The sequence below is a fragment of the Streptomyces sp. NPDC031418 genome (assembly GCF_055581605.1).
Map to the genome: position 1 here is coordinate 4,731 of NZ_JBVIJC010000021.1, position 57,106 is coordinate 61,836.

51 protein-coding genes (1 of these 51 running past the window's edge) are annotated in these 57,106 nt (G+C 73.0%); 34 read left to right on the forward strand and 17 right to left on the reverse strand.

The genetic code is table 11. The annotated features are described in order from the left end of the window. Positions 1–184 precede the first annotated feature (184 nt). From ACZ5CZ_RS28190 to ACZ5CZ_RS28200, 3 genes are all read right to left on the reverse strand, one after another. Positions 185–1,366 carry a mannosyltransferase family protein gene (locus ACZ5CZ_RS28190; RefSeq protein WP_468947075.1) on the reverse strand — a complete coding sequence of 394 codons (1,182 nt, stop codon included), beginning with the start codon at positions 1,364–1,366 and terminating at the stop codon, positions 185–187. Positions 1,367–1,520: 154 nt separating this feature from the next. Continuing rightward, positions 1,521–2,396, reverse strand: coding sequence for a PhzF family phenazine biosynthesis protein (locus tag ACZ5CZ_RS28195; RefSeq protein WP_468947077.1), 876 nt, complete (start codon positions 2,394–2,396; stop codon positions 1,521–1,523). A 55-nt stretch (positions 2,397–2,451) separates the two neighbouring features. Then, positions 2,452–3,636, reverse strand: a complete 1,185-nt coding sequence (locus tag ACZ5CZ_RS28200) for a pyridoxal phosphate-dependent aminotransferase (RefSeq protein WP_468947079.1) — start codon at positions 3,634–3,636, stop codon at positions 2,452–2,454. Positions 3,637–4,498: 862 nt separating this feature from the next. Here ACZ5CZ_RS28200 and ACZ5CZ_RS28205 point away from each other — a divergent pair. From ACZ5CZ_RS28205 to ACZ5CZ_RS28290, 18 genes are all read left to right on the forward strand, one after another. After that, positions 4,499–5,056 (forward strand): DUF2617 family protein, encoded by a 558-nt coding sequence (locus ACZ5CZ_RS28205; protein WP_468947081.1) that lies wholly within the window; start codon positions 4,499–4,501, stop codon positions 5,054–5,056. A 79-nt stretch (positions 5,057–5,135) separates the two neighbouring features. Further along, complete coding sequence (locus ACZ5CZ_RS28210) at positions 5,136–6,779, forward strand: polyamine aminopropyltransferase (RefSeq protein ID WP_468947083.1); 1,644 nt, start codon at positions 5,136–5,138, stop codon at positions 6,777–6,779. Positions 6,780–6,849: 70 nt separating this feature from the next. After that, entirely contained in the window at positions 6,850–7,773 is a 924-nt protein-coding gene (locus ACZ5CZ_RS28215) for an SRPBCC domain-containing protein (RefSeq protein WP_468947085.1), read from the forward strand. Between the two features lie 39 nt (positions 7,774–7,812). After that, positions 7,813–8,601, forward strand: coding sequence for an aldose epimerase family protein (locus ACZ5CZ_RS28220; RefSeq protein WP_468947087.1), 789 nt, complete (start codon positions 7,813–7,815; stop codon positions 8,599–8,601). A gap of 10 nt (positions 8,602–8,611) precedes the next feature. Then, positions 8,612–9,160, forward strand: coding sequence for an orotate phosphoribosyltransferase (gene pyrE, locus ACZ5CZ_RS28225; protein WP_031172616.1), 549 nt, complete (start codon positions 8,612–8,614; stop codon positions 9,158–9,160). A gap of 153 nt (positions 9,161–9,313) precedes the next feature. Further along, positions 9,314–10,336, forward strand: a complete 1,023-nt coding sequence (gene fbaA / locus ACZ5CZ_RS28230; protein ID WP_385841782.1) for a class II fructose-bisphosphate aldolase — start codon at positions 9,314–9,316, stop codon at positions 10,334–10,336. Between the two features lie 69 nt (positions 10,337–10,405). Further along, on the forward strand, positions 10,406–11,920 hold the full coding sequence (locus tag ACZ5CZ_RS28235; RefSeq protein WP_468947090.1) for an MFS transporter: 1,515 nt from the start codon (positions 10,406–10,408) through the stop codon (positions 11,918–11,920). A gap of 96 nt (positions 11,921–12,016) precedes the next feature. Further along, on the forward strand, positions 12,017–12,430 hold the full coding sequence (locus tag ACZ5CZ_RS28240) for a DUF3151 domain-containing protein (protein ID WP_385841784.1): 414 nt from the start codon (positions 12,017–12,019) through the stop codon (positions 12,428–12,430). Positions 12,431–12,591: 161 nt separating this feature from the next. Then, positions 12,592–13,437: a tryptophan 2,3-dioxygenase family protein gene (locus tag ACZ5CZ_RS28245; RefSeq protein WP_385841785.1), complete on the forward strand. Its 846-nt coding sequence runs from the start codon at positions 12,592–12,594 to the stop codon at positions 13,435–13,437. Next, a complete protein-coding gene (gene kynU / locus ACZ5CZ_RS28250; RefSeq protein WP_468947092.1) occupies positions 13,430–14,626 on the forward strand; it encodes a kynureninase in 1,197 nt (398 codons plus the stop codon). Before ACZ5CZ_RS28245 ends, kynU begins: the two co-directional genes overlap by 8 nt. A gap of 232 nt (positions 14,627–14,858) precedes the next feature. Continuing rightward, positions 14,859–15,767 carry an alpha/beta hydrolase family protein gene (locus ACZ5CZ_RS28255; RefSeq protein WP_468947094.1) on the forward strand — a complete coding sequence of 303 codons (909 nt, stop codon included), beginning with the start codon at positions 14,859–14,861 and terminating at the stop codon, positions 15,765–15,767. 196 nt (positions 15,768–15,963) lie between these two features. Beyond that, positions 15,964–17,115, forward strand: coding sequence for an alpha/beta hydrolase (locus tag ACZ5CZ_RS28260; RefSeq protein WP_468947095.1), 1,152 nt, complete (start codon positions 15,964–15,966; stop codon positions 17,113–17,115). Next, entirely contained in the window at positions 17,108–18,349 is a 1,242-nt protein-coding gene (locus ACZ5CZ_RS28265; RefSeq protein WP_468947097.1) for an acyltransferase family protein, read from the forward strand. The genes ACZ5CZ_RS28260 and ACZ5CZ_RS28265 overlap by 8 nt, the downstream gene beginning before the upstream one ends. Continuing rightward, positions 18,342–19,721: a sensor histidine kinase gene (locus ACZ5CZ_RS28270; RefSeq protein ID WP_385841790.1), complete on the forward strand. Its 1,380-nt coding sequence runs from the start codon at positions 18,342–18,344 to the stop codon at positions 19,719–19,721. Before ACZ5CZ_RS28265 ends, ACZ5CZ_RS28270 begins: the two co-directional genes overlap by 8 nt. Further along, positions 19,718–20,425: a response regulator gene (locus ACZ5CZ_RS28275; RefSeq protein ID WP_385841791.1), complete on the forward strand. Its 708-nt coding sequence runs from the start codon at positions 19,718–19,720 to the stop codon at positions 20,423–20,425. Before ACZ5CZ_RS28270 ends, ACZ5CZ_RS28275 begins: the two co-directional genes overlap by 4 nt. A gap of 118 nt (positions 20,426–20,543) precedes the next feature. Next, positions 20,544–21,959, forward strand: coding sequence for a sensor histidine kinase (locus tag ACZ5CZ_RS28280; protein WP_385841792.1), 1,416 nt, complete (start codon positions 20,544–20,546; stop codon positions 21,957–21,959). Beyond that, the gene (locus tag ACZ5CZ_RS28285; RefSeq protein WP_468947100.1) at positions 21,956–22,621 is read left to right on the forward strand and encodes a response regulator; all 666 of its coding nucleotides are present in this window, start codon (positions 21,956–21,958) and stop codon (positions 22,619–22,621) included. The genes ACZ5CZ_RS28280 and ACZ5CZ_RS28285 overlap by 4 nt, the downstream gene beginning before the upstream one ends. Before the next feature lie 60 nt (positions 22,622–22,681). Continuing rightward, a complete protein-coding gene (locus tag ACZ5CZ_RS28290) occupies positions 22,682–23,902 on the forward strand; it encodes a cytochrome P450 (protein ID WP_385841794.1) in 1,221 nt (406 codons plus the stop codon). Between the two features lie 79 nt (positions 23,903–23,981). Here ACZ5CZ_RS28290 and ACZ5CZ_RS28295 read toward each other — a convergent pair whose 3' ends face one another. Both ACZ5CZ_RS28295 and ACZ5CZ_RS28300 read right to left on the reverse strand, forming a co-directional pair. Continuing rightward, positions 23,982–25,502 (reverse strand): APC family permease, encoded by a 1,521-nt coding sequence (locus tag ACZ5CZ_RS28295; RefSeq protein ID WP_468947101.1) that lies wholly within the window; start codon positions 25,500–25,502, stop codon positions 23,982–23,984. A gap of 129 nt (positions 25,503–25,631) precedes the next feature. Continuing rightward, on the reverse strand, positions 25,632–26,507 hold the full coding sequence (locus ACZ5CZ_RS28300) for a diacylglycerol kinase family protein (protein WP_468947103.1): 876 nt from the start codon (positions 26,505–26,507) through the stop codon (positions 25,632–25,634). 197 nt (positions 26,508–26,704) lie between these two features. On the opposite strand from ACZ5CZ_RS28300, the gene ACZ5CZ_RS28305 reads away from it, so the two are divergent. Together ACZ5CZ_RS28305 and ACZ5CZ_RS28310 are read left to right on the forward strand one after the other, a co-directional pair. Continuing rightward, positions 26,705–27,988 carry an adenylosuccinate synthase gene (locus ACZ5CZ_RS28305; protein ID WP_385841797.1) on the forward strand — a complete coding sequence of 428 codons (1,284 nt, stop codon included), beginning with the start codon at positions 26,705–26,707 and terminating at the stop codon, positions 27,986–27,988. A 244-nt stretch (positions 27,989–28,232) separates the two neighbouring features. Next, positions 28,233–30,047: a bifunctional metallophosphatase/5'-nucleotidase gene (locus tag ACZ5CZ_RS28310; RefSeq protein WP_385841798.1), complete on the forward strand. Its 1,815-nt coding sequence runs from the start codon at positions 28,233–28,235 to the stop codon at positions 30,045–30,047. 87 nt (positions 30,048–30,134) lie between these two features. Here the strand turns inward: ACZ5CZ_RS28310 and ACZ5CZ_RS28315 are convergent, their stop codons facing one another. The 6 genes from ACZ5CZ_RS28315 to ACZ5CZ_RS28340 all read right to left on the reverse strand — a co-directional run bounded on the left by ACZ5CZ_RS28315 (position 30,135) and on the right by ACZ5CZ_RS28340 (position 33,931). Then, on the reverse strand, positions 30,135–30,320 hold the full coding sequence (locus ACZ5CZ_RS28315) for a hypothetical protein (RefSeq protein WP_387056393.1): 186 nt from the start codon (positions 30,318–30,320) through the stop codon (positions 30,135–30,137). Next, positions 30,307–30,546 carry a DUF6400 family protein gene (locus ACZ5CZ_RS28320; RefSeq protein WP_385848314.1) on the reverse strand — a complete coding sequence of 80 codons (240 nt, stop codon included), beginning with the start codon at positions 30,544–30,546 and terminating at the stop codon, positions 30,307–30,309. The genes ACZ5CZ_RS28315 and ACZ5CZ_RS28320 overlap by 14 nt, the downstream gene beginning before the upstream one ends. Before the next feature lie 58 nt (positions 30,547–30,604). Further along, positions 30,605–30,949, reverse strand: a complete 345-nt coding sequence (locus ACZ5CZ_RS28325; protein ID WP_468947105.1) for a hypothetical protein — start codon at positions 30,947–30,949, stop codon at positions 30,605–30,607. Between the two features lie 46 nt (positions 30,950–30,995). Continuing rightward, the gene (locus ACZ5CZ_RS28330) at positions 30,996–31,646 is read right to left on the reverse strand and encodes a hypothetical protein (RefSeq protein ID WP_385848316.1); all 651 of its coding nucleotides are present in this window, start codon (positions 31,644–31,646) and stop codon (positions 30,996–30,998) included. A gap of 98 nt (positions 31,647–31,744) precedes the next feature. After that, positions 31,745–32,470, reverse strand: a complete 726-nt coding sequence (locus ACZ5CZ_RS28335) for a GntR family transcriptional regulator (protein ID WP_385848317.1) — start codon at positions 32,468–32,470, stop codon at positions 31,745–31,747. Between the two features lie 105 nt (positions 32,471–32,575). After that, entirely contained in the window at positions 32,576–33,931 is a 1,356-nt protein-coding gene (locus ACZ5CZ_RS28340; RefSeq protein ID WP_385848318.1) for an aspartate aminotransferase family protein, read from the reverse strand. A gap of 175 nt (positions 33,932–34,106) precedes the next feature. Here ACZ5CZ_RS28340 and ACZ5CZ_RS28345 point away from each other — a divergent pair, with 175 nt between their 5' ends. Continuing rightward, positions 34,107–36,521: a serine/threonine-protein kinase gene (locus tag ACZ5CZ_RS28345; protein WP_468947108.1), complete on the forward strand. Its 2,415-nt coding sequence runs from the start codon at positions 34,107–34,109 to the stop codon at positions 36,519–36,521. Between the two features lie 18 nt (positions 36,522–36,539). On the opposite strand, the gene ACZ5CZ_RS28350 is transcribed toward ACZ5CZ_RS28345, so the two are convergent. Continuing rightward, positions 36,540–37,289 (reverse strand): SLATT domain-containing protein, encoded by a 750-nt coding sequence (locus ACZ5CZ_RS28350; RefSeq protein ID WP_385848320.1) that lies wholly within the window; start codon positions 37,287–37,289, stop codon positions 36,540–36,542. A 244-nt stretch (positions 37,290–37,533) separates the two neighbouring features. Between ACZ5CZ_RS28350 and ACZ5CZ_RS28355 the strand changes: the two genes are divergently transcribed. From ACZ5CZ_RS28355 to ACZ5CZ_RS28385, 7 genes are all read left to right on the forward strand, one after another. Beyond that, entirely contained in the window at positions 37,534–37,878 is a 345-nt protein-coding gene (locus ACZ5CZ_RS28355) for a YbaB/EbfC family nucleoid-associated protein (protein ID WP_385848321.1), read from the forward strand. A 57-nt stretch (positions 37,879–37,935) separates the two neighbouring features. Further along, positions 37,936–38,535 carry a recombination mediator RecR gene (gene recR, locus ACZ5CZ_RS28360; RefSeq protein WP_351243735.1) on the forward strand — a complete coding sequence of 200 codons (600 nt, stop codon included), beginning with the start codon at positions 37,936–37,938 and terminating at the stop codon, positions 38,533–38,535. Continuing rightward, positions 38,528–39,190 carry a DUF5063 domain-containing protein gene (locus ACZ5CZ_RS28365; protein ID WP_385848322.1) on the forward strand — a complete coding sequence of 221 codons (663 nt, stop codon included), beginning with the start codon at positions 38,528–38,530 and terminating at the stop codon, positions 39,188–39,190. Before recR ends, ACZ5CZ_RS28365 begins: the two co-directional genes overlap by 8 nt. Before the next feature lie 174 nt (positions 39,191–39,364). Next, a complete protein-coding gene (locus tag ACZ5CZ_RS28370) occupies positions 39,365–40,636 on the forward strand; it encodes an aspartate kinase (protein WP_385848323.1) in 1,272 nt (423 codons plus the stop codon). After that, entirely contained in the window at positions 40,636–41,700 is a 1,065-nt protein-coding gene (locus tag ACZ5CZ_RS28375; RefSeq protein ID WP_385848325.1) for an aspartate-semialdehyde dehydrogenase, read from the forward strand. Before ACZ5CZ_RS28370 ends, ACZ5CZ_RS28375 begins: the two co-directional genes overlap by 1 nt. A 394-nt stretch (positions 41,701–42,094) precedes the next feature. Beyond that, positions 42,095–42,772 carry a SigE family RNA polymerase sigma factor gene (locus tag ACZ5CZ_RS28380; RefSeq protein WP_385848327.1) on the forward strand — a complete coding sequence of 226 codons (678 nt, stop codon included), beginning with the start codon at positions 42,095–42,097 and terminating at the stop codon, positions 42,770–42,772. A gap of 46 nt (positions 42,773–42,818) precedes the next feature. Beyond that, complete coding sequence (locus tag ACZ5CZ_RS28385) at positions 42,819–43,991, forward strand: hypothetical protein (RefSeq protein ID WP_385848328.1); 1,173 nt, start codon at positions 42,819–42,821, stop codon at positions 43,989–43,991. A gap of 35 nt (positions 43,992–44,026) precedes the next feature. Here ACZ5CZ_RS28385 and ACZ5CZ_RS28390 read toward each other — a convergent pair whose 3' ends face one another. Beyond that, positions 44,027–44,818, reverse strand: a complete 792-nt coding sequence (locus tag ACZ5CZ_RS28390; RefSeq protein ID WP_468947113.1) for an SURF1 family protein — start codon at positions 44,816–44,818, stop codon at positions 44,027–44,029. 62 nt (positions 44,819–44,880) lie between these two features. After that, positions 44,881–45,720 carry a class I SAM-dependent methyltransferase gene (locus ACZ5CZ_RS28395; RefSeq protein ID WP_385848330.1) on the reverse strand — a complete coding sequence of 280 codons (840 nt, stop codon included), beginning with the start codon at positions 45,718–45,720 and terminating at the stop codon, positions 44,881–44,883. Positions 45,721–45,863: 143 nt separating this feature from the next. Between ACZ5CZ_RS28395 and ACZ5CZ_RS28400 the strand changes: the two genes are divergently transcribed. Then, complete coding sequence (locus ACZ5CZ_RS28400) at positions 45,864–47,666, forward strand: S9 family peptidase (protein ID WP_468947219.1); 1,803 nt, start codon at positions 45,864–45,866, stop codon at positions 47,664–47,666. A 113-nt stretch (positions 47,667–47,779) separates the two neighbouring features. On the opposite strand, the gene ACZ5CZ_RS28405 is transcribed toward ACZ5CZ_RS28400, so the two are convergent. Next, on the reverse strand, positions 47,780–49,669 hold the full coding sequence (locus ACZ5CZ_RS28405) for a potassium channel family protein (protein ID WP_468947220.1): 1,890 nt from the start codon (positions 49,667–49,669) through the stop codon (positions 47,780–47,782). 152 nt (positions 49,670–49,821) lie between these two features. Here ACZ5CZ_RS28405 and ACZ5CZ_RS28410 point away from each other — a divergent pair, with 152 nt between their 5' ends. Together ACZ5CZ_RS28410 and ACZ5CZ_RS28415 are read left to right on the forward strand one after the other, a co-directional pair. Further along, entirely contained in the window at positions 49,822–50,847 is a 1,026-nt protein-coding gene (locus ACZ5CZ_RS28410; protein ID WP_385848332.1) for a permease, read from the forward strand. Next, positions 50,844–51,647, forward strand: coding sequence for a TIGR03943 family putative permease subunit (locus tag ACZ5CZ_RS28415; protein WP_468947116.1), 804 nt, complete (start codon positions 50,844–50,846; stop codon positions 51,645–51,647). Before ACZ5CZ_RS28410 ends, ACZ5CZ_RS28415 begins: the two co-directional genes overlap by 4 nt. Before the next feature lie 25 nt (positions 51,648–51,672). Here ACZ5CZ_RS28415 and ACZ5CZ_RS28420 read toward each other — a convergent pair whose 3' ends face one another. Next, complete coding sequence (locus ACZ5CZ_RS28420; protein WP_468947118.1) at positions 51,673–53,703, reverse strand: NAD(+) synthase; 2,031 nt, start codon at positions 53,701–53,703, stop codon at positions 51,673–51,675. Positions 53,704–53,852: 149 nt separating this feature from the next. On the opposite strand from ACZ5CZ_RS28420, the gene ACZ5CZ_RS28425 reads away from it, so the two are divergent. Beyond that, a complete protein-coding gene (locus ACZ5CZ_RS28425; protein WP_468947120.1) occupies positions 53,853–54,416 on the forward strand; it encodes a hypothetical protein in 564 nt (187 codons plus the stop codon). Here the strand turns inward: ACZ5CZ_RS28425 and ACZ5CZ_RS28430 are convergent. After that, positions 54,383–54,649 (reverse strand): GlsB/YeaQ/YmgE family stress response membrane protein, encoded by a 267-nt coding sequence (locus ACZ5CZ_RS28430; RefSeq protein ID WP_385848338.1) that lies wholly within the window; start codon positions 54,647–54,649, stop codon positions 54,383–54,385. The two genes, ACZ5CZ_RS28425 and ACZ5CZ_RS28430, sit on opposite strands and share 34 nt — an antisense overlap. Before the next feature lie 234 nt (positions 54,650–54,883). On the opposite strand from ACZ5CZ_RS28430, the gene ACZ5CZ_RS28435 reads away from it, so the two are divergent. Both ACZ5CZ_RS28435 and mgtA read left to right on the forward strand, forming a co-directional pair. After that, a complete protein-coding gene (locus tag ACZ5CZ_RS28435) occupies positions 54,884–55,246 on the forward strand; it encodes an ArsR/SmtB family transcription factor (protein ID WP_385848339.1) in 363 nt (120 codons plus the stop codon). After that, a protein-coding gene (gene mgtA / locus ACZ5CZ_RS28440; protein ID WP_468947123.1) for a magnesium-translocating P-type ATPase crosses the window boundary here: on the forward strand, positions 55,239–57,106 show its 5' portion. It continues 775 nt past the right edge of the window; 1,868 of the gene's 2,643 nt are visible here — the first part of the coding sequence; it begins with the start codon at positions 55,239–55,241; the stop codon falls past the right edge of the window. The genes ACZ5CZ_RS28435 and mgtA overlap by 8 nt, the downstream gene beginning before the upstream one ends.

The following is a 57,106-nucleotide window of genomic DNA, read 5'->3' on the forward strand; positions in this document are numbered from 1 at the left end:
GTACGCACCGTAGGCATAGCCGAGCCCGGCCAGGGCCGCGATCACCACGGTCGCGTGCCAGGGCCGGGCTCGCGCCGTGCGGGCGAGCGCTCCGGCGAGTGGCGCGGCGGCAGGAACGGCGGCTCGGACTCGAGGAGGCCCGGTCCTCCGGCGCGACGGCGAGCAGGACGGCCCCGCCCATGCCTCACAGCGGCACCCGCGCGTACACCAGCAGGTACGCGCCGTAGGCATAGCCGAGCCCGGCCAGGGCCGCGATCACCACGGTCGCGTGCCAGGGCCGGGCTCGCGCCGTGCGGGCGAGCGCTCCGGCGAGTGGCAGCAGCAGGGGGAACGCGGGCAGCAGGAACCGTGGCTTGGACTCGAAGAAGCCCGAGCCGCCGAGCGCGATCAGCAGCAGCACCCCGCTGTAGACCAGCAGCGGCAGCGGCACGCGTTCCAGCAGCAGCAGCGCGTACAGCAGCACGCTCCCGGCCACGATCAGCAGCACCACCGGGGCGGTGAACCGGCTGCCGTGCAGCAGCATGCGCCGGACGACCAGCAGCGCGCCGTGCGCGAAGTCGAACTGCGACCCCCAGCGCCGCTGCACGTCGAAATAGCCGCCCAGCAGATCGTGCCGGCACCGGCCGACCCACAGGACGTACGCCGTCCAGCCCAGCGGGGCGAGCGCCGCGCCCGTCCACAGCCTGTGGGAAACCCGGCCGCGCCGCCGCCACACCGTGCAGCTGGCCGTGGCCAGGACGGCGGCGGCGACCGCGACCCCGTTCGGCCGGGCCAGCCCCGCGAGCGCCGCCAGCGCCCCCGCCCACACCCAGCGACCGGTCAGCAGCGCGTACAGGGCCCAGGCGGCGAGCGCGGTCAGCACCGGTTCGGTGTACGCCATCGACAGCACCACCGAGTGCGGCAGCAGCCCCCACAGCAGGACCAGCGCCAGCCCCGCCGACCGCCCGTACAGCAGGGTGCCGACCAGATGGATCCCGGCGGCGGCGACGGCGGCCGCGGCCCAGGACACCAGCAGCCCGGCGCCGCCCCCGCTGACCGGCAGCAGCGCGGTCAGCGCCCGCACCAGCGCCGGGTACAGCGGGAAGAAGGCCAGGTCGCTGTGGAGACCCGGGTCGTGCGAGGGCAGGTCGTGGCCGTAGCCGTGCGCGGCGATCCCGACGTACCAGACCGAGTCCCAGGACCGGCCGAGCAGCGCGAGCGGATGCCGGCCGGCGGCATGCGCGACGAGCGCGACCAGGGCCACGCCGGTCAGCCGCACCCCGAGGAACAGCCCCACGGCGACTCCGCTCGCGCGGACGGGGAAGGACCGGGTGCGCTCACCGGGCGCCGCGACGGGCGGGGCGAGGAGGGTGCTGGCATGACTCACATCTCCGCACCATGCAAGGCCCGGCCCGCCGACGCGAGCAGGCGGGGGCCGAGCGGCCCCCGGGTTCACCTGTGTCGCGTACGGCAGCGGGTCCGGGAGCGCCCCAGCCGGAAGGGGAGGGGGTCCCGTGACGACGTCGACCGCAGAGCGGCCTTCAGCCGATGCGCGTCCCCGCGCCGCTGACTCGGACGCGCGGGTCACCCGCGTGCAGCGTCACCGTGAGCTCGCCGGGGCGGCCCAGGTCCTCGCCCTGGTACAGGGTGAGGACGGCGTCCTCGGGAACCAGGCCGAGCTCACGGGCGTACGCGCCGAACGCGGCGGCCGCGGCGCCGGTTGCCGGGTCCTCGACGACGCCGCCGACGGGGAACGGGTCACGGACGTGAAAGACGGTGGCCGACTCCCGCCACACCAACTGGACCGTGGTCAGGTCCAGGCGGTGCATCAGGGCTTCGAGGCGCGCGAAGTCGTACGCGAGACGGGCGAGGCGCTCGCGCGTCGCCGCCGCGAGAACGAGATGGCGGGCGCCGGCGAACGCGATCCGGGGCGGGAAGGCCGGGTCGAGATCGGCGGCCGGCCAGTCCAGCGCAGCGAGCGCCTCCGCGAGGTCGGCGTCGGCGATCTCCTCGATGTGCGGCACGACACTGGTGAGCGTGGCCCTGACCGTCCCGCCCTCCTCGGTCACCTCCACCGGCACAGTGCCGGCGCGCGTCGCGAAGACCAGCTTCCCCGGGCCTGTCCGCTCGGCGAGCGCGACGGCGGTCGCTACCGTGGCGTGCCCGCAGAACGGCACCTCGGCCTTGGGGCTGAAGTAGCGGATGCTGTACGCCCGCCCCTCCTGGCCGCCGAGGCTCTCCGGGGGCGCGGTCAGGAACGCGGACTCCGAGTACCCCAGGTCGCCGGCGATGGCCAGCATGTCGCTGTCGTCCAGGCCGGTGGCATCCAGAACGACGCCGGCGGGGTTTCCGCCTCCGGGGTCGCTGGAGAAGGCGGTGTATCGCAGCACCTCGGGCCGCGGCGCATTCGTGGTCATGTCCGCGGCAACAGGGGCCGGTCCGCGGCTATTCCAGCGCAGCGGCTCCGGGGGCTCACATGGCGCGCAGCCGCCCGGCCGCTTCCCGGAGGACTTCCTCCCGCTTGCAGAACGCGAACCGCACGAACGGCGCCCCCGCCTCCCGGTCGTCGTAGAAGACCGCGTTGGGGATGGCCACCACCCCGGCCCGCTCCGGCAGCGCGCGGCAGAAGGCGAAGCCGTCCTTCTCGCCGAGCGGGCGGACGTCGGTGGTGATGAAGTACGTGCCGGCCGGCCGGAAGACCTCGAAGCCCGCCGCCGTCAGCCCCTCCGCGAGGATGTCCCGGCGGGCCTGCATGGACCGGCGGAACTCCGCGAAGTAGGAGTCGGGCAGCGCGAGCGCCTCGGCCACCGCGTACTGGAAGGGCCCGGCGGAGACGTACGTCAGGAACTGCTTGACCGAACGGACCGCGGCGACCAGCTCGGGCGCGGCCGTCACCCAGCCGACCTTCCAGCCGGTGAAGGAGAACGTCTTCCCGGCCGAGCCGATGGTCACCGTCCGCTCCCGCATCCCCGGGAACGCGGCGAGCGGCAGGTGCTCGGCGCCGTCGAAGACCAGGTGCTCGTACACCTCGTCCGTCACCACCAGCAGCTCCCGCTCCACCGCCAGCCCGGCGATCGCGGCCAGCTCCGCCCGGGTGAGGACCGTGCCGGTCGGGTTGTGCGGGGTGTTGATCAGCAGCAGCCGGGTGCGGTCGGTGACGGCGGACCGCAGCTCGTCCAGGTCCAGCCGGAACGCCCCCTCGTGCGGGCGCAGGGTGACCGGCACCCGGGTGCCGCCCGCCAGCGCGATGCTCGCCGCGTAGGAGTCGTAGTACGGCTCCAGGGCGACGACCTCGTCACCCGGCTCGACCAGTGCCAGCAGCGCGGCCGCGATGGCCTCCGTGGCGCCCGCCGTGACCAGCACCTCGCGGTCCGGGTCGTACGACAGCCCGTACCGGCGCAGCTGGTGCGCGGCGATCGCGGTACGCAGCTCCGGGATGCCGGGCCCCGGCGGGTACTGGTTCCCGCGGCCCTCCCGCAGCGCCCGTACGGCGGCCTCCCGGACCTCCTCCGGTCCGTCGGTGTCCGGGAAGCCCTGGCCCAGGTTGATCGCCCCGGTGGCCTGCGCGAGCGCGGACATCTCGGCGAAGATCGTCGTCCCGAACGCGGCGAGCCGACGGTTCAGGTAGGGGCGCGCGGTGGAGGTCATGCGGGCCATCCTGCGCCCAAGCTCTGGAGTTCCTCAACTCCGCTTTGGCGGGTCGGGCGGACGGGCATCCCCCGTGCACCGGGGCCCCGTCGGGGCCGTCCGGGGGGAACCGGAAACTCGGGGGAAGAGAAAGAAGGTGACGCCCATGGGCGACATCGTGATCGTCGTCGTGGCGGTGGTCGTGGTCCTGTGCGCGCAGATCCTGGGGTCGGCGGCGAAGAGGGCGAGGCGGGGCAAGGGGCTGGGGGGCTCGCGGTCCCGGCGGTCGTCCGGAGGGTGGTCCTCGGGGTCCTCGAGGTCCTCGGACGGATACGACAGCGGTGGCAGCTGGTGGGCCGGGAGCGGTGACTCGGGTTCGTCCGGTGGTCACAGCGGTCACAGCGGCGGTCACCACGGCGGCGGCCACCACTCCTGCGGCGGGGGTCACTCGTGCGGCGGCCACTCCTCGTGCGGCGGCGGTTCGTCGTGCGGTGGCGGTTCGTCGTGCGGTGGCGGCAGCTGACGGAGGGACGGCGGACCGCCCGGGAGAGGGCGGCGTCGACAGGGGGCGGTTTCGGCGGGGGACGGCTTCCGCAGGGGATGGTTTCGGCCGCCGCCGGCGCTCGCCGGAGGGAGGGAATCCGGCGGGCGCCCGGCCCGGATGTTCGCGCGCCCGGCGCACGCCGTGGTTGAACAGTTGAGCTGGGGAGCCCTCTGAGGGATGGAAACCCAACGAAGTTGGGTAAAAACGCTGTGGGGGCTGCACTGTTCATGATTCCCTCTAAATCGCCAACGCAGCCCCCCGGACGTCCCACAGACTCCTGACCCCGGCCGGGCCGACTGGGCTGACATGGCCGAACTCCCCCTCATCGCGTGTTAGCGGAGCCGATCCATGCTCACGACCCTGAACACCTCCTACACCGATACGCGCGCCGCCGACCTCGCCTGGGCCCTGGGGCGCGAGCCGTTGCCCGCGCTCGCCACCCTCGATCTCGAACTCACCGGCGCGAGACTCCAGTTGAGACTGCTCGGCGCCTCCCACCAGGTGCTCCTGGACGAGGAGCGGGGCAGTTGCTCGGAGACGGTCGCCTGCATCCCCGGCTCCAGCACCCCGCTGCCCCTGGGTGTCGCCAAGCGCGTCGGCGACTGGGAGTACGAGTTCGCGGCCCGCGTCGAGGTGCTCACGCCCGGCTCGTTCGCCGGCCGCGCCCAGGAGTTGCTGGCCCTCGTCTCCGACCATCCGCACGGCCTCGCCGGGGTCTTCCCCGGCAGCCCGCACGCCTTCACGGCGATGCTGGCCCAGCGGTACGAGGGTCAGGTGCACTGGCGCACCTGGCACGCCTACCCGCAGGACGGCCAGTTGGTGGCGACCCGCACCCGCGTGGGCGTCCGGGGGTCGGCGGGGAAGCCGGACCATGAGGACCGGCCTGAGCGAGTCCTTGCGCCATAAACCTTTGGGGCGTCAACTGCCCCCAGATCCACACGTGTGGGTGACAAAGCGTGCCGCGTATGTGACGTAACGTCGCAGAGTGATCGAACCGCACGCCCCTGCACCCCCGGGCTGCCCGCCGTCCTGGACAGCCGCCGCCCGGCTGCCCGTCCGGCCCGGTACCGGGCGGTTCCTGGTCCTCGTGTGCGTCTTCGTCTGCGCGGCCTGCGGACTCGTGTACGAGCTGGAACTCGTCGCGTTCGCCTCGTACTTGATCGGCGACTCGGTCACCCAGGCCTCCGTCGTGCTGTCCGTGATGGTGTTCGCCATGGGTATCGGCTCCCTCGGCGCCAAACGGCTGCGCTGGCACGCGGCCGCCGGTTTCGGCGCGGTCGAGTCGGCCCTGGCGCTGGTCGGCGGGTGCAGCGCGATGGCGCTGTACGCCGTGTTCGCCTGGACCGGCGGCTGGGGCGGGCTGTGGGCCGAGGGCCCGCGCTGGCTGCTGGTCGCCTTCTCGCTCGCCATCGGTCTGCTGATCGGCGCCGAGGTCCCGCTGCTGATGGAGCTGATCCAGCGGATCCGCCGGCAGGACGCCGGGGGCGCGGTGGCCGACCTGTTCGCCGCGGACTACGTGGGCGCCCTCGTCGGCGGGCTCGCCTTTCCCTTCCTCCTGCTGCCCTTCTTCGGCCAGTTGACCGGCGCCCTGCTCACCGGCACGGTCAACGTGGTGGCGGGCGGCGCCCTGGTGCTCGGCCTGTTCCGCCGCGACCTCACCCGCCGGGCCCGCTGCACCCTGTTCGTCGCCGGCCTCACCGTGCTCGGCGTCCTCGCCACCGCCGCCGCCCTCGCCGGTGACTTCGAACGGGCCGCCCGGCACGCGGTGTACGGCGAGGACGTCCGGGTGGCCGTGCAGACCGGCGTCCAGGAGGTGGTGTTGACCGGCGGCACCCACGGCAGGCCGCTCGACCTCTTCCTCGACGGCCGGCTGCGGGTCGGCGGCGGCGACGAGCCCTGCTACCACGAGGCCCTGGTCCATCCCGCGCTCTCCGGCGGCCCGCACGCGCGCGTGCTGATCCTCGGCGGCGGTGACGGCCTGGCCGCCCGTGAGGCGCTGCGCCACCGCGGGGTGCGCCGCGTCGACATCGTCGACCTCGACCCCGCCCTGATCCGGCTGGCCCGCCACGACCCCGGCCTGTCCGCCGCCAACGGCCACGCCTACGCCGACCCGCGCGTGCACGCCGGCCCGGCCGACGCCCTCGGCTGGCTGCGGGGGGCGCGGGCCGCGTCGTACGACGTCGTGATCGCCGATCTGCCCGATCCCGGGATCACCGCCAGCACCAAGCTGTACTCGCAGGAGTTCTACGGCCTGGCCCGCCGCGTCCTCGCGCCCGGCGGCCGGCTCGTCGTCCACGCGGGCTCGGTCACCACCCGCCCCCGGGTCTTCTGGACGGTCGCCGCGACCCTCCGCGCGGCCGGCTTCTCCGTCTCCCCCTACCGGGTCCTCGGCCACGACTCCGGGTTCCCGTCCGGCCCCGACCGCTCGGCCGCCACCTCCCGCGCCCCGCACGACTGGGGGTACCTCCTGGCCGCCCCCGGACCCACGCCACCGCCGCTGCGGCTGGACCCGGGGAGCCCGCGTCCCCGGACCCTCACCCAGCCCTCCCTGACCGCGGACGGGGAGGCGGCGCAGCGCACGAGGATCCCGGACCTGCCCGCGTCGACGCTGGTGCATCCGCGGTACTGAGCCGGGTCCGGAGCGGCCCGGCCAGCACGGCAGGGTGAGATCCGGCCATGACTGGGTAGGCTCACCGACCATGGAGCACCAGGTCTTCACCCCGGTTCCGGCCGAGCGGCTCAGGGCCGCCCTCGCCGACCCCGCCAGGGTCGCCCGGGCCGTCCCCGGCTTCCAGCAGGACCCCGGTGCCACGCCCCTCACCGGCCGGCTGAAGCTGCGCGTCGGCGGCCACTCCGTCACCTATCGGGGCGCGGCCCGGATCGCCGCCCGGCCGGACGGCACCTACCGCGTCGAGGCCGAGGCCGGCGAAGCCCGCGGCACCGGCTCGGTCGAACTCGCCGTCACCCTGCGCCTGGCCGACACCGACGGCGGCACCACGGTCACCGCCTCCGGCACGGCAACCGTGACCGGCCGCCTCACGGAACTCCCCCAGGAAGCGGTGACCTCGGCGACCACCCGCCTCCTGACCCGCTTCCTGCACGCCCTGTCCGAGGCCCCGGACACTCCGACCAGCGACACGTCGGGCGCCGACGCTCCGGAAGCGGAGGTTCCGGCCGTCGACGCCGAGGCCTCGTTCGACCCCGCTGACGACCACCTCTCCGTCTTCGACGCCGAGATTCCCCCGCCCGCCCTGGCCGCGGAGGCCGATGCCGACGACGCGTTCGAGGCGGGGCAGGAAGGCCAGGGGGACGAGGGGGACGGGGAGGACGAGGAGGACGGGGTGGATGACGGGGAGGTGGACGAGGCGGAGCTGGAGGACCGTCTCTCCGGTGTGTTCGCCGACTCCGGTGAGCCCCCCGCCGAGGCCGCGCACGCCCGCCGCACCATGATCGGCCGCAGCGCCGAGGAGGTCGACCACGCCCCGCCCCGCGGCCGCTACGCCCCCGTACCGGCCCCCCAGACCGTCGCGGGCAACCCGGCCCTGCGCTGGGCGGCCCCCGCGGCGGCACTGGCCCTGGCCTCGGCGATCGTCGTCGGCCGGGCCCTGCGCAAACGCCACTGAACGCGACGACGGTCCGGGCCGCCCCAGTAGGGTCGTCCCGTGAGTGACGAAGACATCACGCTGACAGCAGGCGACGCGGAGGTACGCGTCAGCCACACCAACGGCGGCCGGATCAGCGGACTCAAGGTCGGCTCCCTCGAACTGCTCCGCCAGGGGCCCCGCTACGGCTGCTTCCCGATGGTGCCCTGGTGCGGCCGGATCCGTGACGGCCGCTTCCTGGACGGCGCCACGGTCCGCCAGATGCCGCTCAACTCCCCGCCGCACGCCATCCACGGCACGGCCCGCGACGGCGCCTGGCGCACCGCCCGCGTCACCGCCGACGAGGTGGTGATCACCTGCGAACTGGCCGACCCCTGGCCGCACCCCGGCCGCGTCACCCAGGTCGTCACGCTCGCCGAGGACAGCCTGACGCTGACGATGTCCGTGGAGGCGTACGAGGACTCCTTCCCGGCGCAGATCGGCTGGCACCCCTGGTTCAACCGCACCCTCGACGGCGCGGACGTCTCCCTCGGCTTCGAGCCCGCCTGGCAGGAGGAGCGCGGCGCCGACCACCTGCCCACCGGCAACCGGATCGATCCCGAGCCCGGCCCCTGGGACGACTGCTTCGGCATGCCCGGCGGCGTCGACGTCACCCTCACCTGGCCCGGCCGGCTGGAGCTGAAGGTGGCCAGCAGGGAGGAATGGGTGGTCGTCTACGACGAGCAGGCCGAGGCGGTGTGCGTGGAGCCGCAGACCGGCCCGCCCAACGGGCTCAACACCCTGCCGCGCCTGGTCACGCCGCTGGAGCCGCTGGAGGCCAGCACCACCTGGAGCTGGCGCCGCATCTAAGCTGGTCGGCATGACGGATGTACGTGGCGCGCTGTTGCAGCAGATCAAGGACAAGGCCGTGGTGCACGGCAAGGTGACCCTCTCCTCGGGTCTGGAGGCCGACTACTACGTCGACCTGCGCCGCATCACCCTCGACGGCGAGGCCGCCCCGCTGGTCGGGCAGGTGCTCCTCGATCTCACCGCGGACCTGGAGTTCGACGCGGTGGGCGGGCTCACCATGGGCGCCGACCCGGTCGCGGCGGCCATGCTGCACGCCGCCGCCGCGCGCGGGAAGAAGCTCGACGCGTTCGTCGTCCGCAAGGCGGCGAAGGCGCACGGTCTCCAGCGTCGCGTGGAGGGCCCGGAGATCGCCGGCCGCCGGGTGCTGGTGGTCGAGGACACCTCCACCACCGGCGGCTCCCCGCTCACCGCCGTCGAGGCCGTACGCGAGGCCGGTGCCGAGGTCGTCGCCGTCGCCACGATCGTGGACCGGGCGACCGGCGCCGCCGAGAAGATCGAGGCCGGCGCGGGTGTTCCGTACCGGTTCGCCTTCTCGAAGGATGAACTGGGTCTGGACTGACCCGGCGGTATGACCTGGACTTGTCCGGGCCGACCGCCGGACAGGGGCCACCAGCCCGGTCTGGAAAGATGGGGACGACGATGACGTCACCCCCAAGGTCTAGGTCAGGGCCGTAACGCAGCAAAGCCAACCCGCAACACAAGGAGCGGACAGATGCCCATCGCAACCCCCGAGGTCTACAACGAGATGCTCGACCGGGCGAAGGCAGGCAAGTTCGCCTACCCGGCCATCAACGTCACCTCGACCCAGACCCTGCACGCCGCCCTGCGCGGCTTCGCGGAGGCCGAGAGCGACGGCATCGTCCAGATCTCCACGGGTGGCGCCGAGTTCCTGGGCGGCCAGTACAGCAAGGACATGGTGACCGGCGCGGTCGCGCTCGCCGAGTTCGCGCACATCGTCGCCGAGAAGTACCCGGTCAACATCGCCCTGCACACCGACCACTGCCCGAAGGACAAGCTCGACGGGTACGTCCGCCCGCTCCTCGCGATCTCCGAGGAGCGCGTGAAGGCCGGCCGGAACCCGCTCTTCCAGTCGCACATGTGGGACGGCTCGGCGGAGACCCTCGCCGACAACCTCTCCATCGCCCAGGAGCTGCTGGAGCGCGCCCGCGCCGCCAAGATCATCCTCGAGGTGGAGATCACCCCGACCGGTGGCGAGGAGGACGGCGTCTCGCACGAGATCAACGACTCCCTGTACACCACGGTCGACGACGCGATCCGCACCGCGGAGGCCCTGGGCCTCGGCGAGAAGGGCCGCTACCTGCTGGCCGCCTCCTTCGGCAACGTCCACGGCGTGTACAAGCCGGGCAACGTCGTGCTCCGCCCCGAGCTGCTGAAGGAGCTGAACGAGGGCGTCGCCGCTCGCTTCGGCAAGGACGCCCCCTTCGACTTCGTCTTCCACGGCGGCTCCGGCTCCACCGAGCAGGAGATCCTCACCGCGCTGGAGAACGGCGTCGTGAAGATGAACATCGACACGGACACCCAGTACGCCTTCACCCGTCCGGTCGCCGACCACATGTTCCGCAACTACGACGGCGTCCTGAAGGTCGACGGCGAGGTCGGCAACAAGAAGACCTACGACCCGCGCACCTGGGGCAAGCTGGCCGAGGCGGGCATGGCCGCGCGCGTCGTCGAGGCCACGCAGAACCTGCGCTCGGCGGGCAACAAGATCAAGTAACCGCCGTACGGCGTTCCCAGCGGGCCCGGCAGCCGGTCATCGGCGCCGGGCCCGCTGTATACCTGGAGAGTGCCGAACGTCCGGCTGGCCTCCCCCCAGGGCAAGTGGATCCTGCTGACCACGGTCCTGGGTTCCAGCATGGCCCTGCTGGACTCGACCGTCGTCAACGTGGCGCTCCCGAGCATCGGCCGCGACCTGGGCGCCGACCTCGCCGCCCTCCAGTGGACCGTCAACGCGTACATGGTCACGCTGGCCGGGCTGATCCTGCTCGGTGGCTCCCTCGGCGACCGCTACGGCCGGCGCAGGATCTTCGTCCTCGGGGTCGTGTGGTTCGCGGCCGCATCGCTGCTGTGCGGCCTGTCCCCGACCTCCGGGGTGCTGATCGCGGCCCGCGCGCTGCAAGGCGTCGGCGGCGCCCTCCTCACCCCCGGCTCCCTCGCCCTCATCCAGGCCTCCTTCCACCCCGACGACCGGGGCCGGGCGGTCGGCCTGTGGTCCGGCTTCGGCGGGATCGGCGCGGCCGTGGGCCCCTTCCTGGGCGGCTGGCTGGTGGCCGGGCCCGGCTGGCGGTGGGTGTTCCTGCTGAACGTGCCGCTGGCGCTGCTGTGCGTCCCGGTCGCCGTACGGCACGTCCCCGAGTCCGCCGACGAGAACGCCCGGGGCCGCTTCGACGTGCTCGGTGCCGTCCTCGGCGCCCTCGCGCTGGCCCTGCTGACCTACGCCCTGATCGAGGCCCGGAGCGGCTCCCTGGTGGTGCTGCTGAGCGCGGCAGCGGGCCTGGCCGCCGCGGTGGCCTTCGTCCACGTCGAGAGGCACCGGCCCGATCCCATGGTGCCGCCGGCCATCTTCGCCTCCCGGCAGTTCACGGCGGTCAACCTGGTCACCCTGTGCGTGTACGCGGCCTTCGGCGGCTTCTTCTTCCTCGTCGCCCTCCAGCTCCAGGTGGTGTCGGGCTACTCCCCGCTGGCCGCCGGTACGGCGCTGCTGCCCATCACGGTCGTGATGCTGCTGTTCTCCGCCCGCTCGGGGGCCCTGGCCGACCGCATCGGCCCGCGGCTGCCGCTGACCGTCGGCCCGCTGCTGTGCGCCGCCGCGATGCCGCTGATGCTGCGCGTGGGCCCGGACGCGCGGTACGCCACCGACGTGCTGCCCGCCCTGCTGGTCATGGCCGCCGGCATGGTCACCCTCGTCGCCCCCCTCACCGCCACGGTCCTCGCCTCCGTCGACACCGCCCGGGCGGGCCTGGCCAGCGGTATCAACAACGCGGCGGCCCGGGCGGCAGGCCTGGTGGCCGTCGCCGCCCTGCCCCTGCTGTCCGGGATGGGCCCGGAGGCGTACCGGTCGGCGACGGCGTTCGACGCGGCCTTCGACCGGGCGATGCTGATCTGCGCGGCGGTGCTGCTGCTGGGCTCGGCCCTGTCCTTCACCCTGATCCGCCGCCTCCCTCCGGACTGCCACCACCCGGAATGCAGGGTCCACAGCTGTGTGACGGCTCCGCCGCTGGAGGGCGAGGGCGGGGAGGACGCCGAGGGCGCGGGCGAGGAGGAGGGGCAGGGGCAGGGACGGGGTGAGGGTCGTGGGTAGGTGCGGCCGGGTGGTGGGCCGGTCGCGCAGTTCCCCGCGCCCCTTACGGGGCAGCAGCCCCGCCCGTGTCCACCGCCGTACGCCAGACTGGACCCCATGACGATTCACGAGAACCTGCTCGGCGGCCCGCCCCCCACCCACCTCCCCGAGGAGCCGGAGCCCCGCGACCTCCTCGCCCAGGGCACCCCGTCCGCGGACGTCGCCGCGAAGTACCCCACCTCCTCGCTCGCCTGGGCCCAGCTGGCCGACGAGGCGTTCGAGCGCGGCGCGGTCGTGGAGTCGTACGCCTACGCCCGTACCGGCTACCACCGCGGCCTCGACGCGCTGCGCCGCAACGGCTGGAAGGGCCACGGCCCGGTCCCCTGGGAGCACGAGCCGAACCGCGGCTTCCTGCGCGCCCTGCACGCCCTCGCCCGCGCCGCCCAGTCCATCGGCGAGCAGGAGGAGTACGAGCGCTGCACGCAGTTCCTGAAGGACTCCTCGCCGACGGCGGCCCAGACCCTGGGCTGACCCCGGCATCCCCTACGGGAGGGACAGGTGTGGCCCGTCTGGCAGCAGACGGGCCTTGCCGTATCCGTGCCGATTGCGGAGGATTCCGGGTGGGGACCGGGGCCCCCGTGCCGGAATCGGCAGGGGCGGACCGCTACCCGGAGTAACAACAGGAGACAGCGATGTCCCAACAGGCTCACCCCCTTCCCGAGGCCGAGCCCGAGACCCCGCATCTCGACTTCGCCGGTACGACGCCGTACGAGGACTACGTCAAGGCGGACGTGCTCACCCACCTCCAGCACACCCTCTCCGACGATCCCGGAGAGATGGTCTTCCTGGTGACGACCCAGGTCATGGAGCTGTGGTTCACCGTCATCGTGCACGAGTGGGAGACCGCGGCGAACGCCCTGCGCTCGGACGACGTACCGACCGCGATCGCCGCGCTGAAGCGCTCCGTCCGCGAGCTGGAGGCCCTGAACGCCTCCTGGACGCCGCTCGGCCAGCTCACCCCGGCGCAGTTCAACTCGTACCGCAGCGCCCTCGGCGAGGGCTCCGGCTTCCAGTCGGCGATGTACCGCCGCATGGAGTTCCTGCTCGGCGAGAAGTCCGCCTCCATGCTCGTACCGCACCGCGGCGCCCCGCGCGTCCACGCCGAGCTGGAGAAGGCGCTGCACGAGCCCAGCCTGTACGACGAGGTCGTACGGCTCCTCGCGCGCCGCGGCCACGCCATCCCCGACAGCCTGCTGCACCGTGACGTCTCCCGGCGCTACGAGCCCTCCGACGCGGTCGAACAGGCCTGGGCCGCCGTCTACTCGGGCGACCAGAACGCCGAACTCGCCCGGCTCGGCGAGGCGTTGACCGACGTCGCCGAGCTGGTGTGGCGCTGGCGCAACGACCACCTGGTCGCCACCCGCCGCGCGATGGGCGCCAAGCCCGGCACCGGCGGCTCGGCCGGCGTGGCCTGGCTGGAGAAGCGCGCCCGCAAGAACGTGTTCCCCGAGCTGTGGACGGCGAGGTCCCATGTCTGAGCTGGCGATGCAGGCGGAGAAGCTGGACGCGGCGGACGAACTGGCCCCGCTGCGGTCCCGCTTCCACCTCGACGAGGGCGTCTATCTGGACGGCAACTCGCTGGGCGCGCTCCCGGCGCACGTCCCCGACCGGGTCGCGGACGTCGTCCGCCGCCAGTGGGGCGAGCTGCGCATCCGCTCCTGGGAGGAGAGCGGCTGGTGGACGGCGCCGGAGCGGATCGGCGACCGGATCGCCCCGCTGGTCGGCGCGGCCCCGGGCCAGATCGTGGTCGGCGACTCGACCAGCGTCAACGTCTTCAAGGCCCTGGTGGCGGCGGTCCGCATGGCGGGCGAGGACCGTACCGAGATCCTGGTCGACGCGACGACCTTCCCCACGGACGGCTACATCGCCGAGTCCGCCGCCCGGCTGACCGGCCGCACCCTGCGCCCGGTGACCCCGGCCGAGGTGCCGGACGCGCTGACCGGCCGTACCGCAGCGGTCCTGCTCAACCACGTCGACTACCGCACCGGCCGGCTCCACGATCTGCCGTCCCTGACGGCGGCCGTGCACGCCGCGGGCGCCCTCGCCGTGTGGGACCTGTGCCACAGCGCGGGCGCGCTGCCGGTGGGCCTGGACGAGCACGGGGTCGACCTGGCGGTCGGCTGCACCTACAAGTACCTGAACGGCGGCCCGGGTTCACCGGCGTACCTCTACGTCCGCCAGGAGCTCCAGCCCCGCTTCGACTCCCCGCTGCCCGGCTGGAACTCGCACGCCGACCCCTTTGGCATGGACCCGTCCTACGCCCCGGCCCCGGGCGCGCTGCGCGGCCGGGTCGGCACCCCGGACATCCTCTCCATGCTGGCCCTGGAGGCGGCCCTGGACGTCTGGGAGGGCGTCTCCGTCACCGCGGTCCGCGCCAAGTCCCTCGCCCTGACGGACTTCTTCCTGCGGTGCGTGTCCGCGTACACGGAACCCGGACGGGTGGAGAACCTGACGCCGGTGCCGCACGGGCAGCGGGGCAGCCAGGTGGCCCTGCGCTGCGCGGACGCCGGTGAGGTGATGCGGCGCCTGATCGCCCGGGGCGTGGTGGGCGACTTCCGCCATCCCGACGTGCTCCGCTTCGGCTTCACGCCCCTGTACGTGGGCTTCGCGGACGTGGAACGGGCGGCCAGGGTGCTGGCCGAGGAACTGGTCCGGCAGCCGGAGTAGGACCGCTGTGGGCCACCGGGCCGGGCAGCCCGCGGGCGCCCGGTGGCCCACAGAACCGTTTTGCCCTCACCGAGCGTGACATCCCCATGTCCGCGCACGTCACCGGCCTGATACGGTCCCGCCAACGGTGCACAGCCGCCACGCGACCGCCACACCCTGACGACGTGTCACCGACGGGTCGTCGACGTTCTGTCGGCGTTCCATCGACGTTCCATCGCTGAGAGGTTGGAGCATGCCGGACGACGCAGCAGCAGCCCGCGCCGCCGCCGAGGAGGAGTCGGCCTTCTCGCACGCCCCGGTCGATCCCGACGTCACCGTCGCGTACGGCACACACCCCGACCAGGTGATCGACTTCTACGCCCCGCGCACCGCTGCGGCCGCGCCCGCGCCGCTGGTGGTGGTCCTGCACGGCGGCGCCTGGCGCGCCCGCTACGACCGCCGCCACATCACCCCCTTCGCGGACTACCTGGCCCGCCGGGGCTTCGCGGTGGCCAACGTCGAGTACCGGCGCGGCGGCGACTCCCCGATCCCGGGACAGAACACGGGCAACTCCCCGAACGCGGGCGACGCCACCCCGCCCGCCGGCCGCTGGCCCGACACCTTCGACGATGTCGCGGCGGCTCTGGACGCCCTGCCGGACCTGGTCCGCGCGGCGCTCCCGCAGGCCGACGTCCGCCGCACGGTGCTGACCGGCCACTCCGCGGGCGGCCATCTGGCCCTGTGGGCGGCGGCCCGGCATGTGCTTCCCGCGGACTCCCCGTGGCGCACGGACCGCCCGGCACCGCTGCGCGGGGTGGTGGCCCTGGCCCCGATCGCCGACTTCGAGGTGGCCGAGAAGCTGGACGTCTGCGGCAATGCGTCGCTGCAACTCCTCGGCGGTACCGCCCACTTCGCGGCCCGCCGCCCCTATGCCGACCCCGCCCTCCTCCTCCCGACCGGCATCGCGACGACGCTGGTGCAGGGCCGTACGGACCTGGTGGTGCCGCAGGCGGTGGCGGAGTCGTACGTCGATGCCGGCGCGAGGGCGGGGGAGATGGCGGGCCTGACGCTGCTGGAGGACGTGGGCCACTTCCCGCTGATCGACCCGGCGGCGGACGCGTGTGCGGTGGTGGCGGAGGAGATCGCTCAACTGGCGTGGTGAGCGGTGGGGTTGGGTGGGGCTGAGGGGGCTTGAGGGTGCCGGGTGTGACCCGTAGGGCGGTACCCGGGGGATACCCGTAGTACCTGAGAGCTACCCCGCAGGACAGCTCCCTGGCGTGACGCCGACGAGGGTTCCCGATTTCTAACTTCCTTCCTGGAGCAGCCCGATGGCCGGGCGTCCCGAAAGGAAGCCACCCATGGGCGACCCGCGCACACTCCAGCCGCCGACAGCTCATCCCGAGGGCAACCTGCGCCCGCAGTCGCGGACGTCGCTCGCATGCGCCGACGGTGACCTGCGCCCGGACACGGCGAACCCGCAGCCGCCGACGGTGGGTTCGCCCCACGGGGGCCACTCACATTTGACGACGAAAGCTGCCCACCCCCATCCCCGCCGCCACCCCTGGCACCGCCCCCTCCTCGCCACACTCCTCACCGCCGCCATAGCCATCCCCCTCTCCGCCGCCGCGCTCCCCCCGATCCCGTCCCCCACCCCCGCACACCTCCCCCCACTCACCCCCACCACCCTCGCCGCCACCTACGACGCCAACCGGGCCAACGCCACCGAGGCCGCCCGTATGGCCGCCGCCGACGGCGACGAACACCGCGCGGCCGCCGACGCCTCCCTGGCCTCCCCCACCCGCCACCTCCTCAGCTTCGACGGCCGCGGCCCCGGACAGGCCACCGAGGCCCTCGGCGACCTCCTCCACGCCGACCGCGTCGCGATCCTGGTCCCCGGCTCGGACACCTCCCTCGACACCTACGCCCGCTTCCACACGGCGGCCGCGTCCCTCTACCGGCAACTGACGGCCACCCCGGCCACTCCCGGCCACCGCGCCGCCGTCATCGCCTGGCTCGGCTACCGCACCCCGGGCACCGTCAGCTCCACCGTCACCACCACCACCCGCGCCGACGAAGCCGCCCCCCGCCTCCGCTCCTTCGTCCGCCGACTGCGCACCCTCACCCCGCCCCGCACCCGCGTCTCCCTCCTCTGCCACTCCTACGGCTCGGTGGTCTGCGGCCGGGCCGCCCCCGGCGTGGACGCCGACGACATCGCTCTGATCGGCAGCCCCGGCACCGGCGCGGACTCGGTGTCCGCCCTGCACACCAACGCCCGGATCTGGGCGGCCCGCGGCAGCGACGACTGGGTGGCACACGTCCCGCACCGCCGCGCCCGCCTCCTCGGCACCACCGTCGGCTTCGGCACCGACCCGGTCTCCCGCGCCTTCGGCGCCCGGGTCTTCGACGCGGCCGACGCCGGCCACAGCGGCTACTTCACCCCGGGCTCGACCGCCCTCGCCAACCTGGCCCGGATCACCCTCGGCGAGACCGCGGAGGTCACCCATGCCTGACCGGCCGACCGGCGCCACCCGCCCACCGCTCACCACCCCGCGCCCGTTCCGCGTCCTGCGCGCGATCCGCGAGGGAGCCGAGCGCGTCGACAGGGCCACCCCCGCCGGCCGCGACCGGGCGATCGACGCCCTGCGCGCCCTCGCGATCCTCGGCGTGGTCCTGGGCCACTGGCTGGTGACGGCCCTGGTCGCGACGGACGGCGGCCTGCACACCGCCAGCCCCCTCCAGCACCTGCCCCGGCTGGCCCCGGTCTCCTGGCTCTTCCAGACCCTGGCCGTGTTCTTCCTGGTCGGCGGCCATGTCGCGACCCGCGGCCTGGCAGCCGCCCGCACGCGAGGCGAGACCTACGCCGTCTGGCTGCGCGCCCGGCTGACCCGGCTGCTGCGCCCGGTGGCCGCCCTGCTGTGCCTGTGGACGGTGACGGCCACCATCCTGCTCCTCACCGGCGTTCCGTTCGGCACCATCCACACGCTGCTGAAACTGGCGCTGTCCCCGCTGTGGTTCCTTCTGGTCTTCGCCGCGCTGACGGCCGCCACCCCGCTCGTCGCCCGCCTCCACCCCCTCTGGCCGCTCGCGGTCGTCCTGCACGTGGACGTCCTCCGCTTCGGCCTGCACCTCGGCCCGTCCTGGCTCGCCTGGGTGAACGTGGCCGCGGGCTGGCTGGTGCCGTACACCCTGGGCGCGGCCTGGGCCCGGGGCGAGCTGAGCACGCGCCGCTCGGCCTGGGTCCTCCTCCTCGGCGGTACGACGGCCACGGCCGCCCTGGTGCTCGTCGCGGGCTACCCGGCGTCCATGGTCGGCGTCCCCGGCGCGAGGATCTCCAACCTGGACCCGCCGACCCTGGCGGCCGTCACCTTCGGCCTCGCCCAGTGCGGGCTGGCCCTGCTGCTGCGCGACCGCCTCCGCCGGGCGACGGCCCGCCCGCTCGCCTGGGCGGCGACAGTGTTCGTGAACCTCTCCGCGATGACGATCTACCTCTGGCACCAGACGGCGATGATGGCCACCACCGTCACCGCCCTTCCGGCCGGCCGCCTCCCCGGCCTGCACACCTCGCCCGACTCCCTGACCTGGGTGGCCCAGCGGCTGGCCTGGCTCCCCGTCTTCGCGCTGGCCCTGCTCCTCGCCCGGGCGGCCTTCCGCCACCACGAACAGGGGACTCGGCGCCCCCGGAACCGCACGTCACGCGTGCTGCACCGGCACCTCCCTCCCGCGAAGTCCCCGCACCATGCCTAGAGTTACCGACGTGACGCCCGCGGCCCCCCAAGACCCCACCCCGGGGCCCTCGCCCACCCCGGCGCCCCCCGCCGAAGGGCCCGCGAGCCGTGGCCAAGCCCTGCGCGCCTGGCTCGGCGCGTCCCCCTCCCCGCACTCGCCCCCCTTCTCCCGCCACCGCTGGGTGCGCCTGCTCACCTACCTCGTCACCGTCTACATCGCGCTGGCCCTCGCCCTCGGCGGCGGCTCGGAGATCACGGACACCTACCGCCTCGCCGCCCCCACCGCCTTCCTCCTCGCCTCGCTCCAGGCCGCCGCCGTCGTGCTGGCCCTCTGGCGCCCCGTCCCCGCGTGGGTGCTCTCCCTGGCCGACGCCGTGGCCACCGCCCTCCTCGCCCGATCCCATCTGGAGTCGGTTCCCGGCCAGGGCCCCGAATGGCCGTGGGCCACCCCCGCCCTCCAGGCGCACATGGCCGTGTTCCTCCTCCTGGCCCTGCGCGTCCGTGTCCGCGGCACCCTCGGCGCGCTCGCCGCGACCGCCCTGCTGACCTGGGTCCTCCAGACCTGCCTGAACACGGGCCACTCCTCAGGGACGGGCTTCGTCGCCGTCCTTCTCTTCGCCGTCGCCGTCCTCGTCGGCACCGTTCTGCGCAGCCGCAGCGAGGTCCGTACCCAGCTGGTCCAGCAGACGACGATCACCGCGGAGGAGCGCGCCCGCCGCACCCTCCTGGAGGAGCGCAGCCGGATCGCCCGCGAGCTGCACGACGTGGTCGCCCACCACATGTCGGTGATCTCCATCCAGGCCCAGGTCGCCCCGCACCTGGTGGAGAACCCCTCCGAGGAACTGAAGGAGAACCTGGCCGGCATCCGCAACAACGCCCTGGAGGCGCTGACGGAGCTGCGCCGGGTGCTGGGCGTGCTGCGTTCCGAGCAGCCGGACGACCCGAGCGCCCCCGACGCCCCGCAGCCGAACCTCGCCCGGCTGGACGCGCTGCTGGAGAACACCAGGGCGGCCGGTCTGCACGTGGAGAAGCTGGTGGTCGGGGAGGAGCGCAGCTATCCGCCCGGAGTGGAGCTGTCGGCGTACCGGATCATCCAGGAGGCGCTGAGCAACGTCCTGCGGCACGCGCCGGGCGCCGGGGCCCGCGTGGAGATCGACCATCTGCCCGACGGTATCTTCCTGAGCATCATCAACGGCCGCCCCCGGTATCGCGTCCTGCCGTCCCCCGGCAGCGGCCACGGTCTGCTCGGCATCCGGGAGCGCGCGGCCATGCTGGGCGGACACGTCACCACGACCTCGACCGTGCAGGGCGGCTTCATGGTGACGGCCTTCCTGCCCCGCGCGGGCACCCCCGTGGCCGGCCACCCCCCGACAGGAGACGGAACCCCATGACGAGCGGCTTGACGAGCAGCGTGACGAGCGGCGTCGGCACCATCCGGGTCCTCATCGCCGACGACCAGCAGATGGTCCGGCAGGGCTTCACGGTGCTGCTCAACACCCAGCCGGACATCGAGGTGATCGGGCAGGCGGTGGACGGCCGCGACGCGATCGCGAAGTCCGCCGAACTGGCTCCGGACGTCGTACTGATGGACATCCGGATGCCCGAACTCGGCGGCATCGAGGCGACCGAACGCATCACCGCCGACCAACCCGCCGTCAAGGTACTGGTGCTGACGACGTTCGACCTGGACGAGTACGTGTACGACGCGCTCCGGGCCGGCGCCTCGGGCTTCCTGCTGAAGGACGCCTCCGCGGAGCAACTGGCCGAGGCGGTACGGGTGGTGGCCGCGGGCGACGCCCTGCTCGCCCCCGGTGTCACCCGCCGTCTCATCGCCGAGTTCGCCCGGCTGAACGGCAGCCCGCGCTCCCCGCTGAAGCAGCGCGTCGGCGACCTCACCGAGCGGGAGACGGAGGTGCTGGCGCTGATCGCCCAGGGCCTGACGAACGCGGAGATCGCCGAGCGGCTGGTCGTCGCCGAGCAGACCGTGAAGACCCATGTCGGCCGGATCCTGATAAAGCTGGGCCTACGCGACCGCACCCAGGCGGCAATCTTCGCCTACGAATCCGGCGTGATCCGCCCCGGCAGCGCCCGCTGAGCCTTCGCGAGAGGCAGCCGACCGTTTCCCGGGCGACCCGTAGTACCTGAGAGGGACCTTCAAGGACCCCTCTTCAAGGGGACGACCCGGGGGGCGGCCGAGGCCTACCGTCGTGTACGTGACCCAGACGACGCACACGCAGACGACTCCGCCGGGCGCGGCCGGCCGGCCGCGCAGCCCGGAGTTCCGGTTCGCCGCGGAGGCCCTGCGCGGGCTGCGGCAGGACCTGTTCCACGAACCCTTCGCCTACCGCCCGTTGCCCCGCATGGGTGTGGACGGCCCGCTCACCCGCCGCCTGCCCGGCCGTTCGAAGGGGTACGTGGGCCGGATACCGCACACCGTGGTGGCCGGCCTGGGCGTGCTGTCGATGCTCCTCGCCGTGGCCGCCTCCTTCGAGTACGGTCCGCCGGCCCTGTTCTGCGGGCTGCTGGCGCTGGCGCCGGTGCTGCTGACGCTGGCGCGTCCGGTGGGCGCGTTCTGGTGCTCGCTGGGTGCGACCACCCTCGCCGCCGCGCTCGACCGGGGCGACTGGAGCGACTGGCCGTGGCTGCCGGGCAGCTTCCTGTCCCATCTGGTCGTGCTCACGGTCGTCGCACTGCGCACCCGCCCGCGCACGGCGGCCTCGATGTGGCTGATGACCGCGGTCTACGGCTTCCTCGCCGGAAGCGTCATCGGCCGGGGCCGGTTCGGCAACGACGTGTCCCCGATGCTGATCACATCGGCGCTGAGCCTGCTGGCCGTCACGGTCTGGCACATACGGCGGGAGGCCGCGCAGGAGGTGACGGCCCAGCAGTCGGTGACCGAGCACGAGCGCTCACGGCGCACGCTGCTGGAGGAGCGCACCACGATCGCCCGTGAGCTGCACGACGTGGTCGCCCACCACATGTCGGTGGTGGCCATCCAGGCGGAGGCCGCGCCCTACCGGGTGGAGAATCCCCCGCCGGAGCTGGAGAAGGCGTTCGCCACCATCCGGGAGAACGCGGTGGCGGCCCTGACCGAGCTGCGCCGGGTCCTCGGGGTGGTCCGAGCGGAGCACTACGAGGCTCCGGACGCCCCCCAGCCGACCCTCGCCGACCTGGGCGGACTGCTCGCCAATGTGCGGGAGGCCGGCCTGGAGGTGGAGCAGGCGGTGACCGGCGCGGTGCGCGAACTGCCGCAGGGGGTGGAGCTGTCGGCGTACCGGATCGTGCAGGAGGCGCTCAGCAACACGCTGCGGCACGCACCGGGGGCGAGCGCGCGGGTGGAGCTGGGGTATGTGCTGGGCGGTCTGGGCCTGCGCATCGTCAACGGCCCGCCGCCGGCACCCCACCTCGTCAAGCCCTCCCCGGGCGCCGGGCACGGTCTCACCGGCATGCGGGAGCGGGTCTCCATGCTGAACGGCGACATGGCGACGGGCCCGACGGCCGACGGAGGCTTCGAGGTCACGGTGTTCCTCCCGGCCCACCCCATACCCACGGCCCCGGACACCGGCAAGGACACCGCCGTCGACATCGGCAAGGACACCGCCACGGGCACGGCCGAGGGTGGGGCATGACGATCCGCGTACTGATCGCCGACGACCAGATGATGGTCCGGGAGGGCTTCTCCGTCCTGCTGAACGCGATGCCGGACATCGAGGTCGCCGGGGAGGCCGTCAACGGCCGGGAGGCGGTCGAGCAGGTGCGCCGGCTGGCCCCGGACGTGGTGCTGATGGACATCCGCATGCCCGAGCTGAACGGCATCGAGGCGACCCGGGAGATCGTCGCGGCGGACGCCTCGGCGAAGGTGCTGGTGCTGACGACGTTCGACCTGGACGAGTACGTCTACCAGGCGCTGCGGGCGGGAGCCTCCGGCTTTCTGCTGAAGGACGCGTCCGCCCGCCGGCTGGCCGAGGCGGTCCGGGTGGTGGCCGCGGGCGAGGCGCTGCTGGCGCCCTCGGTCACCAAGCGGCTGATCGCGGAGTTCTCCCGGCTGGCCGAGGCGCCCCGGCTGGTGCCGTCGGTGCAGGCGGCGTACGGGGAGCTGACCGAACGGGAGACGGAGGTGCTGGTCCTGATCGCGCAGGGGCTGTCCAACGGGGAGATAGCCGAGCGGCTGGTGGTGGCGGAGTCCACGGTGAAGACGCATGTGAGCCGCATCCTGGTGAAGCTGGGGCTGAGGGACCGCACCCAGGCGGCGGTCTTCGCCTACGAGGCCCGCCTGGTGGCGCCGCGGTAGACCGGGGGCGCGGAGACCAGGGCCTGGTCAGGGCGCGGCACTCGGGGCTAACGTCCGTCCATGGCAGCGCTTGCGGACCTCGCTTTCGACCCCTGGGACCCCGCCTTCCTCGCCGACCCCTACCCGGCCTACGCCGAGCTGCGGGCCCGCGGCAGGGTGCTCCGGTACGAGCCGACGGACCAGTGGCTGGTCCCGCGCCACGCGGATGTCTCCGCGCTGCTGCGCGACCGCCGCCTCGGCCGCACCTACCAGCACCGTTTCTCGCACGAGGAGTTCGGCCGGAGCGCGCCCCCGCCGGAGCAGGAGCCGTTCCACACGCTGAACGACCACGGGATGCTCGACCTGGAGCCGCCGGACCACACCCGGATCCGGCGTCTGGTGTCGAAGGCGTTCACCCCGCGCACGGTGGAGCGGCTGAAGCCGTACGTCGACGGGCTGGCCCGGGACCTGGTGGCCGGGCTGGTCCGGCGCGGCGGCGGCGATCTGCTGACGGAGGTGGCGGAGCCGCTGCCGGTCGCGGTGATCGCGGAGATGCTGGGCGTCCCGGAGTCGGACCGGGGGCAGCTGCGCCCGTGGTCGGCGGACATCTGCGGGATGTACGAGCTGAACCCGTCGCCGGAGACGGCGGCCCGGGCGGTGCGGGCGTCGGTGGAGTTCTCGGGGTATCTGCGGGAGCTGATCGCGGCCCGCCGCAAGGAGCCGGGGGAGGACCTGATCTCGGGTCTGATCGCGGCGCACGACGAGGGCGACCGGCTCACCGAGCAGGAGATGATCTCCACGGCGGTGCTGCTGCTGAACGCCGGTCACGAGGCGACGGTGAACGCCACGGTGAACGGCTGGTGGGCGCTGTTCCGCCACCCGGAGCAGCTGGCGGCCCTGCGCGCCGACCACTGTCTGGTGCCGTCCGCGATCGAGGAGCTGATGCGCTTCGACACCCCGCTCCAGCTCTTCGAACGCTGGGTGCTGGACGACATCGAGATCGACGGCACGACGATCCCGAGGGGCGCGGAGATCGCCATGCTGTTCGGCTCCGCCAACCGTGACCCGGAGGTCTTCGCCGACCCGGACCGCCTGGACCTGACCCGTCGGGACAACCCGCACATCTCCTTCAGCGCCGGCATCCACTACTGCATCGGCGCCCCGCTGGCCCGGATGGAGCTGGCGGCCTCGATGACGGCCCTGCTGGAGCAGGCCCCGACCCTGGCCCCGGCGGCGGAGCCGGAGCGCAAGCCGAACTTCGTGATCAGGGGCTTGCAGGGACTGCGGGTGGAGGTGCGCTGACCGGCCACCGGGCCGACCGGGCGGCCGGTGTCCGGGCAGCGGGTGTCCGGCCGACGCGCACATCCACCGGTCCCCGGGGCTATCGCTCCTTGGTCTCCTGGAGCACCGTGCGGCCGAGCAGCGCGTACCGCTCGGGTGCGCGGTGCTTGAGGTACTGCGCGCAGCCGAGGCCGGCGGCCGCGATCAGGGCCACCAGCCAGGGGGTCGCCTTCAGCACCAGGGAGCCGGACTCGGGGCCGGCGGCGACGCCCATGTTGGACACCAGCAGCACCACCACGGCGAGCATCGCCACCCCGCCGAGCAGCGGCGCGGTGAAGGTGCGGAACCAGTGCCGGCTCTCGGGGTGGTGGGAGCGGAAGTAGACCAGCACCGCGAAGGAGCACACGGCCTGGACGACCAGGATCGCCATGGTGCCGAGGATGGCGAGCAGGACGTAGGTGCCGGTGTACGGGTCCTTGCCGGCGGCCCAGAACGCGCCGATCAGTACGGCGGCCACGCAGGTCTGCACCACCCCGGCGATGTGCGGGGAGCCGTGCCGGGCGTGGGTCCGGCCGATGGTGCGCTTGAGCGAGGGCAGCACCCCCTCCCGCCCGAGGGCGTACAGATAGCGGGCGGCGCAGTTGTGGAAGGCCATGCCGCAGGCCAGCGAGCCGGTGATCATCAGCCACTGCATGACGACGACCGCCCAGTGGCCGACGTAGCGCTCGGTGGGCAGGAAGAACAGGTCGAGCGGGTTGCCGGAGGAGGCGGCCTTCAGGGCCTCGCGTTCGCCGTTGCCGGTGATGGCCATCCAGGAGACCAGGACGTAGAAGACCCCGACGCCGAGGACGCTGATCATCGTGGCCTTGGGGATGATCTTCTTGGGGTCGCGGGACTCCTCGCCGTACATCGCGGTCGACTCGAAGCCGACCCAGGACCAGAAGGCGAAGAAGAGTCCGAGGCCCGCGGAGGTGCCCTTGAAGGCGTTGACCGGGTTGACGGGGGCGAAGGTGAAGCCGTGCGGGCCGCCGCCGTGCAGGGCCACGGACACCGCCATGGCGGCCAGCACGGTCACCTCGGTCGCGAGCAGCACCACCAGCAGTTTCTCGGCGACGCTCACGCCGAACCAGGTGCCGGTGGCGTTGACCGCGAGCATCAGCACCGCGAAGGCCCACCAGGGCACGTGGACGCCGGTCTGGTCCTTCAGGGTGGTCGTGGCGAAGGTGGAGAAGATGCCGATGAGCGCGGGTTCGAAGACGACGTAGGCGAAGGTGGCGAGCAACCCGGCGGCCAGTCCGGCGGTGCGTCCGAGGCCGTAGGAGATAAAGCCGTAGAAGGCCCCCGTGGAGGTGATGTGCTTGGCCATGGAGGTGAAACCGACGGAAAAGATTGCCAGGACGACCATTGCGACGAGGTAGCTGGCGGGTGCGCCGACGCCGTTGCCGGACGAGACCATGAAGGGCACGTTGCCGGTCATCGCGGTGATCGGTGCGGCCGTCGCCACCGCCATGAACACCACCCCGAGCAGCCCGACGGCGTTGGGTTTCAGCCGGTGAACCGTTTCTGCGCCGTCTCCGCCGTCCGTCTTCGCCGCCGGGGCGATGTCCTCGTCCACTGCCATCGGGTGGCCCCCTCCGTGTCCGGTCGCTGGGTCCTGATGGAGCAGGATGGTGGACGCAGCAGGGGTACGGGAAGGGGTCGGCGCGGTTAAATATGTGTCACCAGACCTTTAGCGGGGGTGCGGGGCGGCTCACGCGGGCGGCAGCACCAGGCCCCAGGCGTCCTCCAGCACCCGCCAGGTCCGCCGCCGTACCGGCCCGGAGACCGCCGCGTCCGCCCGGTAGCGGAAGTCGGCCCCGGTGACCGTCACCGTCCGCCCGGACAGCCGTACCGGCGTGGCAGCCGCCCCCACCGACAGCGGGCGGACCTCCACCTCCGCCACCCCGGAGCCGCCCGGCGTCACCGAGACGGCCTCGACCGGCTGGTCCAGGTCCACGACCGTCTCCCCGTCGACCTCCACCCGCAGCCGGGTCGGCCCCGGTGCGGGCACGGCGGGCAGCCGGTCCGGGCGCGCGGCCAGGGTGCGGGGGGCCAGGGTGCGCACCAGCGAGCGGTACCAGGGCACGCCCAGGGGGCGCGGGGAGGAAGGGCCCGAGCCGACCGGCACCGGCTCCCCGGCGGGCTCCCGTACCGGCACCGAGGGGAAGCCCAGGGCGCCCAGCACCACCCCGCCGCTGTCGTCCACCAGCAGGTCCAGCCGGCGCTCGGCCCCGTCCAGCACGGCCCGGGCCGCCGCCACCGCCCCGCCCGGCACGCCCAGGGCCTCGGCGAGGGCCGTCTCACCCACCGGGACGACCGACAGCGCACATCCGGCCAGCTCCCGCGAGCGGTGCAGCAGGGTGACGGCCCGCACCAGCGCCTGGTCGCCGCCGACCACGACCGGCCGGCGGGACCCCCGTCGGCCCAGTGCCCGGGCGAATTCCTCGGGCCCGTCCGGGAGACACACCTTGGCCGCCGCACCCGCGCTGAGCACGTCTTTCGCGATCCGTACGGACTCCCCGTCCGTCTGCCGTGCCGCCGGATCGATGATCACCAGCAGCTGATCGGACGTCGCGGAAGTCGCCACCTCGGTCCTGCCTCGCTTCCTCGGGTAGCATCTTTGTGCAAGAGCCCCTTGCGCTATTGCGCCAGGGGCTTCGTCTATTCCGGGGCATCCGGTCCGACGGTTGTGCGACCAAAGGCGGTCGCGGTGGTACGCGGCGGTGAACCTTACGCCCCTGCCCCCGACCTTGGACATGCCCCGCCCGGAAGGGGTGTACGCGCGTGCCCGCACTTGTGCTGCTCGGTGCTCAGTGGGGTGACGAAGGCAAGGGAAAGGCGACGGACCTCCTCGGTGGCTCCGTCGACTATGTGGTGCGATACCAGGGCGGCAACAACGCCGGCCACACGGTGGTCGTCGGCGACCAGAAGTACGCGCTGCATCTGCTCCCTTCCGGAATCCTGTCGCCCGGCTGTACGCCGGTCATCGGTAACGGTGTCGTCGTCGACCCGTCGGTCCTGCTCTCCGAGCTGAGCGGTCTGAACGAGCGTGGCGTCGACACGTCCAAGCTCCTGATCAGCGGAAACGCGCACGTCATCACGCCGTACAACGTGACCGTCGACAAGGTGACGGAACGCTTCCTCGGCAAGCGCAAGATCGGTACGACGGGGCGCGGCATCGGTCCGACCTACGCCGACAAGATCAACCGCGTCGGCATCCGGGTGCAGGACCTGTACGACGAGTCGATCCTCCAGCAGAAGGTGGAGGCGGCGCTCGACGTCAAGAACCAGATCCTCACCAAGCTCTACAACCGGCGCGCCATCACCGCCGACCAGGTGGTCGAGGAGCTGCTGGGCTACGCCGAGAAGATCAAGCCGTATGTCGCGGACACGGTGCTGATCCTCAACCAGGCCCTGGAGGACGACAAGGTCGTGCTCTTCGAGGGCGGCCAGGGCACGCTGCTGGACATCGACCACGGCACGTACCCCTTCGTCACCTCCTCGAACCCGACCGCCGGCGGTGCCTGCACCGGCGCGGGCGTCGGCCCGACGAAGATCAGCCGGGTCATCGGCATCCTCAAGGCCTACACGACCCGGGTCGGCGCGGGTCCGTTCCCGACCGAGCTGTTCGACGCGGACGGCGAGGCGCTGCGCCGCATCGGCGGCGAGCGGGGTGTGACCACCGGCCGTGACCGGCGCTGCGGCTGGTTCGACGCCGTCATCGCCCGCTACGCGACCCGGGTGAACGGCCTGACCGACTTCTTCCTCACCAAGCTGGACGTGCTGACCGGCTGGGAGGAGATCCCGGTCTGTGTGGCCTACGAGATCGACGGCAAGCGGGTCGAGGAGCTGCCGTACTCGCAGACCGACTTCCACCACGCGAAGCCGATCTACGAGACCCTCCCGGGCTGGTCCGAGGACATCACCAAGGCGAAGACCTTCGCCGACCTGCCGAAGAACGCGCAGAACTACGTCAAGGCGCTGGAGGAGATGTCCGGCGCCCCGATCTCCGCGATCGGCGTGGGCCCCGGCCGGGACGAGACGATCGAGGTCAACTCGTTCCTGTAAGCCACAGTTGACGTGGTGTTCGGCCGGAGTCGACCCGGCCGACACCTTTCCCGCGCCCTCGCCGGCTCCGACCGGCGGGGGCGTCGGTGTGCTCGCGAATTTTACCGAACTTGACCTGAGCATGACTTAATCCTGGTTCCGGGGCCGGTGGGACCTGAGAAGCATCTACGCGGGTAGCCCCGCACCGCACCAGCGCGGCCTCTCCTCAAGTCCTCCCCAGCCCAGCCCTTTCCAGGAGCCCTGAATGCCCCTCAGTCCCATGAACCGCCGGGAGTTCGTGAAGAAGTCGGCCGTGACCGGGGCGGCAGTGGCCGCCGCCGGGACCGTCGCCGCCGGCCCCGCGCAGGCGGCCGAGGCCGGTCACCGGCCCGGAAAGGCGCCGCGCACCTGGTCCTTCTCCATCCTCGGCACCACCGACCTGCACAGCCACGTCTTCGACTGGGACTACTACAAGGACGCCGCCTACAAGGACAAGGCCGGCAACTCCTGCGGCGTCGCCCGCGTGGCCACCCTCATCAAGCAGCAGCGCGAGGCCAAGGGCGAGCACCGGGTCCTCCTCGTCGACGCCGGCGACATCATCCAGGGCACCTCGCTCGCCTACTACTTCGCCCGCGTGCAGCCCATCACCGGCGAGGACGGCCCCCAGCACCCGATGGCCGCGGCCATGAACCACATGCGCTACGACGCCGCCGCCCTCGGCAACCACGAGTTCAACTACGGCATCGACACGCTCCGCAAGTTCGAGGAGCAGTGCGACTTCCCGCTGCTCGGCGCCAACGCCCTGGACGCCAAGACCCTGCGCCCCGCCTTCCAGCCGTACACCGTGAAGCGGATCTGCGTGCCGGGCGCCCCGGACATCAAGGTCGGCATCCTCGGCCTCACCAACCCCGGTATCGCGCTGTGGGACAAGGACAACGTCAGCGGGAAGATGGTGTTCCCCGGCCTGGTGGAGCAGGCGAAGAAGTACGTGCCCCGGCTGCGCGCGCTCGGCTGCGACGTCGTCTTCCTGACCGACCACTCCGGCATGGACGGCTCCTCCTCGTACGGCGACTCGCTGCCCTACGTCGAGAACGCCTCCAACCTCGTCGCCCAGCAGGTCCCCGGCATCGACGCGATCCTGGTCGGCCACACCCACGTCGAGGTGCCGTCGTACACCGTGAAGAACGAGCAGACCGGCGAGGACGTCCTCCTCTCCGAGCCGTACTGCTGGGGCTTCCGGCTGAGCGTCTTCGACTTCGAGCTGGAACTGCACCACGGCCAGTGGAAGGTGACCAGCAAGAAGGCGCAGACCCTCAACCCCAACACGGTGGACGAGGACCCGGAGATCAAGCAGCTGCTCACGGACGACCACGAGCTGGTCGTGAAGTACGTCAACACGGCGGTCGGCACCTGCACCCAGGACCTCTCGGCGGCCGACTCCTGCTGGCGGGACGTCCCCATCATGGACTTCATCCACAAGGTCCAGATGGACGCCGTGAAGGCGGGCCTGTCGGCCTCGGACGCCGCCCTCCCGCTGATCTCGGTCGCGGCGCCCTTCTCCCGCACCGCCGACATCCCCCAGGGCAGCGTCACCATCAAGGACATCGCCGGCCTCTACATCTACGACAACACCCTGTACGGCAAGAAGCTGACCGGCGCCCAGCTGAAGGACTACCTGGAGTACGGGGCGAAGTACTACCACCAGGTCCCGGCCGGCACGAAGGTGGACACCGCCACCCTCACCAACGCCAACAACTTCTGGGACTACATGTACGACACGGCGGCGGGCGTCGACTACGAGATCGACATCGCCCAGCCGGAGGGTTCGCGGATCAAGAACCTCACCTACAACGGCGCCCCGATCCCCGACGACCAGGTCTTCGTCGTGGCCGTCAACAACTACCGGGCGAACGGCGGTTCCGGCTACCCGCACATCGCCACGGCGGACATCGCCTACAGCTCCACCAACGAGATCCGCCAGTTGATGATCGACTACGTGACGGCCAAGAAGGTCCTCGACCCGGCCGACTTCGCGGTCACCAACTGGAAGCTGACGCAGAACGGCACGCCGGTCTTCTGAGGCCAGGCCGTCACGAGCGCGAAGCTTTCGTGAGCACGGTCGAAGGGCCGCCGGGACGCATCCCGGCGGCCCTTCGCCGTACGGTCCTCAGGCCGGCGGGCGGGTGGCGCCGAAGTAGGTCTCGTGGCTCCAGACGTGGTGGCACACCGGGCACTGGAGGTGCAGCAGGCTGCCGGTGTTGGAGAGCAGGTAGCGCCAGGTGCCGTCGGGACAGTTCGGGCAGGGCAGCCAGGCGCGCCGCCCGGGCTCGGCCTGCGGGTCAAGCGGCAGCATCGCCGGGTCCCGGCGGCAGCACACCGGCCGCCACCAGCTCGTCGTGGATCCGCTGCTGCTCCGCGTCCAGGCCGGAGTAGAGCAGCGCACGCGCCTCCTCCTCGCCGCGCAGCGCCGCCGCCGGGTCCCAGTCGGGGCCGAGTGCGGCCATGACATGGGTGCGCCGGAGCATCTCGTGCGCGCTGAGGTCGACGGTGAAGTCGTGGACGGGGTCGTGGGGGGACATGCGACCGAACGTAGGCGGGCATTTCCCCCCAGGGCAAGAAGAGGTGGGTGGAATCACATCATCTCGGCGGGACCTCCGGGGTGCAGTCGCGCAGGACGACGGAGCTGCCCGCGTCCTCGGCCGTGGCGGACGAGGACCGGCAGATCAGGCTCGTGCTGTCGGCGGACGCCGGGTCGAGGGAGTCCGGGAGCACGACCCTGACCGCGCGGTCCAGCACGCCGGCCTCCGGGGCGCCGTTGCTCGCGATGCAGCCGGCGGCCGCCACCGAGGGCGGGGTGGCGGCCGGCACGGACAGTCGCTGCGGGCAGGTGTAGGTGGGCAGGTCCTCCGCCGCGCCGGCGGGGACGGCGGCGCCGAGGAGGGCCGCCAGGGCGAGGGCTGTCACTCTGGGAGCGAGGGTCATGCACTTATCGTTGCCATTCGCTCGCGCAACGTAACAGGCCGTCGGCTCAGCTGAACACGATCATCGACCCCTGTGCCAGCGAGCGCGTCGCCGCCGCGTGCAGGCCCAGCCACACATGCCGTTCGCGGGCGAAGGGGCTCGGGTCGTACGGCGCGGGGAGGGCCGGTTCCTCCAGCTCCGTGGGGGCCGTCGGCGGGGCCGGGGCGGCCGGGGGGTTGGCCGGGTCGATGCCGATGCTCGGGGCCACGTACTCCAGTTCGCGCAGCAGGCTCTGCGAGGAGCCCAACGGGCCGCCGCCCGCGAGGAGTTCGTCGTTCGACAGCGGATGCGGGAAGTCGACCGGGACGTACGCACCCGCGTGGTCGTAGTGCCAGACCAGGTGGGACTGCTGGGCGGTGGACTCGAACATCTCCAGCAGCTGCTCGTAGTCGCCGCCGAGTTCGTCCACGGGCGTCACCGGCAGACCGCAGACCTGGAGGAGGTAGGCGCGGCGCAGGAAATGGAGGGCGTCGTAGTCGAAACCGGCGACCGGGGCGACCTCGCCGGACAGGCCCGGCATGTACTGGTACACCGGCACCGGCGGCAGCCCGGCCGTGGCCAACGCGTCGTTGTACTGCGCGAGTTCCTCGGCGAACGGGTTGTCCGGGGTGTGGCACAGGACGTCCACGAGCGGTACCAGCCACAGATCACAGGCCAAAGAGGGCTCCTCACACGGGGAAGCGGTCACAGCAGGGTAGTCGGTGCGGTGCCGGTCCCATACCCTCCCGACCGCCCCCTACCCTTTCGACCGGCCCGTCACCGGTCCTCCCGACCGGGTGCCCCGCCCTCGCCCGCGCTCACCCCTTCGAGCAGGGCGAGGGAGTGGGCGTTGGACGCGGTGACGATCGCCCGGGCGGTGTCGGACTCGCGGCGGGCCAGCGCGTCGACCAGGTCGGTGTGCCCGGCCCAGAGCCGGCCGCGCAGTTCGGGCAGCCGCAGCAGGTGCTGGACCGCGCAGACCCAGGACTGCACCCGCAGCCGGTGCAGGAAATCGGCCAGGTACGGGTTGCCGAACAGCATGCTCAGCTCGCGCCAGAAGCGCAGGTCGTAGCCGATCAGGATGGTGAGGTCGCCGGCTGCCGCCGCCCGCTGGGCCTCCTCGCCCCGGCGCCGCACGGTGCTCAGCGTCGCCGCCGTGCGCGGGTCCTCCGGCGGGGTGCGGAAGGCGGGGTGGCCGGTGGTGAGGGCCTGGAACATGCCGTCGGTGACCAGGCTGCGCGCCTCGATCATGTCCCGGTAGTCGGCGAGGGAGTACTCCGGCACCCGGAAGCCACGGTGCTGGTCGGCCTCCAGGATGCCCTGCGCCGACAGGTCGACCAGCGCCTCGCGGACCGGGGTGGCGGAGACGCCGTACTGGTCGGCTATCTCCTTGACGGTGAACGCCCGGCCCGGCCGCAGCCGCCCCGCCAGCACCTCGTCGCGGAGCGCGTCCGCGATCTGCTGGCGCAGGGTGCTGCGGGTCACGGCGCCGGTGCCGGGCATGGTCGGGTTCACTCCTCGCGCGAAGGTGACGTGCTCGCGGGTCTCGTACGGCTCTCGTACTGGCTTACGAGCACGTCACCTTACGCGTTCGGTTCCCGGGGCGTCCTACTCCGTGTACCCGTCGGCCACCGTCAGCGCCGCGTCGAGGGCCGCCAGGCCCTCCTTCAGCTCGGCCTCGGTGACGGTGCACGGCGGGACCACATGCGTCCGGTTCATGTTCACGAAGGGCCAGATGCCGTGCTTCTTGGCGGCGGCCGCGAAGGCGGCCATCGGGGCGTTGGCCTCCCCGGCCGCGTTGTACGGCACCAGCGGCTCCCGGGTCTCCCGGTTCTTCACCAGCTCCAGCGCCCAGAACATGCCGACACCGCGCACCTCGCCGACGCTGGGGTGCCGGGCGGCCAGCTCGGCGAGGCCGGGGCCGAGGACCGTCTCACCGAGCCGCTTGGCGTTCTCCACCACGCCCTCCTCCGCCATCACGTTGATCGTGGCGACGGCGGCGGCGCAGGCCAGCGGGTGCCCGGAGTAGGTGAGACCGCCGGGGTAGGGGCGCTTGGCGAAGGTCTCGGCGATCTCCTGCGAGATGGCCACACCGCCGAGGGGCACATAACCCGAGTTCACCCCCTTGGCGAAGGTCATCAGGTCGGGTACGACCCCGAAGAGGTCGGCGGCGAACCACTCGCCGGTACGGCCGAACCCGGCCATCACCTCGTCCAGGACGAAGACGATCCCGTGCCGGTCGCAGATCTCCCGGACCCCGGCCAGATAGCCGGGCGGCGGCACCATGATCCCGGCCGTGCCCGGGATGGTCTCCAGGATGATCGCGGCGACGGTCCCCGGGCCCTCGAAGGCGATCGTCGTCTCCAGGTGCTCCAGCGCCCGCGCGGTCTCCTGCTCCTCGGTCTCGGCGTAGAAGCGGGAGCGGTAGAGGAACGGCGCCCAGAAGTGGACGACACCGGCACTGGCGCTGTCGGAGGCCCAGCGGCGCGGGTCGCCGGTGATGTTCACCGCCTGCTGGGTGCCGCCGTGGTACGACCGGTAGGCGGAGAGCACCTTGGGGCGGCCCGTGTGCAGCCGGGCCATGCGCACCGCGTGCTCGACGGCGTCCGCGCCGCCGTTGGTGAAGAAGATCTTGTCCAGGTCGCCCGGGGTGCGCTCGGCGATCAGCCGGGCGGCCTCCGAACGCGCCTCGACGGCGAACGCGGGCGCGAACGTCGTCATCGTCGCGGCCTGCTCCTGGATCGCCGCGACGACCTTGGGGTGCTGGTAGCCGATGTTGGTGAAGACGAGCCCGCTGGTGAAGTCGAGGTACCGGGTGCCGTCGTAGTCCCAGAAGTACGACCCCTCGGCGCCGGCGACGGCGAGCGGGTCGATGAGGTCCTGCGCGGACCAGGAGTGGAAGACGTGCGCGCGGTCCGCGGCCTTCACTGCGGCGCCGGCTTCGGGGCTGGGCTGAGGGGTCATGCGGCCGAGGGTAAATGTCCGCGATGCGGAAGCGACATCGGCGTCTTGTTCTGTGAGAGGCGGCTTTCTGCGACAGCATGTCGAGGAAGAGGGCGCGGGGCGGGACTATTCTCGCTGCGTTGCACGCGTACGTGTGCGGGTACGCGTGCGTGTCCGGGGGGAGAGGCGGGCGGCGATGCAGAAGCTGGGGCCGGGGGATCCGCAGCACATCGGGGGCTATCGGCTGCTGGCGCGGCTGGGCGCCGGGGGCATGGGGCAGGTGTATCTGGCCCGGTCGGACCGGGGCCGTACCGTCGCCGTGAAGCTGGTGCGGGCGGAGCTGGCCGCGCAGGAGGAGTTCCGGGCGCGGTTCCGGCAGGAGGTGCAGGCCGCGCGGCGGGTCGGCGGCTACTGGACCGCGCCCGTGCTGGACGCGGACACCGAGGCCGCCGTGCCGTGGGTGGCCACCGGCTATGTGGCCGGGCCGAGCCTCCAGCAGGTCGTCGGGCACGAGCACGGGGCGCTGCCCGAGCGGTCGGTACGGGTCCTCGCGGCGGGGCTCGCGCACGCGCTCAAGGACATCCACGCGGCGGGGATCGTGCACCGGGATCTGAAGCCGTCGAACGTGCTCGTCACCCTCGACGGGCCGCGCGTCATCGACTTCGGTATCGCGCGGGCGCTGGAGGCCACGGCGGTGGGCGGCGCGGAGGCGCTGACCCGGGCGGGGGCGCTGGTCGGGTCGCCCGGGTTCATGGCTCCGGAACAGGTGCGCGGGGACCGGATCACCCCGGCCTGCGATGTGTTCTGCCTCGGCTCCGTCCTGGCGTACGCGGCGACCGGGACGCTGCCCTTCGGCACCGCCGACAGCGGGGTGCCCGCGCTGATGTTCCGCATCGCTCAGGAGGAACCGGATCTCGCGGGGGTGCCGGAGGGGATCGCCGACCTGGTCCGTGACTGCCTGCGCAAGGACCCCGTGGCCCGGCCGTCCCTGGATGCGCTGCTGGAGCGGATGGGCGCGGAGGACACGGTGAGCGGCGGCCGCTCCCGCGACCCCTGGCTGCCGAGCATCCTGGTCGCCCAGCTGGGCCGCCACGCGGTGGGCCTGCTGGAGGTGGAGGACCCGGAGGGGACGGAAGAGGGGTCGAAGGCGGGCGGGGCTGGTGCTGGTGCTGGTGCCGGTGGCACCGGGGCCGGCAGTGGTGCCGGTGGTGCCGGTGGTGCCGGTGCGGGGATTGGTGCGGGTGCGGGCGCTGGTGGCGCTGGTGCCGGGGCCGGGTCCGCGTCGGTGCCGCCTGTGTGGGCCGGGCAGTCGCAGGGCGCGGGTGGCGCTGGTGCCGTTGCTGGGACTGGTGCCGGTGCGGCGCTAGCTGCTGGTGCGGGCGCTGGGGCCGGGTTGCCGACGGCGCCGCCCGCGTGGCCTGGGCAAGTGCCGTCGCCAGGTGCGGAGGCGGGCGCCGCTGGCGCTGGTGTCGGGGCCCCGCCGGTGCCGCCCACGCGGCCGGGCCAGGCCCCGTTGCCCGGTGCTGGGGCCGACGGCGTCAGTGCTGGGCCCGGGGTCCCGTCGGCACCGCCCGCCTGGCCTGGGCAGGTGACGTCTCCGCGTGCCGGTGTGGGCGCCGGGGCCGACGGTCTCGGTGCCGGAGCCGGTTTCCCGGCGGCACCGCTCACACCCCCGGCGGGGCCCGCGGCCGGGGTTGAGGGCGGAGCCGTCGAGCATGCCGCCGTGGTCGACGGAGCAGGGAGCGGGGCCGGATATCCGCCCGTCGGCGCGGCCGCGCCGGTGCCGCCACCGGCCCCGGGGTTCGGGCCGGCATACGGGTATCCGCAGCCCCCGCAGGCCGGCCACGCGCACCACACCCAGCCCCCGCAGGCGGGGCACACGCACCACACGCAACCCGCGCAGGCGGGCGGATACGGGTATCCCCAGCCCCCGCAGGCCGGACACGCGCACCACACGCAACCCACCCAGGCCGGCGGGTACGGGTATCCGCCCGCCGTGCCAACGTCGTACGGGCCGGTGCCGCAGCAGCCGGAGCGGCGCAGTGGGCGGTCCACCGCGCTCCTCGTCGTGGTCGCGCTGGTGGTGGCGCTGGGCGCGGGCGGCTCGGTGTACGCGCTGCTGACCAGGGGCGGCAAGGACGACCACAAGCGCGCCGGGACCGTCAGCCCCGCGCCCACCGCCTCCGCCCCCGCGCCGCGCCCGACCCCGCCGGACCCCACCTCCGCCACCCCCACCACCTCCGCGCCCGCCGACGGCGCCGTCCCGGAGGCCTATCTGGGCACCTGGTCGACGACGATCGACAACGCCGCCGGCACCAACACCCGCACGCTGACCATCCAGCAGGGCAAGGTGGGCGACGCCGTGCTGACGCTGGTCGCGGACGGGCCGGCCCAGGGCGGGGGCTCGTACCACTGCGTCTTCACGGCGCGGCTCACCGAACAGCCCGGAGCCCAGGGGCCGCTGGAGATCGGCCCGTCCAGCGTCGTCACCGGCCGGCCCGCCTCCTCGTGCACCCCGGGCGAGGCCACGGAGGTCACCCTGCTGTCGGACGGCCGGCTCAAGCGGTCCCAGGCGGGCGGCGGCGAGAGCCTGACCTACGGCAAGCAGTGAGGGCAGCGCCGAACGCGGCTAGCGCGGCTCGGGCGGCCGTTGGCGGGGCATGTTCGGGCGGGTGCCGTTCGCCGGGGGGAGCGGGAAGCGGCCGGTGGAGCCGCCGCCCTCCTGCCGAGGTACGTACGCCACCGCCGCCTGCATCCCCAGCGGCGCCGTCCCCGTGCGGAACTCCACCATCCAGTCGGTGGTCTCCGTGCGGACCAGTTCGGTGATGTCCTCCGAGAAGCGCCGCAGCACCCCGAGACACCGCTCGGCCGCCTCGCTCGCCGTGCCCTCCGCCGGCCCCAGCACCTCCCGCACGCTCTCCGACGCCCAGTCGAACTGCAACGCCTGGAGCCGCCGCTGCACCGCCTGCGCGGTGGCCACGTCCCGCATCCACCCGGACGTCACCCCGAAGTAGCGGTCGGTGCCGACGCACGCCACGGCGACCAGCAGCGCCAGACAGCCCCAGGGCGCCACCCCGCCGACCGCGCCGGTGAGGTCGAGCAGCGGCAGCGCGGCCCCGGCCACCGCCCCGGCCGCCGCCCCGGCCCGCAGCACCCGCGCCCCGCGCCGCTTCCACATCCGGTCCCGCAGATACCAGGACGCCGTCTGCAACGCCCCGCGCTCCACCCACCGGTACAGCTCGTCCAGCCGCTCGGCCGGCTCGCCCCAGTCCCCGAGCGGAAACGCCCGCCCGGTCAGATCGCCCGGCCGCAGCCCGGCCGCACCCTCGCCCCGCCCGTCCTGAGGCGGACCCTCGGGCTGCATCTCCGGCTGACCCACCAGGCACTCCCTACTGATCACGACCGGTCACGTTGCGTGACATCTCCTGCCGACGCGCGGGACCCTTCCTACCGCCCAATGGGTGGCGGAGAGGTCGCTTTCCCGACTTTTCCGCCCGGAAGAGGGCCTTGATCAGGTACGGGTCTGCCATCGTTCTCACTCGAAAGAGTGGCGGGGCGAGGGTCGGGTGGACCACGTAGGCTCGTTCACGACGGAGTCGTAGCGAACGGCAGAGGAGCTGATCGTGTTCCCCGGTGGTGGCCAGCCCAATATGCAGCAGTTGCTCCAGCAGGCCCAGAAGATGCAGCAGGATCTCCAGCAGGCGCAGGAGGAACTGGCGAACACGGAGGTCGACGGGCAGGCCGGCGGCGGCCTGGTGCGGGCCACCGTGACCGGCTCCGGTGAGCTGCGCGCGCTGAAGATCGACCCGAAGGCGGTGGACCCGGACGACACCGAGACCCTCGCCGACCTGATCGTGGCGGCCGTCCAGGCGGCCAACGAGAACGCCCAGACGCTCCAGCAGCAGAAGCTCGGCCCGCTCGCCCAGGGCCTGGGCGGCGGCACGGGCATCCCCGGTCTGCCTTTCTAAGACGGGCCCCGGCCAACTACCGTACGTACCGAAAGGTCTTCCAGGAAAGGCAGTCCGTTGTACGAAGGCGTGGTCCAGGACCTCATCGACGAGCTGGGGCGGCTGCCCGGCGTCGGTCCCAAGAGCGCGCAGCGGATCGCCTTCCACATCCTCCAGGCCGAGCCGACGGACGTGAAGCGGCTCGCGCAGGCGCTGCTGGAGGTCAAGGCGAGGGTCCGCTTCTGCGCGACCTGCGGCAACGTCGCCCAGGAGGAGCTGTGCGGCATCTGCCGGGACGCCCGCCGCGACCCCTCGGTGATCTGCGTCGTGGAGGAGCCGAAGGACGTCGTCGCGATCGAGCGCACCCGTGAGTTCCGCGGCCGCTACCACGTGCTCGGCGGGGCGATCAGCCCGATCGAGGGTGTCGGTCCCGACGACCTGCGGATACGGGAACTTCTCGCGCGGTTGGCCGACGGGACGGTCACGGAGCTGATCCTGGCCACCGACCCGAACCTGGAGGGCGAGGCCACGGCCACCTACCTCGCCCGCATGATCAAACCCATGGGCCTGAAGGTCACCCGCCTGGCCAGCGGCCTCCCGGTGGGTGGCGACCTGGAGTACGCGGACGAGGTGACCCTCGGCCGCGCCTTCGAGGGGAGACGACTCCTAGATGTCTGACGCCACGCTGCACGCCTCGACGCAGAACCCGGACGACTTCGCGGTCCAGATCGCGGACCAGGTGGAGAGCTTCCTGGTGGCCGTCACCGAGGTGGCCAGGGGCGACGAGCCCGGCTCGACCGTTCCCTTCCTCCTCCTGGAGGTGTCCCAGCTGCTGCTGGCCGGCGGCCGGCTGGGCGCCCACGAGGACATCGTCCCGGACGAGCGCTACGAGCCCGACCCGGGACCCGAGCCGGACGTGGACGAACTCCGCGAGAACCTGGCCCGGCTGCTCGAACCCGTCGACGTCTACTCCGAGGTGTTCGACCCGTACGAGCCCCGCAAGGCGCCCGTCCCGGCCCGGATCTCGGACGACCTGGCCGACATCATCGCCGACCTGCGCCACGGCATGGTCCACTACCGTGCGGGCCGTACGGCGGAGGCCATGTGGTGGTGGCAGTTCTCGTACTTCTCCAACTGGGGCCCCACCGCCTCCGCGGTGCTGCGCGCCCTCCAGTCGGTCCTCATCCACGTCCGCCTCAACCAGCCCCTGGAGGAGCTGGACGGTCTCGACACCGACCAGCCCGGCATGGGCGACGAGACCCTCGAGTTCGAGGCGGGGCGTGTGATGGCACAGGAGATCGGCGACCCGCTGGGGATCCGGCCGGGCACGTAGCCCGCCGCCCCCGTCGGCGCCCGCTGTGACACATGGCACGTTCCGCGTGCGCGGCGTCTCGCTGGGCAGGTTCCGCAACCGGGCGGACGATGTCTCACCATGCGGGAGCACGGTGGTGGATTTCGGACGCTCGATAGACTGAGCCGACACAAACGAACCGAGCGAGGAGCGCACGTGGGCCTTGTCGTGCAGAAGTACGGAGGCTCCTCCGTAGCCGATGCCGAGGGCATCAAGCGCGTCGCCAAGCGGATCGTGGAAGCGAAGAAGAACGGCAACCAGGTTGTCGTCGTCGTTTCCGCGATGGGCGACACGACGGACGAGCTGATCGATCTCGCCGAGCAGGTTTCTCCGATGCCTGCCGGGCGTGAATTCGACATGCTGCTGACCGCCGGAGAGCGGATCTCCATGGCCCTGCTGGCGATGGCGATCAAAAACCTGGGCCACGAGGCCCAGTCCTTCACCGGCAGCCAGGCAGGCGTCATCACCGACTCGGTCCACAACAAAGCCCGGATCATCGACGTCACGCCGGGCCGGATCCGCGAGTCCCTGGACAAGGGCAACATCGCCATCGTCGCCGGGTTCCAGGGCGTCAGCCAGGACAAGAAGGACATCACCACGCTCGGCCGGGGCGGGTCCGACACCACGGCCGTGGCGCTCGCCGCCGCGCTCGACGCCGAGGTCTGCGAGATCTACACCGACGTCGACGGCGTGTTCACCGCCGACCCGCGCGTGGTGAAGAAGGCGAAGAAGATCGACTGGATCTCCTTCGAGGACATGCTGGAGCTGGCCGCGTCCGGTTCCAAGGTGCTGCTTCACCGCTGTGTGGAGTACGCCCGTCGCTACAACATCCCGATCCATGTCCGGTCCAGCTTCAGCGGACTTCAGGGCACCTGGGTCAGCAGTGAGCCGATTGGGGACAAGCAGGTGGAGCAGGCCATCATCTCCGGTGTCGCGCACGACACCTCCGAGGCCAAGATCACGGTCGTCGGTGTGCCGGACAAGCCGGGTGAGGCCGCCGCGATCTTCCGGACCATCGCCGATGCCGAGATCAACATCGACATGGTCGTGCAGAACGTGTCCGCCGCCTCCACCGGGCTGACGGACATCTCCTTCACCCTGCCGAAGACCGAGGGCCGCAAGGCCATCGACGCGCTGGAGAAGAACCGCCCGGGGATCGGCTTCGACTCCCTGCGCTACGACGACCAGATCGGGAAGATCTCCCTGGTCGGCGCCGGTATGAAGACCAACCCGGGCGTCACTGCCTCCTTCTTCGAGGCGCTGAGCGACGCGGGCGTGAACATCGAGCTGATCTCCACCTCGGAGATCCGGATCTCGGTCGTCACCCGCGCCGACGACGTGCCGGAGGCCGTGCGCGCCGTGCACACCGCCTTCGGGCTGGACTCCGAGACCGACGAGGCCGTGGTCTACGGAGGCACGGGCCGCTGATGGCCCCGACCGGGAAGCCGACGCTCGCGGTCGTGGGAGCGACCGGGGCCGTCGGCGCGGTCATGCTCCAGATCCTGTCCCAGCGGGCGGACATCTGGGGCGAGATCCGTCTGATCGCCTCCCCGCGCTCGGCCGGCCGCAAGCTGGCCGTGCGCGGCGAGGAGGTCGAGGTGACGGCGCTGGGCGAGGACGCCTTCGACGGGGTCGACATCGCGCTGTTCGACGTGCCCGACGAGGTCGCGGCCGAGTGGGCGCCGGTCGCCGCCGCGCGCGGCGCGGTCGTGGTCGACAACTCCGGCGCCTTCCGGATGGACCCGGACGTGCCGCTCGTGGTTCCCGAGGTGAACGGGCACGCGGTGCGCAACCGTCCGCGCGGGATCGTCGCCAACCCCCACTGCACCACCCTGACGATGATCGTCGCCCTGGGCGCGCTGCACGCCGAGTTCGGGCTGCGCGAGCTGGTGGTGTCGTCGTACCAGGCGGTGAGCGGGGCCGGGCGGGCCGGTGTGGAGACGCTGCGCGCCCAGCTGTCCCTGGTCGCCGGGACCGAGCTGGGCACCAAGCCGGGAGACGTACGGCGGGCCGTGGGGGACGGCACCGGGCCGTTCCCGGAGCCGGTGGCGCTCAACGTCGTACCGTGGGCCGGGTCGCTGCGGGCGGACGGCTGGTCATCGGAGGAGATGACGGTCCGCGACGAGTCCCGCAAGATCCTCGGGCTGCCGGACCTCCCGGTCGCCGTGACCTGTGTCCGGGTCCCGGTGATCACCACGCACTCACTCACCGTCCATGCCCGCTTCCAGCGGGAGGTCCGCGTCGAGGGTGCCCGCGAGATCCTCGCCACCGCCCCCGGTGTGGTGCTGTGCGACGATCCGGCCGCCGGTGAGTTCCCGACCCCCGCCGACGTCGTCGGCACCGACCCGACCTGGGTCGGCCGGGTGCGGCGGGCGCTGGACGACCCGACCGCGCTGGAACTCTTCGTCTGCGGCGACAACTTGCGCAAGGGGGCCGCGCTGAACACCGCGCAGATCGCGGAGTTGGTCGCGGCGGAGTGGCGCGACCGCTGAAACAGGCCACTGCTGAAGCAGGACACCGCTGAAACAGGCCACCGCGCCCGGCCCGGCGCGGGCTTTGTAGGATCTCGGTAATAAACGTGGCCGGGAGCATGGTCGAAGTCCCTTGAACCTTTGCTCGGTGCAACCGAAGATTTTTCTCCCCGCCTTCCGCAACCGCGCGGTCGGCGGGGAGCGTCTTTGCGGTCACTCTTCAGGCGTGGGGACGTCGCGATCGGCCGGGCGTGGGGACGCTCGTCCAGGTCGGACCCGGTCCACAGCGGACCGCGGTCGATATCGGACATAGGGGAAGAGCGGGACGCATGACGGCACTTGAGGCACCGTCGGTTGTCGCACATGTGACGCCCGGCACGTACAACCCTGGCGGGGGGAGACGTGTCCAACTGGCGTGGCAGAGGTACTCGAATTCACTGCGCCCCGCGGCGCCGCGGCCCTTCGGCCCCCGCGTGCGGCCTTCCGGCCCCGCCCGCCCGGCGGCATGCCGGTGATCGCGCCCATGCCCGCAGCGCGGCCCGCCCGCATACCCGGTCAGCGTGACGGCGCCGAGGAGACCGAGGCCCCCGCTGCCGTCGTCGGCACCACCGTCGACCACCTCACCGAGACCTACCGCGCGCACTACCGGTCCCTGCTGGGCCTCGCCGCGCTGCTCCTCGACGACACCGCCTCCTGCGAGGACGTCGTCCAGGAGGCCTTCATCCGCGTCCACTCGGCCCGCAAGCGCGTCCGCGACCCCGAGAAGACGCTCGCCTACCTGCGGCAGACGGTCGTCAACCTGTCCCGCTCCACCCTGCGCCGCCGCATCCTCGGCCTGAAGCTGCTGTCCAAGCCGATGCCGGACATGGCCAGCGCGGAGGAGGGCGCCTACGACCAGCTGGAGCGGCGCGACCTCATCAAGGCGATGAAGGGGCTCCAGCGCCGGCAGCGCGAGGTCCTGGTGCTGCGCTACTTCGCGGACATGACCGAGGCTCAGGTCGCCGAGACCCTCGGGATATCCCTGGGCTCGGTGAAGGCGTACGGCTCGCGGGGCATCGCGGCGCTGCGCGTGGCCATGGGGAAGACGGTATGAGCGGCAGGAACAAGAGCACACGTCATCGCATGCTGGGAACGGAACTGTGAACCACGGCCCCGACGACAAGCCCGCCGAGCGGTTCGGCGAGCCGGACGGCCGCGAGAAGCTCGACGGCAGCGGCGTTTTCGACAGCTTCGGCCAATCCATCGACCAGGACCGCGCGGACGGCGCGGAGGACGGGCTCGACCCGGACGCGGCGGCCCTGCGGCGCATGCTGCACTCCGCGGTGGGCGACCTCGAACCGCGCACCGGCACCCTGGACCACCTCCGCCGGGCCGTACCCGCGCGGCGGGCGCGCAAGCGCCAGGCCGCCGTCGGCATGGCAGCGGCGGCCCTCTTCATCGGCACCGCGATCCCCGCCCTCATCCATGTCTCCGGCGTCGACGGCTCCAGCCCCGACACCGCCATGGCCGGCGAGTCCTCCCAGGCCCAGGGCGGCACCGGGCAGGCACACGGCGACAAGGGCAGCACCCCCCGCGGTGCGAAGGGCACCCCCGGCACGGTCGTGCAGCCCAGCAAGGACCCCGGCAAGGGCGGGAAGAAGGGCACCGGCGGCGGCTCCACCGGCTCCACCGGCGGCACGGGCCCGTCCACGTCCGCGTCGGCGGGCCTCGCGTCGTGTACGTCCGCCCAGCTGGGCTCGGCCACCGGCAGCGCCGCCGCACCCGACTCCGCGGGCGTCGTCTACGGCACCTTCCGCGTCGTCAACGTCTCCACCACCGCGTGCACGGTGGCCGGCCCGGGCTCCATCGGCGCCAGTGCGCAGGGCGCGGCCGACCCGGCCAAGATCCTCACCGCCCGGCATGTGGCCGGTGACGCGGCGACCGGTCTGCCCGACCCCTCCCAGGAGGTCTCCGGACTGGTCCTCCAGCCCGGCGCCGCCTACGAGGAGAAGTTCGCCTTCGTGCCCTCCGCGGCCTGTCCCACCACCGGCGGCGACAACTCGGGCACCGGCGGCACGGACACCGGCGGACCGACGGCGGACCCGTCGCCGTCCCAGGACGCGACCCCGGGCACCACCACGACCGCCGGTACGACCGACGGCGGCACCACGTCGGAGGGCACGACCACCCAGCTGATGACCGCGGACGGCACGGCCGACGGCAGCGTCCTGATCTCCCACACCTCAGCCGGCGGCGCCCCCTCGGCGGCGACGGTGGTCCCGGGCGAGTGCGCGGGAACGGTGTACTACACGGGAGTGCTGCCGGGCGCGTAGCAGCCCATGGCTGCTCTGGCCCACACCGGTACCGGTCAGCTACTAGGTACCGGTGTGCGCTCCGACTCATCCGGCACCAGGCCCAGCGCAGCGTCCCGCACGGCCTCGACCTCCCGCCGTACCAGCCGGAACCACATGAACACCACGAACCCGGCGAACACGAACCACTCCCCGGTGTATCCCAGGTTCTGGAACGCCTTCAGATCCAGCCCGGTCCCGTCGGGCGCGGAAGCCGGCACCGCCTTCATCCCCGCGTCCGCCCGGTCCAGGGTGACCCACGCGTCGTACAGCCGGTACGGCACCAGGTTCACCAGCGCCGCCGAGCTGATCGCCGAGGTCTGCCCGGCCGGCAACCCGCTCTGCGCGGTGACCCCGTTGCTGCCGGGGGTCTCGGACGCCTGCAACGCGCCGGTGACGGTCACCTCACCGGCCGGCGGCGCCGGGGCCTTCGCCGGGTCCGCGGTGCCGGGCAGCCAGCCGCGCACCACGGGCAGCGCCTTGCCGGAACCGGTACGCAGCAGGGTGAGGACGTAGAAGCCGTCCTTGCCGTCCAGCTGCCGGCCCGGCACCAGGAGCTGCTTGCCGTAGTGGCCGCTCGCGGTGACCCGGCGCCCGGAGGTGGCCTTGTCGACGGGCAGCAGCGCGTCGAGCGGCTGTGCGGTCTCGTGCCGGTCGGAGGCGGCCTGCTCGGTCGCGGTGCGATGGTCCTGCACCCGCCCCTCGAACCGGCTCAGCTGCCAGGACCCCATGAAGATGCAGAACGGGATGGCGAGCAGCACGAAGACGTTGATGCCCCACCAGCGGGGTGTCAGCAGAAACCGGTACACGCCCTCCACGGTACGGCGCCCGGGCCCGGCCCCCTGGCACCGGGTTCGGCAACGGCGCGGGCTCAGACCCTGGCGGCGCGCAGCGAGTACATCAGCGGGATCTCCGGACGGTCCGCCGGGAAGCGGTGGAAACCGTCCCTGACCTCGAAGTTCTCGAAGCGCTGGAAGACCGACACGGGGTGCTCGTGGAGGAACTCGATGCGCAGCCCGGCCGCGGCGAGCGCGGAGACGACGTCGCCGAGGGTGTGCTGCCACTCCACACTGCGGTTGTGGACGGTGGCGGCGTCCCGGTCGGCGTAGGTGCCGGGCTCGTCGTAGACCTGGGCGTCGCGGGAGAAGTAGTCGCGCACGATCCGGCTGCCGGTCGCGTCGTCCAGGGACTCGGTGATCGGATGGAACTCGGCGAGGTAGAGGAAGCCGCCGGGCGCGACGAGCGAGGCGGCGGTCTCGGCCCAGCGGCGGATGTCGGGCAGCCAGCACAGCGCGCCGAGCCCGGTGTAGACGATGTCGTACGACGGCTCGGGCACGGCGGTCGCCGCGTCGTAGACGTCGCTGGTGACGAACGCGGCACGCTCGGGGCCGTAGCCGAACTCGGCGGCGAGCGACCGGCCCACCGCCACGGCCGGCGCGGAGAAGTCGAGGCCGACGACGCGGGCGGCGCCGCGGTGCGCCCAGGAGAGGGTGTCGAGGCCGATGTGGCACTGGAGGTGCAGCAGTGTCTTGCCGGTGACGTCGCCGACCTCGGCGGTCTCGAAGTCCCGCAGCACGTCCCGGCGGGCCCGGAAGCCGTCCAGGTCGTAGTACTCCCCGGCGACGTGCACCGGAACCCGCTCGTCCCACATGGCGCGGTTGTCCTCGCGCCAGCCGTCGGGAACGGATACGGAGGCTGTCGTTGTGCTCATGATCCGAAAGTTATCCACAGGCTGGGCGTACCGGCCAGCGAATTGTCGGCGGGGCCAGGCAGTATGGGCGCATGACTGGGGCCACGAGCGAGAGCAAGACGCCGGACACGCCGGACACGCCGGACACGGCGGGCGAGCCGAGGATGCGGGACATGCGGGACGAGCCGGGGATGCCGGACTGGGAGAAGCGCTTCCGGGCGCCGCGGGTGTCCCTGCCCGACTGGGCGGAGGACGCCCCCGACCGCTCCCTCTTCGTGTCGAACGCGACGGGTACGTACGAGCTGTACGCCTGGGACCGCAGAACCGGTCACCAGCGCCAGGTGACCGACCGGCCGAACGGCACCACCGACGGCGTGCTCTCCCCGGACGGCGCCTGGATCTGGTGGTTCGACGACAAGGACGGCGACGAGTTCGGCATCTGGCGCCGCCAGCCCTTCGCGGGCGGCCCGGACGAACCGGCCGTCCCCGGGCTCGACCCCTCCTACCCGGCCGGCCTCGCCCTGGCCCGCGACGGGCGTACGGCGGTCGTCGGCCGCTCCACGGACGCGGACGGTACGACGATCCACCTCGCCCGCGAGGGCGCCGCCCCGCTGGAGATCTACCGGCACCGCGAGTCCGCGGGCGTCGGCGACCTCTCGCACGACGGCTCGCTGATCGCCGTCGAGCACACCGAGCACGGCGACGCCATGCACTCGGCGCTGCGCGTGCTGCGCCCCGACGGCACGACGGTCGCCGAGCTGGACGACACCAAGGGCGGCACCGAGGAACTGGGCCTGGAGGTGCTGGGCTTCGCCCCGGTGGACGGCGACACCCGGCTGCTCGTCGGCCATCAGCGCCGGGGCCGCTGGGAGCCGCTGGTGTGGGACGTGGCGACCGGCGAGGAGACCGACCTGGCCCTCGACCTGCCCGGTGACGTCAGCGCCGAGTGGTACCCGGACGGCTCGGCCCTGCTCATCGCCCACAGCTTCGAGGCCCGCAGCGAGCTGTTCCGCTATGACCTGGCGGGCCGTGAGCTGTCCCGCATCCCCACCCCGCCCGGCTCGGTCTCCGGCGCCACGGCCCGCCCCGACGGCAGCGTGGAGTACCTGTGGTCGTCGGCGGCGCGGCCCCCGGCGGTGCGCTCCACCTCCGGCGGCGTGGTGCTGGACCCCCCGGGCATGACCTGCCCGCCGTCGGTGCCGGTGGAGGACGTGTGGGTGGAGGGGCCCGGCGGCCGGATCCACGCCCTGGTCCAGAAGCCGGCGGGCGCGACCGGCCCGCTGCCCACGGTGTTCGACCTGCACGGCGGCCCGACCTGGCACGACAGCGACTCCTTCGCCGCGGGCCCGGCCGCCTGGGTCGACCACGGGTACGCGGTGGTCCGGGTCAACTACCGCGGCTCCACCGGCTACGGCCGCGCCTGGACCGACGCGCTCAAGCACCGGGTCGGCCTGATCGAGCTGGAGGACGTGGCCGCGGTCCGCGACTGGGCGGTCTCCTCGGGCCTCGCCGACCCGGCCCGGCTGGTCCTCACCGGTGCCTCCTGGGGCGGCTACCTCACCCTGCTCGGCCTCGGCACCCAGCCCGAGGCGTGGGCGGTGGGCATCGCGGTCGTGCCCGTCGCGGACTACGTCACCGCGTACCACGACGAGATGGAGGCGCTGAAGGCCATGGACCGCACCCTGCTGGGCGGCACCCCGGAGGAGGTCCCCGACCGCTTCGAGGCGTCCTCCCCGCTCACCTATGTCGACCAGGTCAAGGCACCCGTCTACATCTCGGCGGGCGTCAACGACCCGCGGTGTCCGATCCGCCAGATCGACAACTACGTGGCACGCCTGCGGGACCGCTCCGCGATCCACGAGGTGTACCGCTACGACGCGGGCCACGGCTCGCTGGTGGTGGACGAGCGCATCAAGCAGGTGGCCCTGGAACTCGCCTTCGCCGCCACCCACCTCCCGCCCTCCTGAGCCCACCCACGGCAGCACCCAGCCGGCCTCACCCACCCCCACCCGGGACGGAGTCTTCCAGCCGACCGTTTCGGGTGGGCGGGGGGCAAAAGGCCGGTGAACCCCCGGAGGGGTCAGCGGAGTTCGGCCAGCCCTCTCCGGGTCGCCGCCACCACCACCCGGTCCCCCTTCTCCAGCACATGATCAGGAGCGGTATCGGTCCGGCCGTCCAGCGTCAGCACCCGCCAGAACCCCGGCCGGAATGCCTCCCGCACGGTCCGCCCCTCCAGCTGGGGATGCCCGTCCACCCCGACCGCGGCGAACAGCAACACCCTGCGCTCCACCGGAATCGCCCCCAGCACCTGCCGGCCCAGCATCGCCCCGGCGAAGGCGGGTGCGGCGAGATGCGTGACGCTCCGGCTCCGGGTCCGGGCCTGCGGGTACGCGGCCCGCAGCGTCCGGTACACGGCGGTGGCGAAGTCGTCGTCGTACAGCCGTAGCACCACCGGCAGATCGGGTCGTACCGTCCGCGCGTACAGCACCGCCTCCAGGTTGGTGGTGTCGGCGCTGGTCACCGCGAGCAGCGCCTGCGCCCGGTGGATCTTGGCGGCCTCCAGGACCCCCTCCTGGGTGACGTCGCCGAGCACCACCGGCACCCGCAGCCGCCGCGCGGTGGCGAGACCGCGGGCCTCGGGGTCGGACTCGACACAGACCACGGGGACGTTCAGCTCGCGCAGCCGGCTCAGCACCCGGGTGCCGATCTTCCCCAGCCCGAGCAGGACGACATGCCCGCCGAGCCCGCGGGGAGGCTTGCGCAGCGCGGAGGCGGTGCGGAAGGTGCCGAGCGCCTCCAGGACGGCGGCCAGCAGCACCGGCAGCAGCAGCAACCCCGTGAGCCCGGAGAGGAGTTGGAGGATCTGGCGGCCGAGCGGCGCGCCGATGGCCGGGTCGTCGATGGCGAACAGATCGAGGAGGGTGAGATAGAAGGCCCGCACCGGATGGAGATGGGGCGTCACCGCCCACAGCGCGACGGCGAGCGCGACCACGCACGCCACCATCCCGGCCAGCGACCAGCGCAGCCGCCGGGAGAAGAGGGAGGCGAGCGGGGGCACACCGCCCACCCCGCGGCCGGGTGCGGCCGACTCCCGGCCGGCCGCGGACGTCACCTGCTCCAGCACCACGGCCGCCCGCCCGCCGGCCTGCCGTACCTCCTCGTCGTCGGGCAGCAGCCGCGGCTCCTGCTCCCCGTTGCCCGGAGCGGAGCCGTCGCCCGACCCGGAGCCGCCGCCGGCCGGGGAGTCGCCGGCGGGCGCGGACAGCAGCGCGAGGGTGCACAGCCCGGGGTCGGCGGCCGGTCCGTCCCCGGACGGCGGCCGTTCCACGGCCCGCAGCAGCAGCCCCTCGCACTGCACGACCTTGCTGGTGCCGGCCACGGCGGTGGCGGCCAGCGCGGGCGCGGCGGTGTCGGCGTCGGACAGTACGGTGGTGGAGGCGTCCGGGCCGATGCCGTCGGCGTCGTCGCAGCCGGCCAACGCGGCGGCCTGGTCGAGGAGTTCCTCGATGTGCTGGCCCAGCCGCCGGTTGTACAGCCGCAGTACGAGCCGCAGTCGCGGGTTGAGCCGGCGGGCGGTGAGGGCGGCCCGGATGTTGGTCTCGTCGTCGTCGTGGACGAGGGCGAGCGCGGCGGCCCGTTCCACCCCGGCCTCGGCGAGCACGGCTTCGGTGAGTTCGGCGGCCTCCAGCACCCCGTCACCGGCACCACCGCCGGTCCCGCCGATGCCGCCACTGCCGCTCGGGGCGCTGCTCTGGGCGGCGGCGGGCGTGGCCGCCCCGCCGGTCCGGCCGACCGTGGCGCTGACCACGCGGTCCAGCAGCGACGCCGACACGCCCCGGGCGCGTCCGACGACGGGCGGCCGGGCGGTGCGTCCGTTCGGTGGTACGACGAGGGTCACCTGCTCGCCGTAGACTCCGCGCAACTCGGCGGCCAGCCGGTGCGCGAGTCCGTCGTCACCGCACACCACCATGTGCGGTACGCCGGGGCCGCCTTGATACGGAACGCTCGCCACGAGGGAAAAGACTGCCCCAAGGACGGGAGTGGTTCCAGCAAGGGGATGAACGCCCGTGCGACGCCTCGCGTACGCAGGGGGAGGAACCGTACCAGCGGAGGTATCCACCCGTGGCCATCACCGAAGACGCCCCGCCCGGCGCCGAGGCGCGGGCCCCGGGCCGCCCCGCGGACCGTACGGAGGGCGGAGCCAGGCTCAGTTCCCCGCTGGTGCTGACGCTCGTCCTCGTCCTGGCGGTGCTCGCCCAGTCCCCGATCCGCGGCGCGCTCGGCACCCCGCTGATGCAGAGCTGGATGACGGTGTTCGTCGCGGTGACCGTGCAGGCGCTGCCCTTCCTGGTCCTCGGTGTGCTGCTGTCGGCGGCGATCGCGGTGTTCGTCCCGCCGTCCTTCTTCGCCCGCGCCCTGCCGAGCCGCCCCCTGCTGGCGGTGCCCGTGGCCGGGGTCGCGGGCGCGGTCCTGCCGGGCTGCGAGTGCGCTTCGGTGCCGGTGGCGGGCGCCCTGGTGCGCCGCGGAGTGACCCCGGCCGCCGCCCTCGCCTTCCTGCTCTCCGCCCCCGCGATCAACCCGATCGTGCTCACCGCCACCGCCGTCGCCTTCCCCCGCGATCCCGTGATGGTGCTGGCCCGGTTCGCGGCGAGCCTGCTGGTGGCGTGCGTGATGGGCTGGCTGTGGCAGCGGCTGGGCCGTACCGACTGGCTGCGCCCGCCGGCGCACGGTGCGCACGAGGGCGCGACCCGGGGGGAGGCGTTCTGGCAGTCGGTCCGGCACGACACCGTGCACGCGGGCGGCTTCCTGGTGCTCGGCGCGATGGCCGCGGCCACCCTGAAGGCGGCGACCCCGGCGGAGTGGCTGCGCACGGCGGCCGGGAACCCCGTCTTCTCCGTGCTCGCCCTCGCCGTCCTGGCCGTACTGCTCTCCATCTGCTCGGAGGCGGACGCGTTCGTCGCGGCCTCCCTCACCCAGTTCTCGCTGACGGCCCGGCTGGTCTTCCTGGTGGTGGGTCCGATGATCGACCTCAAGCTGTTCGCGATGCAGGCCGGCACCTTCGGCCGCGCCTTCGCGCTCCGGTTCGCGCCGGCCACCTTCGTGCTGGCCGTCGCGGGCGGCCTGCTGACGGGGGCGGTGCTGCTGTGAACCGCCCGTCCCAGGCCGCCGTCCTGTTCCTGCTCGGCGCCGCCCTGCTGCACGCGGGCAGCACCGACCTGTATCTGCGCTACGTCAAGACGGGCCTGCGCCCGCTGCTGCTGGCCTCGGGAGTGGTGCTGATCGCGACGGCCGTGGCGACGGCCTGGTACGAGCGTCGGCGCGCCCGCCACCACCGCGACCAGCCCAGCGCGGACCAGCCCAGCGCGGACCAGCCCAGCCCGGACCAGCCCAGCCCGGACCAGCACGGCCCGGACCAGCACGGCCCGGACCGGCACAGCCACCCCGAACCCCGGCTTTCCTGGCTGCTGTTGCTGCCCCTGCTCGCCCTGATCCTCATCGCCCCGCCCGCGCTCGGCTCCTACAGCGCGCTGCGGGCCGGTACGGCGCTCCAGAAGCCGTACGGGTACGGCCCGTTGCCCGGCGGCGACCCGGTTCCCCTCTCGGTCGTCGACTACGCCTCCCGCGCGGCCTACGACCACGGCCGCTCCCTGCACGGCCGTCCCGTCCGGGTCACCGGCTTCCTCGCCCTGGACCGCTCCGGCGCGCCCTACCTGGTCCGGATGGCCCTCAACTGCTGTGCCGCGGACGCCCAGCCGGTGAAGATCGCCCTGACCGGCGACCTGCCCCCGGTGCTGCGCCCGGACGCGTGGCTGGAGGTGACCGGCACCTACACCCCCCGCCTGGCCCACGACCCGGTCAACAACGGCCCCGTTCCGTATCTGTTGGTCACCGGCACCCGCCCGGTCCCGGTCCCGCACGACCCGTACGACGAGACCTGGAACACCTGACGGGTGCGACCGGGGGCGCCCCGGGCTAGAACTCGAACCGCTCCAGGTCCCGCAGCCACGCCTCGGCGTTGCCGTCCGACGGGGCCCGCCAGTCGCCGCGCGGCGACAGCGAGCCGCCGGCGGACACCTTCGGCCCGTTCGGCATGGCCGACCGCTTGAACTGGGCGAACGCGAAGAAGCGGCGGCAGAAGACCTCCAGCCAGCGCCGGATCTCCGCCAGGTCGTAGGAGCCCCGCTTCTCCTCCGGGAAGCCGGGCGGCCAGGCCCCCGCCGCCGTGTCGTGCCAGGCGTGCCAGGCCAGAAAGGCGATCTTGGACGGCCGGAAGCCGTAGCGCAGCACATGGAACAGGGTGAAGTCGTGCAGCGCGTACGGGCCGATCTTCGACTCGGTCGACTGCAACTCCTCGCCGGGGATCAGCTCGGGGCTGATCTCGGTGTCGAGGATGGCGGCCAGGATCTTCCCGGTCTCCTCGTCGAACTGGCCGCTGCCGATGACCCAGCGGATCAGATGCTGGATCAGCGTCTTCGGCACGCCCGAGTTGACGTTGTAGTGGCTCATCTGGTCGCCGACGCCGTACGTCGACCAGCCGAGCGCCAGCTCGGAGAGGTCGCCGGTGCCCAGCACGATGCCGCCGTGCTGGTTGGCCAGCCGGAAGAGGTAGTCGGTGCGCAGCCCGGCCTGGACGTTCTCGAAGGTGACGTCGTACACCGGCTCACCGGCGGCGAACGGGTGCCCCATCTCCTTCAGCATCAGCCGCGCGGTCGGCGTGATGTCCAGCTCGGCCGCGGTGACCCCGAGGGCCCGCATCAGCTTGTGGGCGTTGCTCTTGGTGTGGTCGCTGGTGGCGAAGCCGGGCAGGGTGTAGGCCAGGATGTCGGTGCGTGGGCGGCCCGCCCGGTCCATCGCCCGGGCGGCGACGATCAGCGCGTGCGTGGAGTCCAGGCCGCCGGAGACACCGATGACCACCTTCGGGCCGCCGATCGCCGCGAGCCGCTGCTGGAGCCCCGCGACCTGGATGTTGTACGCCTCGTAGCAGTCGAGGGCCAGCCGGTCGGGGTCGGCGGGCACGAACGGGTAGCGCTCCAGGCGGCGGCGCAGACCGAGGTCGGTCCGCGGCGGGTCGAGCCGGAAGTCCACCGTGCGGAAGTCGCGGGTGCGCTCGCCGTGGGTGCGCCGGTTGTCGTCGAAGGTGCCCATCCGGTGCCGTTCCTGGCGCAGCAGATCCAGGTCGATGTCGGCCACCGCGTAACTGTCGCCGAGCGGGAAGCGGTCGGACTCGGCCAGCAGCACCCCGTTCTCGTAGATCATGGTCTGGCCGTCCCAGGACAGGTCCGTGGTGGACTCGCCGAGACCGGCGGCGGCGTAGACGTACGCGGCGAGGCAGCGGGAGGACGCGGAGCGGCACAGCAGCTTGCGGTCCTCGGCCCGGCCCACGGTGATCGGGCTGCCGGAGAGGTTGACCAGCACGGTCGCGCCGGCGAGGGCCGCCTCGGCGCTGGGCGGCACCGGCACCCACATGTCCTCGCAGATCTCCGCGTGCAGCACCAGGCCGGGCACGTCGGCGGCGGAGAACAGCAGGTCCACGCCGAACGGCACGCTCTCGCCGCCGATCCGGATGGTGCCGCCGCGCTCGTCGTCGCCGCCGGCGATCTGCCGCCGCTCGTAGAACTCCCGGTAGTTCGGCGGGTACGACTTCGGTACGGCACCGAGGACCCGGCCGCGGTGCACGACGACCGCGCAGTTGTAGATGCGGTTGCGGTGCCGCAGCGGGGCGCCCACGACCAGCACCGGCAGCAGCTCGGCCGAGGCGGCCACGACGGTGGCGAGCGCCTGCTCGACCTCGTCGAGCAGCGCGTCCTGGAGCAGCAGGTCCTCGATGGAGTAGCCGCACAGCACCATCTCGGGGAAGACGGCGACGGCGACCCCCTCCTCGGCACACCGCCGCGCGTGCCGCAGGACCGCCTCGGCGTTGGCGTGCGGTGCGGCGATGACGGTGTGGCCGGTGCACGCGGCGACGCGCGCGAAGCCATGCTGATAGAGCGACCAGAAGTTCAACGGGACTTCCCTCACCACGCCACGGACCCCACAGACGGAACGACACTCCCTACACAAGCAGCCTAGATCCTCTTGCCCCGCGTGTACTGCTTCGATGGTTGCGCAAATATGGAACTATTGGTGGTGAGCTGTCGGGTATCGGGGGACGGATGACGGATGCCGATCCGGTGGAGCCGGAGTTCAGCGTGGTGTTCGAGCGGGTGCTGGACCGGGCCCTGGCGATGGGCCAGGTCGGTGAGGCGATGGTGCGGTGCGGCAGCCGGGTCGGGCGTGCCGAGCTGCGCGACCGGGCGCTGTGCGCGGCGCGCCGCATCGCGGCCTTCGCGGACCTCGAATACCGCGCGTACCGCGGGGCGCTGGCCGCGGCATGCGGCGGGCCCGGCTTCGGTTCCGACTCCGGCTCCGACCCCGGTTCCGGCTCCGACCCCGGTTCCGGTTCCGGCCCCCGCCCCGGACTCCCGGTCGGCGGCCTGCTCCGGCTGCTGGTGACGCGGGGGCGCCCCCGGTCCGCGGATGCGGGCCGGACTGAGGACGACGCCCGGGCCGAGGTGGCCAGGGCGCGCGGCGCGTGGGAACTGGCCCTGCTGGAACGGGGCATGCTGCCCTTCCTCCTCGGCCGGCTGGAGGAGGCGCACATGGCGGCATGCCTGGAGGCGCGCGGACGGGCGCGCACCGGGGATCAGTCGCGGGAGTTGCCGAACAGGATGCGGTAGCCGATGAGGAGCACCAGGGAGCCAGCGATCGCCGCGCCCCAGGTGTAGAGGTCGAAGAAGTCCTTCTGCACCGCCCGGTGGAGGAAGTGCGCGGAGAGCCAGCCGCCGACGAACGCGCCCGCGACGCCGATGAGGGTGGTGCCGATCAGCCCGCCCGGGTCGCGGCCGGGCAGCAGGAGCTTGGCGATGGCCCCGGCGAGCAGGCCGAGGATGATCCAGCCGATGACGCCCACGGTGTTGTCCTCTCTGTACTTCCCCGTATCTACCCCTGTACTTGCCTGTTTGCGCAAGCCTAGGGAGGGGCACTGAGCCATGGCCATCGCATCCGGCCTTTGGTGACGAGCCGTTGAGGTGTTGGCACGGACTCATGACATTGCGCGACCGCGCAAGGACACCGAGCATCCACACACCTACACTGGGCGGGCACATGAGTGTCGGCTGTGGAGTGGGCGGGACGGGAGAGGGCTGTGACGGGGAACGCCGGTGGCTTCGAGGATCCGTCGGCCGAGGTCCTCGCCGAGGCGGCCGCCGCGTTCGGACTGCTCGCCTCCTCCGCCCGGCTGCACCTGATGTGGGCGCTGTCGCAGGGCGAGAGCGACGTCACGCACCTCGCCGCCCGGGTCGGCGGCGCGCTGCCGGCCGTCAGCCAGCATCTGGCCAAGCTGAAGCTCGCCGGGCTCGTACGCTCCCGCCGCGAGGGCAGACGGCAGGTGTACTACGTCGACGACCCGGACGTCGTCACCGTGGTGCGGGTGATGGTCGGGCAGTTGACGGCGCGTTCGCAGCACCCCCTCGCGCCGGTGCGCGAGCTGCGCGGAACCGGTGGCTGACACCACCACCGCCTCGGGGCAGGACGCCGAGACGACCGCACCGGCGTCGCCGCCGACCGTGCTGGAGACGCTGCGCCGGCTGGACAGCGGCCCGCGCGGACTGACCGAGGCGCAGGCCGAGGAGCGGCTGGCCCGGCTGGGCGAGAACACCGGCCCGGCCCGGCGTGCGGTCTCCTGGCCCCGGCTGCTCCTGCGCAGCCTGCGGGATCCGTTCACGGCGGTGCTGGCCTGCCTCGGGCTGGTCTCGGCGGCCGTCCTCGCCTGGGGCACCGCCTCGGTGATCCTGTCGCTGGTCGTGGTGAGCTGCGTCCTGCGGGCCGCCGGGGAGCGCCGCGCCGACCGCTCGACGGCCGCGCTGCGGGAGCTGGTCGCCACCACCGCCACGGTGCTGCGCCGGGCCGAGGAGGGCGCCCGCCCGGTGACCCGCGAGGTGCCGGTGGCCGAGCTGGTGCCGGGCGATGTGATCCGGCTGGGGCCGGGGGATCTGGTACCGGCGGACGTACACCTGCTGCGGGCGGCCGGGCTGACCGTGCATCAGGCGGCACTGACCGGTGAGTCCGCCCCGGTCCCCAAAGGGGTCCCCCCGCTCGAGCGGAGCCGAGAGTGGGGGAGGGCTTCGGACCACGCCCCCCGCACCGCGCCCGCCGAGCGGTCCGGCGTTCTCGACCGGCCCCAGCTCTGCTTCCAGGGCAGCAGCGTGGCCTCCGGCAGCGGTACCGCGGTGGTCGTCGCGACCGGTCCGCACACCCGGTTCGCCACGGCACACGAGCGTGGCGCCGGCCGGCCGGAGAGCAGCGCCTTCGACCGCTCCGTGCACGGCATCTCCTGGATCCTGATCCGGTTCATGCTGCTGACCCCGCCCCTGGTGCTGATGGCCAACGCGGCGCTGCGCGGCCGGGGCCTGGAGACGCTGCCGTTCGCGGTGGCGGTGGCGGTCGGACTGACCCCGGAGATGCTGCCCGTCCTCGTCACCCTCTGTCTGGCCCGCGGCGCCGCGCTGCTGGCCCGCGCCCACGGGGTGATCGTCAAGCGGCTGCCGGCCCTGTACGACATCGGCGCCGTCGACGTGCTGTGCCTGGACAAGACCGGCACCCTCACCCAGGACCGGCCCGTCGTCGACCGCGCCCTCGGCCCCGACGGCCGGGACGACCCCGATGTCCTGCACTGGGCCGCCGTCAACGCCTGGTGGACCCTCCAGCTCGCGGAGCTGCCCGCCCCCGACGCCCTGGACGAGGCGATCCTGGACGCGGCCGACGAGGCCGCGCTCACGGCGTACGACGGGATCGCGGCCGTACCCTTCGCGCCGGACCGGCGGCTGGCCGTCGCGGTCGTCCGCACCCCCGGCCGGCTCGGCACGCACACGCTGGCCGTCAAGGGGGACGTGCAGGCCGTACTGGAGCGCTGTGCCCTCGCCGACGAGGAGCGGGACCGGCTGCGGGCGCTCGCCGCCCGGCAGGCCGAGGGCGGGGTGCGGGTCCTGGCGGTCGCCACCGCCGAGCGCCCGGCGCGCGACCGGGACCACCGGCCGGCCGACGTCCGCGGGCTGGTCTTCCGGGGGCTGGTCACCCTGCGGGACGCGCTCGCGCCCTCCGCCGCCGACGCGCTGGCCGTCCTCGCCGACCGGGGGGTCACCGTCAAGATCCTCACCGGCGACCATCCGGACACCGCGGTCCGCGCCTGCCGCGACCTCGGCGTTCCGGTCGCCGCGGAAGCCGTCCTCACCGCCGACGCCCTCGACCGGCTCCCGGACGGCGAACTCGCCGAGGCGGTCGGCCGTACGACCGTCTTCGCGCGCTGCACCCCGGAACACAAGGCCCGTGTCATCGAGGCGCTGCGCGCCGCCGGGCACACCGTCGGTTT

Excerpts from the sequence above, each read along its gene's own strand:
- ACZ5CZ_RS28195 (WP_468947077.1), bottom strand. The coding sequence starts at position 2,396 with ATGACCACGAATGCGCCGCGGCCCGAGGTGCTGCGATACACCGCCTTC.
- ACZ5CZ_RS28200 (WP_468947079.1), bottom strand. The coding sequence starts at position 3,636 with ATGGCCCGCATGACCTCCACCGCGCGCCCCTACCTGAACCGTCGGCTC.
- ACZ5CZ_RS28205 (WP_468947081.1), top strand. The coding sequence starts at position 4,499 with ATGCTCACGACCCTGAACACCTCCTACACCGATACGCGCGCCGCCGAC.
- ACZ5CZ_RS28215 (WP_468947085.1), top strand. The coding sequence starts at position 6,850 with ATGGAGCACCAGGTCTTCACCCCGGTTCCGGCCGAGCGGCTCAGGGCC.
- pyrE (WP_031172616.1), top strand. The coding sequence starts at position 8,612 with ATGACGGATGTACGTGGCGCGCTGTTGCAGCAGATCAAGGACAAGGCC.
- fbaA (WP_385841782.1), top strand. The coding sequence starts at position 9,314 with ATGCCCATCGCAACCCCCGAGGTCTACAACGAGATGCTCGACCGGGCG.
- ACZ5CZ_RS28240 (WP_385841784.1), top strand. The coding sequence starts at position 12,017 with ATGACGATTCACGAGAACCTGCTCGGCGGCCCGCCCCCCACCCACCTC.
- ACZ5CZ_RS28245 (WP_385841785.1), top strand. The coding sequence starts at position 12,592 with ATGTCCCAACAGGCTCACCCCCTTCCCGAGGCCGAGCCCGAGACCCCG.
- kynU (WP_468947092.1), top strand. The coding sequence starts at position 13,430 with ATGTCTGAGCTGGCGATGCAGGCGGAGAAGCTGGACGCGGCGGACGAA.
- ACZ5CZ_RS28255 (WP_468947094.1), top strand. The coding sequence starts at position 14,859 with ATGCCGGACGACGCAGCAGCAGCCCGCGCCGCCGCCGAGGAGGAGTCG.
- ACZ5CZ_RS28260 (WP_468947095.1), top strand. The coding sequence starts at position 15,964 with ATGGGCGACCCGCGCACACTCCAGCCGCCGACAGCTCATCCCGAGGGC.
- ACZ5CZ_RS28265 (WP_468947097.1), top strand. The coding sequence starts at position 17,108 with ATGCCTGACCGGCCGACCGGCGCCACCCGCCCACCGCTCACCACCCCG.
- ACZ5CZ_RS28270 (WP_385841790.1), top strand. The coding sequence starts at position 18,342 with ATGCCTAGAGTTACCGACGTGACGCCCGCGGCCCCCCAAGACCCCACC.
- ACZ5CZ_RS28275 (WP_385841791.1), top strand. The coding sequence starts at position 19,718 with ATGACGAGCGGCTTGACGAGCAGCGTGACGAGCGGCGTCGGCACCATC.
- ACZ5CZ_RS28285 (WP_468947100.1), top strand. The coding sequence starts at position 21,956 with ATGACGATCCGCGTACTGATCGCCGACGACCAGATGATGGTCCGGGAG.
- ACZ5CZ_RS28290 (WP_385841794.1), top strand. The coding sequence starts at position 22,682 with ATGGCAGCGCTTGCGGACCTCGCTTTCGACCCCTGGGACCCCGCCTTC.
- ACZ5CZ_RS28295 (WP_468947101.1), bottom strand. The coding sequence starts at position 25,502 with ATGGCAGTGGACGAGGACATCGCCCCGGCGGCGAAGACGGACGGCGGA.
- ACZ5CZ_RS28310 (WP_385841798.1), top strand. The coding sequence starts at position 28,233 with ATGCCCCTCAGTCCCATGAACCGCCGGGAGTTCGTGAAGAAGTCGGCC.
- ACZ5CZ_RS28315 (WP_387056393.1), bottom strand. The coding sequence starts at position 30,320 with ATGCTGCCGCTTGACCCGCAGGCCGAGCCCGGGCGGCGCGCCTGGCTG.
- ACZ5CZ_RS28320 (WP_385848314.1), bottom strand. The coding sequence starts at position 30,546 with ATGTCCCCCCACGACCCCGTCCACGACTTCACCGTCGACCTCAGCGCG.
- ACZ5CZ_RS28325 (WP_468947105.1), bottom strand. The coding sequence starts at position 30,949 with ATGACCCTCGCTCCCAGAGTGACAGCCCTCGCCCTGGCGGCCCTCCTC.
- ACZ5CZ_RS28335 (WP_385848317.1), bottom strand. The coding sequence starts at position 32,470 with ATGCCCGGCACCGGCGCCGTGACCCGCAGCACCCTGCGCCAGCAGATC.
- ACZ5CZ_RS28340 (WP_385848318.1), bottom strand. The coding sequence starts at position 33,931 with ATGACCCCTCAGCCCAGCCCCGAAGCCGGCGCCGCAGTGAAGGCCGCG.
- ACZ5CZ_RS28345 (WP_468947108.1), top strand. The coding sequence starts at position 34,107 with ATGCAGAAGCTGGGGCCGGGGGATCCGCAGCACATCGGGGGCTATCGG.
- ACZ5CZ_RS28365 (WP_385848322.1), top strand. The coding sequence starts at position 38,528 with ATGTCTGACGCCACGCTGCACGCCTCGACGCAGAACCCGGACGACTTC.
- ACZ5CZ_RS28375 (WP_385848325.1), top strand. The coding sequence starts at position 40,636 with ATGGCCCCGACCGGGAAGCCGACGCTCGCGGTCGTGGGAGCGACCGGG.
- ACZ5CZ_RS28395 (WP_385848330.1), bottom strand. The coding sequence starts at position 45,720 with ATGAGCACAACGACAGCCTCCGTATCCGTTCCCGACGGCTGGCGCGAG.
- ACZ5CZ_RS28400 (WP_468947219.1), top strand. The coding sequence starts at position 45,864 with ATGCGGGACATGCGGGACGAGCCGGGGATGCCGGACTGGGAGAAGCGC.
- ACZ5CZ_RS28405 (WP_468947220.1), bottom strand. The coding sequence starts at position 49,669 with ATGGTGGTGTGCGGTGACGACGGACTCGCGCACCGGCTGGCCGCCGAG.
- ACZ5CZ_RS28425 (WP_468947120.1), top strand. The coding sequence starts at position 53,853 with ATGACGGATGCCGATCCGGTGGAGCCGGAGTTCAGCGTGGTGTTCGAG.